Source organism: Pseudomonas sp. MWU13-2517, assembly GCF_023242545.1.
Classification (GTDB): domain Bacteria; phylum Pseudomonadota; class Gammaproteobacteria; order Pseudomonadales; family Pseudomonadaceae; genus Aquipseudomonas.
Map to the genome: position 1 here is coordinate 1 of NZ_JALMFA010000011.1, position 55,594 is coordinate 55,594.

At 61.7% G+C, this 55,594-nt stretch carries 52 protein-coding genes, 1 pseudogene and 1 riboswitch (1 of these 54 cut by a window edge); of the genes and pseudogenes, 24 read left to right on the forward strand and 29 right to left on the reverse strand.

Going from position 1 to position 55,594, the window contains the following annotated elements:
* Nucleotides 1–235: pseudogene (gene araG / locus M5B97_RS16865) on the forward strand (L-arabinose ABC transporter ATP-binding protein AraG); the annotation flags it as partial.
* Between the two features lie 9 nt (nucleotides 236–244).
* Complete coding sequence (gene araH / locus M5B97_RS16870; RefSeq protein WP_248732066.1) at nucleotides 245–1,213, forward strand: L-arabinose ABC transporter permease AraH; 969 nt, start codon at nucleotides 245–247, stop codon at nucleotides 1,211–1,213.
* 111 nt (nucleotides 1,214–1,324) lie between these two features.
* Here araH and M5B97_RS16875 read toward each other — a convergent pair whose 3' ends face one another.
* Nucleotides 1,325–2,473, reverse strand: a complete 1,149-nt coding sequence (locus M5B97_RS16875) for an aldose epimerase family protein (RefSeq protein ID WP_134661244.1) — start codon at nucleotides 2,471–2,473, stop codon at nucleotides 1,325–1,327.
* A gap of 138 nt (nucleotides 2,474–2,611) precedes the next feature.
* Here M5B97_RS16875 and M5B97_RS16880 point away from each other — a divergent pair, with 138 nt between their 5' ends.
* On the forward strand, nucleotides 2,612–3,379 hold the full coding sequence (locus tag M5B97_RS16880) for an SDR family oxidoreductase (protein ID WP_123717952.1): 768 nt from the start codon (nucleotides 2,612–2,614) through the stop codon (nucleotides 3,377–3,379).
* Between the two features lie 344 nt (nucleotides 3,380–3,723).
* Nucleotides 3,724–5,088, forward strand: a complete 1,365-nt coding sequence (locus M5B97_RS16885; protein ID WP_248732067.1) for a hypothetical protein — start codon at nucleotides 3,724–3,726, stop codon at nucleotides 5,086–5,088.
* A gap of 9 nt (nucleotides 5,089–5,097) precedes the next feature.
* Here M5B97_RS16885 and M5B97_RS16890 read toward each other — a convergent pair whose 3' ends face one another.
* On the reverse strand, nucleotides 5,098–5,535 hold the full coding sequence (locus tag M5B97_RS16890; protein WP_248732068.1) for a helix-turn-helix domain-containing protein: 438 nt from the start codon (nucleotides 5,533–5,535) through the stop codon (nucleotides 5,098–5,100).
* A gap of 80 nt (nucleotides 5,536–5,615) precedes the next feature.
* Here M5B97_RS16890 and M5B97_RS16895 point away from each other — a divergent pair, with 80 nt between their 5' ends.
* Nucleotides 5,616–6,104 (forward strand): DUF2938 domain-containing protein, encoded by a 489-nt coding sequence (locus tag M5B97_RS16895; protein WP_248732069.1) that lies wholly within the window; start codon nucleotides 5,616–5,618, stop codon nucleotides 6,102–6,104.
* A gap of 57 nt (nucleotides 6,105–6,161) precedes the next feature.
* Here the strand turns inward: M5B97_RS16895 and M5B97_RS16900 are convergent, their stop codons facing one another.
* Nucleotides 6,162–7,856, reverse strand: a complete 1,695-nt coding sequence (locus M5B97_RS16900) for an AMP-binding protein (protein ID WP_248732070.1) — start codon at nucleotides 7,854–7,856, stop codon at nucleotides 6,162–6,164.
* Nucleotides 7,857–8,116: 260 nt separating this feature from the next.
* Between M5B97_RS16900 and M5B97_RS16905 the strand changes: the two genes are divergently transcribed.
* Nucleotides 8,117–8,893, forward strand: a complete 777-nt coding sequence (locus M5B97_RS16905; RefSeq protein ID WP_248732071.1) for an ABC transporter substrate-binding protein — start codon at nucleotides 8,117–8,119, stop codon at nucleotides 8,891–8,893.
* A gap of 90 nt (nucleotides 8,894–8,983) precedes the next feature.
* Here the strand turns inward: M5B97_RS16905 and M5B97_RS16910 are convergent, their stop codons facing one another.
* The 12 genes from M5B97_RS16910 to M5B97_RS16965 form a co-directional block, all read right to left on the reverse strand.
* The gene (locus M5B97_RS16910; RefSeq protein ID WP_123717957.1) at nucleotides 8,984–9,610 is read right to left on the reverse strand and encodes a PAS domain-containing protein; all 627 of its coding nucleotides are present in this window, start codon (nucleotides 9,608–9,610) and stop codon (nucleotides 8,984–8,986) included.
* The gene (locus M5B97_RS16915; RefSeq protein WP_123717958.1) at nucleotides 9,610–10,743 is read right to left on the reverse strand and encodes an FAD-binding oxidoreductase; all 1,134 of its coding nucleotides are present in this window, start codon (nucleotides 10,741–10,743) and stop codon (nucleotides 9,610–9,612) included. Before M5B97_RS16915 ends, M5B97_RS16910 begins: the two co-directional genes overlap by 1 nt.
* A 21-nt stretch (nucleotides 10,744–10,764) precedes the next feature.
* Nucleotides 10,765–11,712, reverse strand: coding sequence for an ornithine cyclodeaminase family protein (locus tag M5B97_RS16920; protein WP_248732072.1), 948 nt, complete (start codon nucleotides 11,710–11,712; stop codon nucleotides 10,765–10,767).
* A 282-nt stretch (nucleotides 11,713–11,994) separates the two neighbouring features.
* Nucleotides 11,995–13,341: an ATP-binding protein gene (locus M5B97_RS16925; RefSeq protein WP_248732073.1), complete on the reverse strand. Its 1,347-nt coding sequence runs from the start codon at nucleotides 13,339–13,341 to the stop codon at nucleotides 11,995–11,997.
* The gene (locus M5B97_RS16930) at nucleotides 13,317–13,982 is read right to left on the reverse strand and encodes a response regulator transcription factor (protein ID WP_248732074.1); all 666 of its coding nucleotides are present in this window, start codon (nucleotides 13,980–13,982) and stop codon (nucleotides 13,317–13,319) included. The genes M5B97_RS16925 and M5B97_RS16930 overlap by 25 nt, the downstream gene beginning before the upstream one ends.
* 72 nt (nucleotides 13,983–14,054) lie before the next feature.
* A complete protein-coding gene (locus M5B97_RS16935) occupies nucleotides 14,055–14,483 on the reverse strand; it encodes a hypothetical protein (protein ID WP_134661231.1) in 429 nt (142 codons plus the stop codon).
* Nucleotides 14,484–14,506: 23 nt separating this feature from the next.
* On the reverse strand, nucleotides 14,507–15,271 hold the full coding sequence (locus M5B97_RS16940; RefSeq protein WP_248732075.1) for a hypothetical protein: 765 nt from the start codon (nucleotides 15,269–15,271) through the stop codon (nucleotides 14,507–14,509).
* Between the two features lie 59 nt (nucleotides 15,272–15,330).
* On the reverse strand, nucleotides 15,331–16,398 hold the full coding sequence (locus M5B97_RS16945) for an ABC transporter ATP-binding protein (protein ID WP_248732076.1): 1,068 nt from the start codon (nucleotides 16,396–16,398) through the stop codon (nucleotides 15,331–15,333).
* A complete protein-coding gene (locus M5B97_RS16950) occupies nucleotides 16,395–17,969 on the reverse strand; it encodes an iron ABC transporter permease (protein ID WP_248732218.1) in 1,575 nt (524 codons plus the stop codon). Before M5B97_RS16950 ends, M5B97_RS16945 begins: the two co-directional genes overlap by 4 nt.
* Before the next feature lie 18 nt (nucleotides 17,970–17,987).
* Nucleotides 17,988–19,004 carry an iron ABC transporter substrate-binding protein gene (locus tag M5B97_RS16955; protein ID WP_248732077.1) on the reverse strand — a complete coding sequence of 339 codons (1,017 nt, stop codon included), beginning with the start codon at nucleotides 19,002–19,004 and terminating at the stop codon, nucleotides 17,988–17,990.
* 189 nt (nucleotides 19,005–19,193) lie between these two features.
* Nucleotides 19,194–20,552 carry an ATP-binding protein gene (locus M5B97_RS16960; protein WP_248732078.1) on the reverse strand — a complete coding sequence of 453 codons (1,359 nt, stop codon included), beginning with the start codon at nucleotides 20,550–20,552 and terminating at the stop codon, nucleotides 19,194–19,196.
* Nucleotides 20,530–21,222 carry a response regulator transcription factor gene (locus M5B97_RS16965; protein WP_134661226.1) on the reverse strand — a complete coding sequence of 231 codons (693 nt, stop codon included), beginning with the start codon at nucleotides 21,220–21,222 and terminating at the stop codon, nucleotides 20,530–20,532. The genes M5B97_RS16960 and M5B97_RS16965 overlap by 23 nt, the downstream gene beginning before the upstream one ends.
* A gap of 116 nt (nucleotides 21,223–21,338) precedes the next feature.
* Between M5B97_RS16965 and M5B97_RS16970 the strand changes: the two genes are divergently transcribed.
* The 5 genes from M5B97_RS16970 (at nucleotide 21,339) to M5B97_RS16990 (ending at nucleotide 28,989) form a co-directional block, all read left to right on the forward strand.
* A complete protein-coding gene (locus tag M5B97_RS16970; protein ID WP_248732079.1) occupies nucleotides 21,339–22,007 on the forward strand; it encodes a response regulator transcription factor in 669 nt (222 codons plus the stop codon).
* 82 nt (nucleotides 22,008–22,089) lie between these two features.
* Nucleotides 22,090–23,466 carry an efflux transporter outer membrane subunit gene (locus M5B97_RS16975; RefSeq protein ID WP_248732080.1) on the forward strand — a complete coding sequence of 459 codons (1,377 nt, stop codon included), beginning with the start codon at nucleotides 22,090–22,092 and terminating at the stop codon, nucleotides 23,464–23,466.
* Nucleotides 23,463–24,626, forward strand: coding sequence for an efflux RND transporter periplasmic adaptor subunit (locus M5B97_RS16980; protein ID WP_248732081.1), 1,164 nt, complete (start codon nucleotides 23,463–23,465; stop codon nucleotides 24,624–24,626). Before M5B97_RS16975 ends, M5B97_RS16980 begins: the two co-directional genes overlap by 4 nt.
* Nucleotides 24,623–27,700, forward strand: a complete 3,078-nt coding sequence (locus M5B97_RS16985; protein ID WP_248732082.1) for an efflux RND transporter permease subunit — start codon at nucleotides 24,623–24,625, stop codon at nucleotides 27,698–27,700. Before M5B97_RS16980 ends, M5B97_RS16985 begins: the two co-directional genes overlap by 4 nt.
* Nucleotides 27,701–27,726: 26 nt before the next feature.
* Nucleotides 27,727–28,989, forward strand: coding sequence for a HAMP domain-containing sensor histidine kinase (locus M5B97_RS16990; RefSeq protein ID WP_123718731.1), 1,263 nt, complete (start codon nucleotides 27,727–27,729; stop codon nucleotides 28,987–28,989).
* A 51-nt stretch (nucleotides 28,990–29,040) separates the two neighbouring features.
* On the opposite strand, the gene M5B97_RS16995 is transcribed toward M5B97_RS16990, so the two are convergent.
* From M5B97_RS16995 to M5B97_RS17010, 4 genes are all read right to left on the reverse strand, one after another.
* Nucleotides 29,041–30,372, reverse strand: a complete 1,332-nt coding sequence (locus tag M5B97_RS16995) for a cytochrome c (RefSeq protein WP_248732083.1) — start codon at nucleotides 30,370–30,372, stop codon at nucleotides 29,041–29,043.
* A gap of 16 nt (nucleotides 30,373–30,388) precedes the next feature.
* Entirely contained in the window at nucleotides 30,389–32,626 is a 2,238-nt protein-coding gene (locus M5B97_RS17000) for a molybdopterin cofactor-binding domain-containing protein (RefSeq protein ID WP_248732084.1), read from the reverse strand.
* Entirely contained in the window at nucleotides 32,626–33,078 is a 453-nt protein-coding gene (locus M5B97_RS17005) for a (2Fe-2S)-binding protein (protein WP_123717973.1), read from the reverse strand. Before M5B97_RS17005 ends, M5B97_RS17000 begins: the two co-directional genes overlap by 1 nt.
* Nucleotides 33,079–33,275: 197 nt before the next feature.
* A complete protein-coding gene (locus tag M5B97_RS17010; protein WP_134661217.1) occupies nucleotides 33,276–34,205 on the reverse strand; it encodes a LysR family transcriptional regulator in 930 nt (309 codons plus the stop codon).
* A gap of 111 nt (nucleotides 34,206–34,316) precedes the next feature.
* Here M5B97_RS17010 and M5B97_RS17015 point away from each other — a divergent pair, with 111 nt between their 5' ends.
* The 3 genes from M5B97_RS17015 to M5B97_RS17025 all read left to right on the forward strand — a co-directional run bounded on the left by M5B97_RS17015 (nucleotide 34,317) and on the right by M5B97_RS17025 (nucleotide 38,482).
* Nucleotides 34,317–35,816: a CoA-acylating methylmalonate-semialdehyde dehydrogenase gene (locus tag M5B97_RS17015; protein ID WP_248732085.1), complete on the forward strand. Its 1,500-nt coding sequence runs from the start codon at nucleotides 34,317–34,319 to the stop codon at nucleotides 35,814–35,816.
* 225 nt (nucleotides 35,817–36,041) lie between these two features.
* Nucleotides 36,042–36,980 (forward strand): pectate lyase, encoded by a 939-nt coding sequence (locus tag M5B97_RS17020; RefSeq protein WP_248732086.1) that lies wholly within the window; start codon nucleotides 36,042–36,044, stop codon nucleotides 36,978–36,980.
* A gap of 251 nt (nucleotides 36,981–37,231) precedes the next feature.
* Nucleotides 37,232–38,482, forward strand: coding sequence for a glycoside hydrolase family 68 protein (locus tag M5B97_RS17025; protein WP_248732087.1), 1,251 nt, complete (start codon nucleotides 37,232–37,234; stop codon nucleotides 38,480–38,482).
* Nucleotides 38,483–39,111: 629 nt separating this feature from the next.
* On the opposite strand, the gene M5B97_RS17030 is transcribed toward M5B97_RS17025, so the two are convergent.
* On the reverse strand, nucleotides 39,112–39,984 hold the full coding sequence (locus M5B97_RS17030) for a LysR family transcriptional regulator (protein WP_248732088.1): 873 nt from the start codon (nucleotides 39,982–39,984) through the stop codon (nucleotides 39,112–39,114).
* 103 nt (nucleotides 39,985–40,087) lie between these two features.
* Between M5B97_RS17030 and M5B97_RS17035 the strand changes: the two genes are divergently transcribed.
* The gene (locus M5B97_RS17035; RefSeq protein ID WP_248732089.1) at nucleotides 40,088–41,470 is read left to right on the forward strand and encodes an aldehyde dehydrogenase family protein; all 1,383 of its coding nucleotides are present in this window, start codon (nucleotides 40,088–40,090) and stop codon (nucleotides 41,468–41,470) included.
* 81 nt (nucleotides 41,471–41,551) lie between these two features.
* Here M5B97_RS17035 and M5B97_RS17040 read toward each other — a convergent pair whose 3' ends face one another.
* Nucleotides 41,552–41,857: a protealysin inhibitor emfourin gene (locus M5B97_RS17040; protein ID WP_123717664.1), complete on the reverse strand. Its 306-nt coding sequence runs from the start codon at nucleotides 41,855–41,857 to the stop codon at nucleotides 41,552–41,554.
* Between the two features lie 14 nt (nucleotides 41,858–41,871).
* On the reverse strand, nucleotides 41,872–42,933 hold the full coding sequence (locus M5B97_RS17045) for a M4 family metallopeptidase (RefSeq protein ID WP_248732090.1): 1,062 nt from the start codon (nucleotides 42,931–42,933) through the stop codon (nucleotides 41,872–41,874).
* 130 nt (nucleotides 42,934–43,063) lie between these two features.
* Here M5B97_RS17045 and M5B97_RS17050 point away from each other — a divergent pair, with 130 nt between their 5' ends.
* The 4 genes from M5B97_RS17050 to M5B97_RS17065 all read left to right on the forward strand — a co-directional run bounded on the left by M5B97_RS17050 (nucleotide 43,064) and on the right by M5B97_RS17065 (nucleotide 47,128).
* Nucleotides 43,064–44,008: a DNA/RNA non-specific endonuclease gene (locus M5B97_RS17050; RefSeq protein WP_248732091.1), complete on the forward strand. Its 945-nt coding sequence runs from the start codon at nucleotides 43,064–43,066 to the stop codon at nucleotides 44,006–44,008.
* Between the two features lie 36 nt (nucleotides 44,009–44,044).
* A riboswitch (cobalamin riboswitch) is annotated at nucleotides 44,045–44,240 on the forward strand.
* Between the two features lie 115 nt (nucleotides 44,241–44,355).
* On the forward strand, nucleotides 44,356–45,366 hold the full coding sequence (locus tag M5B97_RS17055) for an ABC transporter substrate-binding protein (protein WP_248732092.1): 1,011 nt from the start codon (nucleotides 44,356–44,358) through the stop codon (nucleotides 45,364–45,366).
* A complete protein-coding gene (locus M5B97_RS17060; protein WP_123717660.1) occupies nucleotides 45,363–46,367 on the forward strand; it encodes an iron ABC transporter permease in 1,005 nt (334 codons plus the stop codon). Before M5B97_RS17055 ends, M5B97_RS17060 begins: the two co-directional genes overlap by 4 nt.
* Nucleotides 46,364–47,128 carry an ABC transporter ATP-binding protein gene (locus M5B97_RS17065; RefSeq protein WP_248732093.1) on the forward strand — a complete coding sequence of 255 codons (765 nt, stop codon included), beginning with the start codon at nucleotides 46,364–46,366 and terminating at the stop codon, nucleotides 47,126–47,128. Before M5B97_RS17060 ends, M5B97_RS17065 begins: the two co-directional genes overlap by 4 nt.
* 40 nt (nucleotides 47,129–47,168) lie before the next feature.
* On the opposite strand, the gene M5B97_RS17070 is transcribed toward M5B97_RS17065, so the two are convergent.
* The 4 genes from M5B97_RS17070 to M5B97_RS17085 all read right to left on the reverse strand — a co-directional run bounded on the left by M5B97_RS17070 (nucleotide 47,169) and on the right by M5B97_RS17085 (nucleotide 49,572).
* On the reverse strand, nucleotides 47,169–48,089 hold the full coding sequence (locus M5B97_RS17070) for an alpha/beta hydrolase fold domain-containing protein (RefSeq protein WP_248732094.1): 921 nt from the start codon (nucleotides 48,087–48,089) through the stop codon (nucleotides 47,169–47,171).
* Entirely contained in the window at nucleotides 48,089–48,529 is a 441-nt protein-coding gene (locus M5B97_RS17075; RefSeq protein ID WP_134656777.1) for a TspO/MBR family protein, read from the reverse strand. Before M5B97_RS17075 ends, M5B97_RS17070 begins: the two co-directional genes overlap by 1 nt.
* 95 nt (nucleotides 48,530–48,624) lie before the next feature.
* A complete protein-coding gene (locus M5B97_RS17080) occupies nucleotides 48,625–49,188 on the reverse strand; it encodes a nucleotidyltransferase family protein (RefSeq protein ID WP_248732095.1) in 564 nt (187 codons plus the stop codon).
* A gap of 150 nt (nucleotides 49,189–49,338) precedes the next feature.
* Nucleotides 49,339–49,572, reverse strand: a complete 234-nt coding sequence (locus M5B97_RS17085) for a hypothetical protein (protein ID WP_123717655.1) — start codon at nucleotides 49,570–49,572, stop codon at nucleotides 49,339–49,341.
* Between the two features lie 258 nt (nucleotides 49,573–49,830).
* Between M5B97_RS17085 and M5B97_RS17090 the strand changes: the two genes are divergently transcribed.
* The 3 genes from M5B97_RS17090 to solA all read left to right on the forward strand — a co-directional run bounded on the left by M5B97_RS17090 (nucleotide 49,831) and on the right by solA (nucleotide 52,073).
* Complete coding sequence (locus tag M5B97_RS17090) at nucleotides 49,831–50,211, forward strand: cupin domain-containing protein (protein WP_248732096.1); 381 nt, start codon at nucleotides 49,831–49,833, stop codon at nucleotides 50,209–50,211.
* Between the two features lie 86 nt (nucleotides 50,212–50,297).
* Nucleotides 50,298–50,657 (forward strand): hypothetical protein, encoded by a 360-nt coding sequence (locus M5B97_RS17095; protein WP_248732097.1) that lies wholly within the window; start codon nucleotides 50,298–50,300, stop codon nucleotides 50,655–50,657.
* A gap of 240 nt (nucleotides 50,658–50,897) precedes the next feature.
* Nucleotides 50,898–52,073 (forward strand): N-methyl-L-tryptophan oxidase, encoded by a 1,176-nt coding sequence (solA, locus tag M5B97_RS17100; RefSeq protein WP_248732098.1) that lies wholly within the window; start codon nucleotides 50,898–50,900, stop codon nucleotides 52,071–52,073.
* A 53-nt stretch (nucleotides 52,074–52,126) separates the two neighbouring features.
* On the opposite strand, the gene M5B97_RS17105 is transcribed toward solA, so the two are convergent.
* Nucleotides 52,127–52,861 (reverse strand): BPL-N domain-containing protein, encoded by a 735-nt coding sequence (locus M5B97_RS17105; RefSeq protein ID WP_248732099.1) that lies wholly within the window; start codon nucleotides 52,859–52,861, stop codon nucleotides 52,127–52,129.
* Nucleotides 52,862–52,988: 127 nt separating this feature from the next.
* Here M5B97_RS17105 and M5B97_RS17110 point away from each other — a divergent pair, with 127 nt between their 5' ends.
* The gene (locus M5B97_RS17110) at nucleotides 52,989–53,615 is read left to right on the forward strand and encodes a LysE family translocator (protein WP_248732100.1); all 627 of its coding nucleotides are present in this window, start codon (nucleotides 52,989–52,991) and stop codon (nucleotides 53,613–53,615) included.
* 176 nt (nucleotides 53,616–53,791) lie between these two features.
* On the opposite strand, the gene M5B97_RS17115 is transcribed toward M5B97_RS17110, so the two are convergent.
* Both M5B97_RS17115 and M5B97_RS17120 read right to left on the reverse strand, forming a co-directional pair.
* The gene (locus tag M5B97_RS17115) at nucleotides 53,792–54,418 is read right to left on the reverse strand and encodes a glutathione S-transferase (protein WP_134656783.1); all 627 of its coding nucleotides are present in this window, start codon (nucleotides 54,416–54,418) and stop codon (nucleotides 53,792–53,794) included.
* A 66-nt stretch (nucleotides 54,419–54,484) separates the two neighbouring features.
* Nucleotides 54,485–55,123 carry a TetR/AcrR family transcriptional regulator gene (locus tag M5B97_RS17120; RefSeq protein ID WP_123717645.1) on the reverse strand — a complete coding sequence of 213 codons (639 nt, stop codon included), beginning with the start codon at nucleotides 55,121–55,123 and terminating at the stop codon, nucleotides 54,485–54,487.
* Between the two features lie 135 nt (nucleotides 55,124–55,258).
* On the opposite strand from M5B97_RS17120, the gene M5B97_RS17125 reads away from it, so the two are divergent.
* Nucleotides 55,259–55,594, forward strand: the 5' portion of a protein-coding gene (locus tag M5B97_RS17125) for a hotdog fold domain-containing protein (RefSeq protein ID WP_248732101.1). The gene runs 105 nt beyond the window's last position; 336 of the gene's 441 nt are visible here — the first part of the coding sequence; its start codon is at nucleotides 55,259–55,261; the stop codon falls past the right edge of the window.

Sequence of the window (55,594 nt, forward strand, 5' to 3'; positions counted from 1 at the left end):
ACCGACCCGAGGCATCGATATCGGGGCCAAGGCCGAGATCTACCAGATCATCCATAACCTCGCGGCCCAGGGCATTGCGGTGATCGTAGTGTCCAGCGACCTGATGGAAGTCATGGGCATTTCCGACCGTATCCTGGTGCTGTGCGAAGGCGCCATGCGCGGTGAACAAACCCGCGAACACGCGACTGAATCCAACCTGCTGCAGCTGGCCCTGCCGCGCGGCCTGGCGAACTGAGAGAAAACCATGACCACTCAAAACAACGCGTTGCCAACCGCACGCAAACCCTTGGATATACGCGCACTGCTGGATAACTGGGCGATGCTGCTGGCGGCGGTGGGCATCTTTGTCCTGTGTGCCTTGCTGGTCGATAACTTCCTATCGCCGCTGAACATGCGTGGGCTGGGCCTGGCGATCTCCACCGTGGGCATTGCGGCGTGCACCATGCTGTTCTGCCTGGCCTCGGGGCACTTCGACTTATCGGTGGGCTCGGTGATCGCCTGCGCCGGCGTGGTCGCGGCCATCGTCATGCGCGATACCGACAGCGTGATGCTGGGCATCGGGGCGGCACTGGTGATGGGCCTGATCGTCGGGCTGATCAACGGTATCGTGATCGCCAAGCTGCGGGTCAACGCATTGATCACCACGTTGGCGACCATGCAGATCGTGCGTGGTCTGGCCTACATCTTTGCCGACGGCAAGGCGGTGGGTGTGTCCCAGGACTCATTCTTCATCTTCGGGAATGGGCAGTTATTCGGCGTGCCGGTGCCGATTCTGATCACCATCCTGTGCTTCCTGTTCTTCGGCTGGTTGCTCAACTACACCACGTATGGGCGCAACACCATGGCCATCGGCGGCAACCCGGAAGCGGCGCTGCTGGCAGGGGTGAACGTTGATCGCACCAAGATCCTGATCTTTGCCGTACACGGTGTGATTGGCGCGCTGGCCGGGGTGATCCTCGCCTCGCGCATGACCTCCGGCCAACCGATGATCGGCCAGGGTTTTGAACTGACGGTGATCTCGGCGTGCGTGCTGGGCGGGGTGTCGTTGAGCGGCGGTATCGGCATGATCCGGCACGTGATTGCCGGGGTGTTGATCCTGGCGATCATCGAGAATGCGATGAACCTGAAGAACATCGACACGTTCTACCAGTACGTGATCCGCGGTTCGATCCTGCTGTTGGCCGTGGTCATCGACCGCATGAAGCAACGCTGATCCAAAGCCATGTGAAGACTGAAGACGGGAGGGGGCTTGCTCCCGATTGCGGTGGGTCAGTAAGCCGCTGTTTCTTTGACCCAGCGCAATCGGGGCAAGCCCCTTTCAGTTTTAATCGGTGGTGAATTTGAAGACGGTGTTCTGGGTGTAGGTCTGCCCTGGGTTCAGGCGGGTCGAGGCAAACTTGGGTTGATTGGGCGCATCCGGAAAGTGCTGGGTCTCCAGGGTGAACCCGCCCCAATGCAGGTAAGTCTTGCCGCCTTTACCCTTCACCGTGCCATCGAGGAAGTTGCTGGTATAGAACTGTACCCCCGGTTCGCTGGTGTAGAGCTGCAAGCGCCGACCCGACGCCGGGTCATGCACCTCGGCGGCAAGTTTCTTGACGTCGCCCTGGGTGTCCAGCGCCCAGTTGAAGTCAAACCCGCCTTGTTTCGGTTCAGCGAATTTAAGCTGTGGGTGATCGTCCTTGAGGTGCTGGCCAATGGCAGTGGGTTTGAGGAAGTCCATCGGCGTGCCCTTGACTGGCGCGAGTTCGCCGGTAGGGATCAAGGTGGCATTCACGGGCGTGTAGTGGCTGGCATGCAAGGTTGCGACCTGCTTGAGGACATCTCCATTACCCGCGCCGGCGAGGTTGAAGTAACTGTGGTTGGTCAGGTTGAGCACGGTGGGTTTGTCGGTGCTGGCCTTGTAGTCGATGTGCAATTCGTTTTTATCGTTGAGGCTGTAGGTGACCTCGGTTTTCAGGTTACCGGGGAAACCCATCTCGCCGTCCTTGGACAGGTAGGTGAGGGTGACGCCGACCGAATCCTTGCCGTTGACCGGCTTGGCTTGCCACACCTGCTTGTCGAAACCCTGGGCGCCGCCGTGCAGTGAGTTCGGGCCATCGTTGAGCGGCACTTGGTAGCGTTTGCCATCGAGTTCAAAGGCACCGCCCGCGAGCCGGTTGCCAAAGCGCCCGATGGTCGCGCCAAAAAACGCCGTGCCGGCCTGGTAGCCCTGCACATCGTCGAAGCCCAGCACCACGTCGTCTACCTTGCCGTTTTTATCCGGCACCTTCAGCGACTGCAGCACGCCACCGTAGGTAATCACCGTGGCTTGCATGCCATGGCTGTTGCGCAGGATGTACTGTTCGACGGGCGTGCCGTCGTTGGTTTTGCCGAAAGGTTTGTGCTCGCTGCTGAGCCCTGCTGCCTGGGTGCCGCCGCTGGCAATCAGCAGGGACATGGCGAGACCCGACAGCAGGTATCGAGGGTGCTTCATGATCGAACTTCCTTTTGTTGTTTTGAGTGGAATAGTTCTACTAATGTGCGATATTTTGTCGTTGTGACAGCGAATTTATAGCCTTTAAAGCCGGTTTCGTAAAATAAAATAAGACTAATTGATCGAGGCAACCGTTATATGAGTACTGCACAGGCTGTTTATCCCGACCTTGAAGGCAAGACCGTACTGATCTCCGGAGGCGCTTCAGGCATCGGCGAATTCATGGTGCGCGCCTTCGCCGCCCAGGGCGCCAAGGTGGCCTTTGTGGACCGCGCGCAGAGCCAGGGCGAGCGCCTGGCGGCACTGCTCAACTCAAAAGGCTACACGGTGGAGTTCGTGTGCTGCGACATCACCGATGAAATCGCCTACAAGGCGGCCATCGGGCGTTTCGAGCATTCCCTGGGGCCGATCACCGTGCTGGTCAACAATGCGGCCAATGACGTGCGCCACACCTTGGATGAAGTGGACTCGGAAACCTTCGACAAGCTGATCTCGGTCAACCTCAAGCACGCCTTTTTCGCCGCCAAGGCCGTAGTGCCGATGATGAAAAGCGCCGGCGGTGGCTCGATCATCAACCTGGGCTCGGTCGGCTGGATGATGGCCTCCGCCGGCTACCCGGTGTACGCCGCCAGCAAGGCCGCCGCCCATGGCATGACCCGTGCGCTGGCACGGGAACTGGGGCCAAGCCACATCCGGGTCAATACACTGGTGCCTGGCTGGGTGATGACCGAAAAACAGCTGGCGATGTGGGTGGACGATGCGGCCAAGGAGTTGATCAGCCGCAGCCAGTGCTTGCCGGGTTCTGTCGAGCCGCAACATATCGCCAATATGGCGTTGTTCCTGGCTTCTGATATGTCGGCGATGTGCTCGGCGCAGAATTTTATCGTGGATGGCGGGTGGGTTTAGGCCGTGATGATGCGTAGTCGGGGGCCGGGATGGGCTGCCGGAGGTCCGGCGCGAGTGTCATTTTGGGCTCCAGACAATGCCAATCCGTTAAGCGTAAGGCGCCCTCTGTAGGCGCGGGCTTGCCCGCGAAAAACGTCAACGATAACGCGTGTTGCCTGAATGAACACGGCGCCTGTGGGTTTTTCGCGAGCAAGTGGCTTTTTTCTGCAATTTGATAAGGCAAAGCCACGCAGGCCGGTACTCTGGAGAGGGCATACGGTTTTTAACAACTCTTTACTTTTAGCGTGTGGATTTCCCAAAAAATAAAGTGCTAATTTGCGCGTTTTTTGGGGCGATGGAACGGTGTGAACATGCTAAAGGAAGTGGCTGTTAAAAAGCCGTGCTCATTTATTTTTACAATGGCTCTTATTGTATTGGCCGTACTGCAATACAAGCCCGCGGTGCTCAATTACACCACACGTTTTGTCGATTTTGCCCAGTATATGCTTCAGTATGGCGTCACACTGTTTCCCATTGCGGATGACCTGCAGCCATACCCCGACTATACGGTCTTCAATACGTTACTTGTTTATCTGGTCTCCTTGCCATTCGGGCGCATCTCGATTCTTTCGATGGGCTTTCCCTTTTGTGTTGCCGCCGCCTTGATGCTGGTGTTCATTTACAAGTTGGGTGCTTTGCATGAAAAGAAATGGGGCGCCTACGGGGTCGTGTTTGCACTGTTTACCTGGTCTTTCCTGGACGGTGTAAATTCCCTGGCGCTGGATGTCTATCCGGCATTGTTCACGGTGATGTGTTTTTACCTGGCTTATGCGGGAGAGATGCATCAGCAACGTTTTCGGTTATTGCCGGTTCTTGCAGTCCTTGCGCTGGGTTTTGCATTTCGTGGGCCCATCGGCCTGATCGGCCCTGCCAGTGTCGTCGCCTCTTATTATCTGTTAAGCCGGCAGTGGCGCATGCTGGCGGTGTTCTCCTTGCTGGCCGGCGTGGTCCTGGCGATAGGCGTTGCCTTACTGGCGTGGGCTGCCTACGTGCAGGGCGGGGAGGCTTTTCTACAAGAGGTCCTGGTCATGCAGGGGCTGGGGCGGTTTGGCAGCGATCATGCGCCCCGTTATTACTTCTATTTTTCGGCAGGCTTGATGACCTATGGCGTCACGGCGTTTATTGCCGTGGGCGTTATCATCAGGAAGGGCAAACACTTTTTTGAACGTACGCCTCATCCCGCCACGCACCTGCTGCTGTACCTCACGGGCTGGCTGCTGGTAGTCGTCGTACTGTTCACGATCCCAAGTTCGAAGAAGGCGCGTTATATCCTTTCCATCACCCCGGCTATTTCATTATTGGCCGCTTACATTTTCGTGGACCGTAGCCCGTTATTTACCAGAACCCGGCAAAAGTTACTGCGGTTTTGCTTGAACTTGCCGGCGGTGGGGCTGGGACTGCTGTTGCTGGCCTGGGTGTATGGCTTTTATGCCCAGATACCGCTGCGTCCCAATTATCTCGGCGCGTCCACGGGCATGATTGTGCTTGCCGCACTTCGGCCCTGGATGAAGTCACAGCTGCACGCGCATCCCCATCGTGAGTTCTTGATCTTCTCTTTTGGCGCCGCCGTCTTCCTCGTGCTGGATATGTTTTTCTTCAACGCTATTACTTACCACTTGGAGTTGGCCAATGAGCCGACACCCAAGTTCCTGCCTTATTGGTTCTGGTGAGGCACGTCGTCAGCGGGGCACGCCGATATCAGGCTGGCCGGCCCTATGCCGGGGGCGCTTGAAGGCACCCGCTGCGGCAATGTCAAGTAACCGGCGAAAGTTCGGGCATTGCGCGTGGCTGGGGGCAGGGCACTTTGCGGCATGGCGCAACCCCTTGCTCATTGCCTGCAGTTGCTTGACCGTCGCATCAAGCTCATCGGCCTTGGCCAACAGCACCGCCCTGTCCACAGTCACCTGACCACTGGGGGGCAGCATGGCCTGTATCTCGTCCAGCGAAAGGCCTCCCGCTTGCCCGAGTGCAATCACGGCCAATTGTTCAACCACAGTTGCGGCAAACTGGCGGCGCGCGCTGGGCGGGCTGATTGAGGTGATCAACCCTTTCTTCTCATAGAAACGCAAGGTGTGGGCTGGAATGCCCGTGCGTTTGACGACCTCAGTAATATCCATGGGTAGACCATTGACTTGAAGTTGACTTCAACTTCTATGATGCCTGCGCATGTTTAATGGGTCCATGGAAAGAGGTGGGTATGGCATCGCTGGAGTTGGCTGCACAGGTTGTTTTGTTAGGCGCCGGGGCTACGGTTGTGATGGATCTGTGGATGTTGATCCTGAAGGCCCTTGGGGTTCCAACGCTGAATTTCGCGTTCGTTGGACGCTGGGTCGGGCATGCATGCCGAGGGCAGTTCGCTCATCACAGCATTGGACAAGCAAGGCCCGTCCGAGGTGAAGTAGCTCTGGGCTGGATAGCGCACTACGCCACGGGTGCCGTTTTCGCCGGGTTGCTGGTGTGGATTCAAGGTGTTGCCTGGCTGCAGGAACCCACTTTCCTGCCGGCACTCGCCTGGGGCGTGGTAACCGTGGCCGTTCCACTGTGTGTGATACAGCCCGCCATGGGGGCGGGATTCGCATCCTCCAGGACGCCGACGCCAGGCAAGAACCGCCTGCGCAGTTTGATCAGCCATGCCGTCTTCGGCGTGGGCCTCTACCTGGCCGGCGTCGCGATTACCTGGGCCTAGAAGGGCGACCAACGCCAGCACGGCCAATGCCACAGCGCCAAGCCGCCCCTGTAGTTTTCAGCCCTGGGGTTGCACAAAGTCTTCCTCGAAATGCTCGTGCTCACCCCGCGTATCCCCTTGGCGGCGTAGCACTTCCATCTGGCGCAGTTCCACGCGGCGGATCTTGCCGGAAATGGTCTTGGGCAGCTCGCTGACGAACTCGATACGCCGAACCCGCTTATAGGGCGCCAACTGTTCACGGGCAAAAGCGAGGATGTGGCGGGCCAGCTCGGCGTCGCCGACGGCGTCCTGGGCCAGGATCAGGAACGCCTTGGGCACGGCCAGGCGCAATGGGTCGGGGCTGGGCACCACGGCTACTTCCATCACGGCCGGGTGTTCGATCAGTGCGCTTTCCAGCTCGAAGGGGCTGATGCGATAGTCGGAGGCTTTGAACACATCGTCGGCACGCCCGACGAACGTGATGTAACCGTCGGCGTCGATCTGTGCGGTATCGCCGGTGCGGTAGTAGCCATCGCGCATCACTTCTGCGGTTTTTTCCGGGCTGTCTTCGTAGCCCAGCATCAAGCCGAGCGGGCGCACCGCCAGGGGCAGGGCGACTTCTCCCTCGGTGCCGGGCAGGCCGTCGGGGTCGAGCAGCGCCACCTGGTAACCCGGCAGCGGGCGGCCCATGGAGCCCGGCTTGAGCACCTGGCCGGGTGTGTTGCCCACCAGGGCGGTGGTTTCCGATTGGCCGAAACCGTCGCGCAGCGGCAAGCCCCAAGCCTGTTGGATCTGCTCGATGATTTCCGGGTTCAGCGGCTCACCGGCGCCCACCAGTTCGCGCAGTTTCAGGCGCGGTTGGTAGCGGCCGAGGTCTTCCTGGATCAGCATGCGCCACACCGTGGGCGGCGCGCACAGGCTGGTGACGCCGTAGCGTTCCAGTGCGCCGAGCAGGGCGGGCGCGCTGAACCGCGCGACGTTATGAATAAAGATGCAGGCGCCGGCATTCCACGGTGCGAAGAGGCAGCTCCAGGCATGCTTGGCCCAGCCCGGTGAGGAAATATTCAGGTGCAGGTCGCCCGGCTGCAGGCCGATCCAGTACATGGTCGACAGGTGGCCCACCGGATAGCTCTGGTGGCTGTGCAGCACCATTTTCGGCTTCGAGGTGGTGCCGGACGTAAAGTACAACAGCATCGGGTCGGTGGCCTGGGTGCTGCCCTGGGCTTCGAACGACTCTGGATACTCGAAGGCGGCACTGTGCGCGACCCAGCCGGAAGGTGGCGAGCCGACACAGATCCGACTACAGCCGTCCGTCAGGCCGGCGAATTTGCCGATGTGCGCCTGGCCGACCACCAGGTGGCGTACGTGCCCGCGTTCGATACGGTCACGCAGGTCATCGGGGTTCAACAGCGCAGTGGCGGGGATAACCACGGCGCCGAGCTTGAACGCGGCGAGCATGGTTTCCCACAGCGCCACATCATTGCCGAGCATCAGCAGGATGCGCTCACCGCGTCGGACCCCGAGGGCACGCAAGTGGTTGGCGACCTGGTTGGAGCGTGCCGACAGTTGCTGGAAGCTGTAGCGCTGTTCGCTGCCGTCCTCCTCGACGATCCATAGCGCATTGGCCGGATTGCCCTCGGCCATGGCATCGAAGTAATCCAAGGCCCAATTGAATGCATCCAGCTGCGGCCAGCGGAAATCCCGGACAGCGGTGGCGTAGTCAGTGCGGTGAGCGAGTAGAAAATCCCGAGCGGCCAGGAAGGGCTGGGTCATGGTGGCTGTCCTTATTATTGTTGTGGGGACTGGCCCCCGGCTCGACCGGGTGGCTGAGCCGAGTATAGGCACGCATAAATCAGAGCAAAACGCTCAAAAACACCACCTCGTTGTGCAAAAAAGTCATGGGGGGCGGCAGCGACGAGACGCGATTGACGGAAAATACATAAAAGTCCAATATGGAATTATAAGTACAAAAAAGCAGCTTCACCTTGTTCTTCACTCTTGCCAAACCAACAACAACTTGCGAGAACGCGACCATGAAGAAACGCTCCCTCCTGACCGCCCTGGCCTTGAGCCTGATCGCCGTCGGCCCTCTGCAGGCCGCCGAGAAAACCCTGCGCATCGGCATCGAAGCGGCCTACCCACCGTTCGCCTCCAAAACCGAGGAAGGCAAGATCGTCGGGTTCGACTACGACATCGGTAATGCCCTGTGCGCGCAGATGAAAGCCAAGTGCGTGTGGGTAGAGGGTGAGTTCGACGGTCTGATTCCTTCCCTCAAGGTGAAGAAAATCGACATGGCCCTGTCGTCCATGACCATCAATGAAGACCGCAAGAAGTCAGTGGATTTCACCCACAAGTATTACTTCACCTCGTCGCGTCTGGTGATGAAGGACGGCGCGGCAGTGGACGATCAGTACGCCAGCCTCAAGGGCAAGACCGTCGGCGTGCAACGCGCCACGACCACCGACCGCTATGCCACCGAGGTGTTCGAACCCAAGGGCATCAACGTCAAGCGCTACAGCAATAACGAAGAGATCTACATGGACCTGGCCGCGGGCCGCCTGGATGCGATTTTCGCCGACACCATCCCCCTCAACGACTTCCTGTCGATGCCCCGTGGCAAGGGCTATGCCTTTGTCGGCCCGGAACTCAAAGATCCCACGTACGTGGGCGAGGGCGCGGGGATAGCAGTACGCAAGGGCAATACGGCCTTGGTCAGCGAGCTGAACGCCGCCATTGACGGTATTCGCGCGAATGGCGAATACCAGAAGATTTCCCAGAAGTATTTCAAGTCCGACATCTACGGCGATTGATCATGCATCACTGATGCGGCGAAGGAGCCGGCTCCCTCGCCACAGGTTACGCGGGGTGCGCCTGTTCCACAGGGGGGCTGTGGTGTCCGCTCAACCCTTCAATTCCTTTAAATGCTTGTAGACCGTCGCCCGCCCCATGCCCAGTACGTTGGCCACATAGTTGGAGGCGCTCTTGCCCTTGAACGCGCCTTCGGCATGCAGCGCCAGGACCAGCTCGCGTTTGTGGTCGCGGGTCAGCAGGTTCAGGCTCAGTTGGCGTTCACGCATCCAGGCATGCAGGAACGTGTTGATGCGTTCCTGCCAGTCATCGCGAAACAGTGAGTCCGGCTGAGGGATCAGTTTGCTCGGCGACAGGAACAGGTCCAGCGCCGCCTTGGCGTTTTCGAACAGTGAAATATTCAGGTTGATGCACAGTACTGCGAGGCGATGACCCTCGTGGTCGTGCAGCACAGTGCTCAGGCTGCGAATCTTCTGACCGTCCCAATTGAGCTTTTCGTAGGGGCCGATATTCACTTCGCTGACGTCATCGCTGAGCATGTCCTCCAATGAGGAGTCATCGCCTATGGCCCGTTTCGACAGGTTGTTGGCGATGTAGTCGACGGTTTGCGTGCGCAAGTCATGCAGCACCACTTCCGCATGGGGAAAGAACAGCGTGGCGATCGCATCGGCGATCGCACGGAAGTTCTGCATGACCTTGTCGTGTTCAGCGGTGTTCATCAATGGGGCTCCAGGCGGACGGGGGAGAGCATACCAGCGTCCAGGCCGAACCGGGTCAGATGCTCGGGCAGTGGTGCGCCGCGTACCAGGGCAGCACTGGCCTGGCCCATGGCGGGAGAGGTCTGGATACCATAGCCGCCTTGCGCCGCGACCCAGAACAGGCCGGGCACGCGCACATCGAAGCCCGACAGCAAATCACCATCATGCACAAAGCTGCGCAGGCCGGCCCACGTGCGGGTGGGGCGGCGGATGGTCAAGGTGGTGGCTTCCTCGATCTGGTAGATGCCCATGGCGATGTCCAGCTCTTCCGGCTGCACATCCTGAGGTTGCACCGGGTCGGCATTGGCCGGTGAGCCGAGGAACATGCCGGCATCGGGCTTTATGTAGAAGGCTTCGTCGAGGGCCACCAGCATTGGCCAGGCATGGGTGTCGACGCCCTCAGGCCCGGCGAAGATAAACGCCGAGCGGCGCTTGGGTTGCAGGCCGATGGGCGCGGCGCCGGCCAACCCGCCGATGTGATCGGCCCAGGCTCCCGCCGCGTTGATGATAATCGGGGCGGTGAAGGTCGCGTCCTGGGTGCGCACCTGCCAGAGGCCGTCGACACCGCGGCTCAGTCCCACTACGTGGCTGTCGGTGTGCACTTCGCCTTGATTGCGGCGGATGCCGCGCAAATAGCCTTGGTGCAGGGCGTCGGTGTCGATGTCGCTGGCCGTCGGGTCATAGATCGCACCATGGACTTTTTCGCGGCGCAGGATCGGCAAGCGTGCACAGGCCTCGTCGGCACTCAGCTGTTCGACCTGCGGCACCGTGGCTTTGGCGCTCAGGTATTGGGCATTCAATTCGGCGGGGTCATTGTTGAAGTCGACGGTCAGCTCACCCCGTGGCATGAGCAAAGGGTGCTCACAGAAACCCGCCGGCGGGTTGTCGAAAAACGCCCGGCTCGCCAGGGTCAGCGCACGCACCTGCGACGTACCATAGGCCGCGGTATAGAGCGCCGCCGAGCGCCCGGTGGAGTGATAGGCCGGGTGGCTTTCACGCTCCAGCACCAGCACCTTTCCGTGCTGTGACAGCCAGAAACCCGTGGACGCCCCCGCAATGCCGCCACCGATGATGATGAAGTCTGCATGGCTCATAAACACCTCCTTGAATGGGATTCAGCGCTGGATCTGGTAGAGCGCATTGGCCAGCGCCACGTCTTCCAGGCCCAGCCCGATGGAGCGGAAAAATACATGGCGGTCGTAGTCCGGACGCTGTGCCATATCGCTGAGCAACTCGGGCAGGTCGCCGACCACGGCGCGTTTATCCCAGCCGTGTCGTTCGGCGGCAATCAGCATTTCGCCGGCCGCGTCCGGAGTGGTCTGGCGATAGTCGCAGAACACGTGCATGGCGTTGAGGCAATGGGGCGGTACCTCGTGGGCACGGGGGGCGTTGGTACTGATGGACGTGATCAGCGCCGGTTTACGCAGGTGCGACGGGTCGATCACCGGGCCTGCCGCCGAGGTGCACAGCAGGATAACGTCAGCGTCGTGCAGGGCCGCATCGCAGGAAGGGGCGATACTCAGGCGCGGGTCCAGCGCCTTGAGCTGCTCGAGGGTTTCAACGCTGGCACTGCCAAGGCGTGACGAATACAGGCGGATGCTCTGCCAGTCCCGCAGGTTCTGCACGTAATGCAGGTGGGCCTGGGCAACTTTGCCGCTGCCGATGATCGCCAGGCGCGAGGCGGTCGCAGGTGCCAGGGCATCCACGGCCAGGGCCGTCGTGGCGGCGGTGCGGGCGGTGGTCAGCTCTGCCGCATCGCACAGCAACAGCGGCTGGCCGGTGCGCATCGACATCAGCAATGTCCAAGCCGTCACCAAGGGCACCGACTCGCGCACGATGTACGGCGAAGTCTTCACGCCGTACACCTCATCAGCGGCCAGCACGCCCAGGTAATTGATGAAGTCACCCGCGCCGTGCGGGAACTCCACCCACTGTTGCGCGGGCTGCACCGCCTGCCCGGCAGCCAGGTCGCGGAACAGCGTGTGCAGGATGTGAGGCACATCGACTTGTGCGAGTAATTCACGGGCTTGGGCTTGGTTGATCACCTGAGGCGTACTGGACATGAATATCTCCGTGTATAAACTAATTTGTCCATTATGGACTTTTAGTTCTGTTGGGCAATATCCAGACGAAAAAAAGCCCGAGGCCAGTAATGCCAGTCAGTCAAGCGATAGAGCGGACAACGAGTAACTTGTGGCGAGGGAGCTTGCTCCCGTTGGACTGCGGAGCAGGCCCAGTCTTTTCAAGCCCAAAGCTAGGGCCGCTTCGCGACCCAGCGGGAGCAAGCTCCCTCGCCACAGTGACTATGCTCCTCCTTAACTGACTGGCATTTCCCGAGACCAGTGTTATTTCGCCAGCCACACCGTGACACACAACCCGCGCTGCTCCACCTCATCGGTAAACCCCAGCTGCAGCCGTGCCCCGGTGCGGTCGGCAATCGCCTTGACGATCGACAAGCCCAACCCGGAGCCGGCCTCCTCGGTGCCCAGGCTGCGATAGAACGGGTCGAATACCCGCGCCTGCTCTTGCACACTGATACCTGGCCCCGAGTCCTTGATCTGCAATTGCACCGCGTCAGCCATCGCCAGCACCGACAGGTCGATCCGGCCACCCGGCGGGGTGTAGCGGATGGCGTTATCCACCAGGTTTTTGACCAGGGTGAACAGGTCCAGCGGGTTGAACATCAGCGGCACATCCAGGGCACTGTCGACGCCGATATCGATCTGCTTGGCTTCGGCCAATGGCAGTAGATCCTCCAGTACCTGCCGGAACACGTCATGCACAGACAGTCGGGTTGGCGCCCGATCCGCCGCCGATTGCGCCGCTGCCAGGCTCAGCAGTTGGTCGATCAGTTTGCGGCCACGCTCGATGCCCTGGGACAGTGGCAGGAAGCGCTCGCGGGTCATTGGCGACATGTCGGTGGCGGCCAGTCGGTCGGCTTGCAGCGACAGGGCCGTCATGGGCGAGCGCAGTTCATGGGCGGCATCGGCGACAAAGCGGCGCTGGCTGTCCATGGACTGCGCGACACGCGCCAGCAAACGGTTGATCGCCACCACGAAGGGGCGTACTTCGGTCGGTAGATGCTGCTCATCAATCGGGTGCAGTTCCTGTTCGGCACGCTGATCGATCTCCGCCGCCAGCACTCCGATCGGGCGGAACAGCTTGCGCACCAGGTCGCCCACTACCAGCAACAGCACCGGAAACAAAATCAGAAACGGCAACAAACTGCGCCATGCGCTCTCGCGGGCGTCCTTGTCACGGGCATCCTGTTCCTGGGCCACGGCAATGCGCTCGCCCTTGGACGTGGTGCGCACCAGCACACGGAAGGCTTCGCCGGCCACCTCCACGGTGGACAGGCCATCGGTGAGCGTGGTGGGAAAGGGCAGGGGCAGGGCCTCATCGGTGGTGCCTGTCGAATGCTGGCTGTCGCCCAGGTACTGGATGATCACTCGGGACTCCTCGTCATCCCCCTCGATGGCCTTGCCTTGCGGGTAGTTCAGGCTCATCTGCTGGCGGTCGAACAGCATCGCCACCTGGCGCAGGGTATCGTCCTGTTGTTCGTGGGCTTCTTCAAAAGCCGAGACAAAGGCAAACACACTGGCCACCAGCGCCACCAACAGAATCGCCAGGGACAAGGTCACCGATAACCGCAGTTGCACCGATTCACTCAAACGCTTTTTGAAACCATCCATCCCATGCCCCTGACGTTCTTGATCACGTGAGTGCCCAACTTGCGCCGCAAGGCGTGAATCAAGAACTCGATGGCGTTGCTTTCCACCTCATTGCCCCAACCATACAGGCGGTCTTCCAATTCGCTGCGCGACAGGATCGCCCCTGGGCGGATCAACAAGGCTTGCAACAGCGCAAACTCGCGACTGGAGAGTGCTACGCCCGGTTGTTCTGCAGTGCTGGCCTCTTTGGAAAGCAGGTCCAGCGAGACCACGCCGTTACTGAGGGAGGAAGAGGCGCTGCCACCTTTACGGCGCAGCACGGCGCGCATGCGGGCCAGCAGTTCGGGCATGTCGAAGGGCTTGAGCACATAGTCGTCGGCGCCGCCGTCGAGTCCGCGCAGGCGGTCATCGAGGCTGTCGCGGGCGGTGATGATCAGCAGCGGCACCGGGTTGTTGCGCCCGCGGATAATCTCCAGCACTTGCAGGCCGTCTTTTCCGGGCAGGCCAAGGTCCAGCAGCACCAGGTCATAGGGATGGGTGTCGAGGGCAGCCAGTGCCGTGACACCGTTCTTGACCCAATCAGCGGCATAGCTCGCATCGTTGAGCGCGCGCTGGATGGCATCGCCAATCATCGGGTCGTCCTCGACCAGCAGTATCCGCATGTTCCTCTCCAGGCAAAAAAACGCGGCGAAAGGATCGCCGCGTGTGTATTGAAGCACCTGTGCCGGCAAGCGTCAGCCTTTCATCGAGTCGAAGGTCTTGAGCAGGTCATCCATCGAGGCCTTGCAGGTGGCCTGGTTCGGGCTGCCGTCACGCAGGTCCGAGAGGGCGCGATCGATGGCTTTGTCCAGCACGTGCCAGTCGCTCGCGGCCCGTGGCTTGATGCCGGCTTCGGCGGCGTCCCAGCTGGTTTCCAGGTCTTTGATACGGGCCTTGGCGCCGGCCAGGTCGTTCTTGGCGACCAGTGCGGACACGTCCGCTGCGATGGTGCGGAATTCGGACAAGTCGCCCAGTTTCGAGGCATGCGCCTGGCTGCTGGTCGGGCTGGCGCCGGTGGTGTCCTTGGGCTTGTCGGCCGGTTTTGAGCAGCCCGTGGCGAGGGTCAACATACAGATGGCCGAAGCGATGGCGACGCGACGAATCAGAGTTTGAGCGATGCGCATGAGGATGTCCTTGATAGCAGGGATTATTGAGTGATGGCTTTGCGGCTGCCGACGCTGATTTGCGCGACGGCCACCAGCAGTACGATGACGCAGAGGAACAGCGCACTGGTCCAACTGGCGCCCATGCCCAGGCCGCCGTAGGTCTTGGCCTGGGTAAGCAGGTCGCCCAGGGACGCACCGAACGGTCGGGTGAGGATGTAGGCGATCCAGAAGGTCAGCACGCTGTTGACGCCCAGGCGCCAGGCCACCAGGGCCACCGCGATCAGAGCGGCGAAGATCACCGCGCCGAGGGTGAAACCCAGGCCCAGCGCTTCGGTGGCCAGGTCACCGGCGGCGGTGCCCAGGGCGAAGGTGCACAGCACCGTGGTCCAGTAGAACCATTCACGCCGTGGGGTCACGATGTCGCGGATCGACAGGCTGCGTTCGGTGCGGAACCAGATGATGAAATTGAGTGCAAGCAGCACAGAGAAAATCGCCGTGCTGGTGTACAGGCTCACGTCGAGCTTATCGGTGAGGATATCGGTGATCTGCGTACCGACGATGCTCACCAGCACCACGGTCAGCCAGTAGATCCAAGGCGTGTACGCCTTGGTGCGCATCTGGCAGAACAACGCCACCGCCAGCAGCGCGGCCATCCCGATGCTGGTCCAGCCGGCGCCGAAGCCGGCATTAACGGCGAGGTAATCTGCGCCGGTTTCGCCCACGGTGGTGGACAAGATCTTGATCACCCAGAATGACAGCGTCACCTCGGGTACTTTGTTCAGCCAGCGGGCTGCTGTGGCATTCATGGGGTAGCTCTCCTTGACTGCGCTGTGGTTGGCGCAGGGGAGAAGGTAAGCCCCGAAACTTAGCTGAGACTGAGCGTCGCGTCTTTTTTCAGAATGTGTGCCATGCCGATCGTGGTGAGGTGCACCACGGTGCCGGTCGGCGGCGCCTGCAAGCCCGAACTGCGCACCAGGATCGCCTGGCCCGGTTCGTCCTCATTGGGGTGCAACACCACGGTCAACGTGCAGGTATTGCCGCCGAATTCGCGCTCGGTCACCACGCCAGGGCAGCCGGAGCCGTCGGTGGTGCTCAACTGCAGTTGCTCCGGACGCAGCATGATCCGCGTGGTGTCGTGAAGGGACGGGTTGTCGACCGGTACACGCCCCAGCCCGCAATGGGCCCAGCCGGCTTCGACCCTGGCGGGCAGCACCACCGCTTCACCGAGAAACAGCGCGGTTTGCTCATCGATTGGGTACTGGTACAGGTCCATCGGGTGGCCCGATTGCACCAGCCGGCCCTGGCGCATCACCGCCAACTGGTCGGCGAACGACAGCGCCTCGCTTTGATCGTGGGTCACCAGAATGGTGGTGATGCCCGCGTCGCTGAGCAGCCGCGCGACCATCTTGCGCATGGCCGAGCGCAGGCCGGTGTCCAGGGCCGAAAAGGGTTCATCCAGCAGCATCAGGCGAGGCTGTTGCGCCAGTGCTCGGGCCAGGGCGACCCGTTGCTGCTGGCCGCCGGACAGCTCGTGGGGCCAGCGCCGGGCCATGTTGGCATCCAGGGCCACGCTGTCCATCAGCTCGGCGATACGGGTGTCCCGGGCCTCACCTTTAGTCGCCAGGCCGAAACCGATGTTGTCGGCCACGGTCATGTGCGGGAACAGCGCGCCATCCTGCGGCACGTAGCCGATCTGGCGCTGGTGCGCCGGTACGGCGTGGGTAGCGTCCACCAGGGGCTGGCCGTTGAGGGTCAGGCTGCCGGTATCGGGGAACTCAAAGCCGGCGATCATGCGCAGCAAGGTGGTCTTGCCCGAGCCGGACGGCCCGACGATCACCGTGCGGCTGCCGGTGGGCACCGACAGGCTGACGTCCGCCAGGGCACGCTGATTGCCGAAGGTCTTGCAGAGGGCGTGGAGTTCGAGGGCGTTCATCGGCCTGCCGTGCGTTTGGATTGGTGGTAGAGAAGGCCGGTCAACGGCAGTGAAAGCAGGATCATGATCAGGGCATAGGGCGCCGCAGCGGCGTAGTCGATCTCGCTGGTCATCGCCCAGAAACCGGTGGCCAGGGTGCGGGTGCCGTTGGGCGCCAACAACAGCGTTGCCGTCAGTTCATTGGTGATCGCCAGGAACACCAGCGCAGCCCCCGCAGCGGCGGCCGGGGCGGCCAGGCGCATCGTGATCAGCCACAACGCGCGGCCCGGCGAACGGCCGAGGCTGCGTGCCATGTTTTCCAATTCCACCGGCGCCTGGGCGATACCGGCGCGCAGACTCACCAGGGCGCGTGGCAGGAACATCAGCAAGTAGGCGAGCAGCACGGTGATCGTCGTCTGGTAGATCGGCCGGGCGAAGTGAATGGTCACCGTGACCAGGGCCAGCGCGACGACGATACCCGGCAGCGAGCTGGTGATGTAATTGCAGCCTTCCAGAATGCGCTGCAAACGCCCCGGTGCACGAATCGACAACCACGCGATCGGTACCGCCGCGCAAGTGGTCAACACCGCCCCGGCAATCCCCAGCAGCACGGTTTGCTCCAGCGCCGGCAACAGTTCGCCGAGTTGCCAGACCTCACTGCCACCGGCGATCAGCCATTTACCCAGGGTCACCAGCGGAACGCCCAGGGCCAGTACACAGGTTGCGACCTGGAGGGCTAGCGCGAGCAGGGTGGAGCCCGTGCCCAGCATGACGGTGCGCTGTTCCCGGGCGCTGCCTGAACCGACCCGTGCATAGCGCGCGTGGCCACGTGCAGCGGATTCAGCGGTGAGCATCGCCAGGCAGCACAACGCCAACACGGCCGCCAGCATATTGGCCGCCGGGCCGTTGAAGGTGGATTTGAACTGATCGAAAATCGCCGTGGTGAAGGTGTCGAAGCGGATCATCGCGTACAGGCCATATTCGGCCAGCAAGTGCAGGCCCACCAGCAGCGCACCGCCGCAGATCGCCAGGCGCAGTTGCGGCAGTACCACGCGCCAGAACACCGCCCAGGGTTTGAGGCCCATGGACTCGGCCACGTCTTCAATGGCAGGGTCAAGCCGGCGCAACGTCGCCGCCACCGGCAAGTACAGAAACGGGAAGTAGGCAATCACCGACACCAGCACACCGGCCGGCAAGCCGTGGATCGACGGCACCAGGCTGACCCACGCATAACTGTGCACAAATGCCGGCACCGCCAGCGGCGCCACCGCCAACAACGACCAGGCACGACGCCCCGGCAGGTTGCTGCGCTCGGTCAGCCACGCCAGCGCAACGCCCAGCGCCATGCACAGCGGCAACGTGAACACCACCAGCAGCACGGTATTGAGCAATAGCTCGCCGACGCGCGGGCGCCAGACCAGCGCCTCGATCTGGGCCCAGCCGATCTGCCAGGACACGCCGATCACAAACGCGATCGGCAACAGCGCCAGCAGTGAAACCAGTACCGATAAGCTGGTGACCCACGTGCCCCCACGGCTTTTGAACACGCCGCGAGGGCGTTTGCGGGGCGCCGCGTGGGCGACGCCGCGCAGGGAAGGTTCAGGCAACAATCAGAGCAGTCCGGCCTGGGTCATCAACTCAACCGCTTTTTTGCTGTTGAGCTTGGACGCGTCGACCTTCGGTGCATCCAGTTGCGCCAGTGGGGCCAGCTTGGGGTTGGATTGGGCGTTCTGGCCCACCGCGTATTCGAACGAGTTGCCATCTTTGAGAATCGCCTGGCCGTCTTTGCCGGTGATCCACTTCAAGAAGGCCTGGGCCTGTTCTTTATGTTTGCTGGAAGCCAATACGCCGCCACCGGAAATGCTCACAAACGCGCCCGGGTCCTGGTGCTTGAAGTAGTGCAACTGGGTGTTCTTGCTGTTTTCACCGGTCTTGGACTGATCGACGAAACTGTAATAGTGGTAGATCACGCCGCTGTCGACCTGACCCGCGTTGACGGCCTTGAGCACGGCGCTGTTGCCACGGTAGATGCTGGCGTTGGCTTTCATCGCCTTGAGCCAGTCGAGGGTGACGGCTTCACCCTTGAGTTCCAGTACGGCAGCGACGATAGCCTGGAAGTCGGCACCGGCCGGCGAGGCAGCCCAACGGCCTTTCCAGCTTGGCGAGGCCAGGTCCATCAGGGAGCCGGGCAGGTCGCTTTCTTTCAGCTTGCTCGGGTTGTACACGAACACCGTGGAGCGCGCGGCGATGCCGATCCACTTGCCATGGGCCGGGCGGTAGGCGGCATCCACCTGTTCCAGCGTGGTGGGTGCGACCGGCGCGAACAACCCTGCGTTGTCCACCAGCACCATGGCTGGGGAGTTTTCGGTCAGGAACACATCCGCCGGGGACGCGGCGCCTTCCTGCACGAGCTGGTTGCCCATCTCCGTGTCATCACCATTGCGGATGGTCACCGGAATCCCGGTTTCCTGGGTGAACCCTTCGACCCAGGCCTTGGTGAGGCTTTCGTGCTGGGCGTTGTACACCACAATGCCGACCGACTCGTTGGCGGCATACACATGCCCGGCACTGATCAGGGCGGTGGCAAGCAGGGTTTTTTTGACAAACGAAGAAAGGCGGGTGGTCATGCGGTGAGCGCTCCGGGTTTTATTGCTGTACGGGAGATACGCGAGAGGTTGGCTAGACTAAACCAATAGGAATCATTTGCATATTGAGGCGCGGCAATGTAGGGCCGGGAATGAGAAAAAAACGTCAAAAAAACGTGATAAATATCGTCGGCGATGCACGTGGGCGCAACGAGAATCCAGTGGGTTCCGCTACCCCTTGGCCTCCAGTTCCACCCGACAGCCAGGCTGCGCATCACTGACCGTCAATTGCATATCATGCAGCCGTGCCACCGCTGCCACCATGCTCAACCCCAGCCCATTGCCCGGTGTGTGCCGGCTCGCTTCGGCGCGATACAAGCGGCGCAGTACCGCCTGGCGCTCGGCTTCGGGAATGCCGGGGCCGTTGTCAGTCACTTGAATGACGGTGCGGGAAGCATCGCTGATCACGCTCAGCCGTACCTGGCTGTGCTCCGGTGAAAACTTGATGGCGTTATCCAACAAATTGCACAGCGCATCGAACAACAGTTGCGGGTCACCGGCCATGATCGCCGGGGCTTCGCGGGTGTCGACGGTAAGGACCGTGCCGCGCTCTTCGGCCAGCGGTTCGTAGAGCTCGGCGGCGTCGGCGGCGATCTGGTTGAGATCTACCGGGGCGAAGTGGCTGCGACGCGCACTGTTTTCGATTTCAGAGATGCGCAGCAATGCCTTGAAGGTCAGCAGCAAACCTTTGGCGTCGCTCAGCGCGGCATCCACGCTGGCGGCGTAGTCGGTGGGCGTCATGTCGCGGCGTTGTGCACGCTCAAGGCCGGCGATCAGCCGGGTCAGCGGAGTACGCAGGTCGTGGGCGATGTCATCGCACACGCCTTTGACTTCGCTCATCAAGCGCTCCAGCTCATCGAGCATGCCGTTGACCACCAGCGCCAGGCGGTCGATGTCGTCGTTATTGCCCCGCACCGGCAGGCGGCCGCTCAGGTCGCCTTCGATAATGCCCTTGATCGAGCGGCTGACCTTGTCCAGGCGTCGATGCGCCAGGTAGCCCAGCCCCACCGCGCCCACCAGGCCGACCAGCAGCAGCAATAGGCCGCCAGAGATCAGCGCATTGATCAGCAGTTCGTCGAATTCGCGGATGTCGTGCACGTCCTGGGCCACCAGCAGCAGCTTGCCGTCCTCCAGGCGATGCACGATAAATCGCACGGGCCGGTGGTGCCCGTTGGCCCTGAGCCAGCGGAATTCCTGGGGTTTGTCCAAGGCCGTGTACGCCGGCAACTCACGAATTGCGCCGGCAATGAACTGCCCCTGAGCGTCGAACAGGCTGTGGGGCAGGCGGGCTTCGGTGTCCTGGGCGACGTGTTTGCGGATTTCATGCAGGCGCAGTTCGGGGTCCTGTGCGCTGCGGTTTTCCACTTGGCGATACAGCGCCGTATCCGCTTCGGTTTTCAGGTAGAACGCGGTCTGCCAGTAGATGTAGCCGAACAGTGCCAGGAACGAGCAACCGAACAGGCCGAGGAACAACAGCCCCGTACGAAAGCTGATGGTGCGCGGGATTTCACTCAGGCGTGCGAAGGACATAGCCGGCTCCCCGCACGGTATGGATCATCTGGCCTTCACCTTCGCCATCGATTTTGCGGCGCAGGCGGCCAATGTGCACTTCGATGACATTGGTGCGCTCGTCGTAGCTGTAGTTCCACACGGCCTCGAACAGCATGGTGCGGGTGATGACTTGGCCTGCGTTGCGCATCAGGTGTTCAAGCAGGGCGTATTCGCGGGGCACCAGGTCGATGGTGCGTTCACCACGGCGCACGGTGCGGCGCAGCAGGTCGACTTCCAGGTTGGCCACACGCAGGTGGGTTTCCTGCGCGGAGGTCAGCGGCTCGGAGCGGCGGCGGTTGAGCGCATCCAGGCGGGCGGTCAGTTCGATGAATTCGAAGGGTTTGGTCAGGTAGTCATCGCCACCGGCACGCAACCCCCGCACACGTTCATCCAGGGCGCTCAAGGCACTGAGGATCAGCACCGGGGTGGTGGTGCCCGCCGCGCGCAATGCGGTGAGCACGCCCAGGCCGTCAATGCCGCCGGGCAACATGCGGTCGAGCACGATCAGGTCAAACGGCTCGCTCAGGGCTTTGAGCAGGCCATCGCGGCCGTTCAGCGCCGTAGTCACGGTGAAGCCGTAATCGCTGAGGGCCAGTTCGATTTCGCGGGCGGTGGTTAAGTCGTCTTCGACGACCAGAACATGAGTCATGGCAAGAGAACCGGTCACGTCTTCAGGGCAGAGGTGGCATAGTGTGGCAAAGCCTGGGGCGGCGCCACGTTCCCGCCAGATAAATTAAAGTTTAGATTCGAGCTGGAGACGCAAACGTGCGCATTCTTGTGGTTGAAGATGACGAGCAGACCGCCACCTACCTGCTGCGCGGCTTGAGCGAGAGCGGGCATGTGGTGGATGTGGCCGCGGACGGCACCAGTGGTCTCGGCCTGGCGCTGGAGGGCATTCACGATGTGCTGATCGTCGACCGGCGCCTGCCGGGCCTGGACGGCATCGCCCTGGTCAAGGCGCTGCGCGCACGCCAGTCGTGGGTGCCGGTGTTGATGCTCAGCGCCCAGTCATCGACCCAGGACAAGGTCGAGGGCCTGCAAGCGGGTTGCGACGATTACCTGGCCAAGCCTTATGCGTTTGCCGAAGTATTGGCGAGAGTCGATGCGTTATTGCGCGGCCGTGAACAAGCGGGCAGAACCCTGCACGTCGGCGAGCTGCAACTCGACTGCTCCACCCGCACCGCCGTGCGCCAGGGGCGCAGCATTGCCCTGCAGCACCGCGAAGCCCTGTTGCTGGAAAAGCTCATGCGCCACAGCGGCCAGGTGGTGACCCGCGACATGTTGCTCGACAGTGCCTGGGACTACGACTTCGACCCCAACGACAACGTGATCGACAAACATATCCACCGTTTGCGGCGCAAATTGGACGAAGGCTTCGAGTACTCGCTGATCAAGACCATCCCCGGGGCCGGCTACAGCTTCCAGGCTCCTTAAACAAAAGTTTATCTACCGGCGAACGCCCTGGCAGGCACCTCTCGCTATCCTCGCCGCATTCTTTAGCGGGGGGCGGGTGCCCATGTCAGTTGCAAGAACCTCTTTATGGCTCGTCGGCCTGCTGCTCAGCGGTTGCTCGATGGTGCCGGATTATCAAACGCCGACCTTACCCCTGGCCTCGCAATGGGACGCCGGGCAATCGGCGCAGGCGGCGCAGGGTGGGCGCTGGTGGCGGGAATTCCACAGCGCCGAGCTGGACCAACTGATCGCCCGTGGCCTGGCTGCCAACTACACGCTCAAGGCGGCGGTCAGTCGTATCGATGAAGCCCGCGCTTCGTCTCAGGTGACGGGCGCGGCGCAATATCCGATGCTGAACCTGGGCGGCAATTTCCAACGCCAGAACAACTACGGCACCACTCCAAAGCGCAGCGTATTTGCCGAAGCCACCTATGAGTTGGACTTCTGGGGCAAACAGCGCGCAGCGGCAGACTCGGCTGACGCACTGGCCAAGGCCACGGTGTTTGATGCCGGCACCTTGCGCATGAGCTTGAGCGCGAGCATCGCCGACAGTTATTTCCAGGTGTTGTCCCTGCAAGAGCGCCTGCGCCTGGCCCAGTCCATCGCCGACGACGCACGCCAGGTGCTCGACCTGGTGGAAGTGCAAGCCCACCAGGGCGCCGTGTCCAACCTTGAAGTGGCCCAGCAGCGCAACGCCATGCAAACCTTCGAAGCGGCCATGCCGCCGCTGCGCCAACAGCGCGACCAGGCGTTGTATCAGTTGGCGGTGCTGGTGGGTGCGCCGCCCGAGGGCTTCCATTTGCAAGGGGAAGGGCTCAAGGGCCTGCAAGTACCGCAGCCGGCCACGGGCCTGCCGATTGGCCTGCTGCGCCAGCGCCCGGATATTCAGGCCGCCGAAGCGCGGCTGGTGTCGGCCAACTTCGACGTGGGCGTGGCTCGTGCCGCATTTCTACCCAACCTGTCCCTGGACCTGCTGGGCGGTATCGACACCCTTGCCGGCGGGCAAATCTGGAGCGCCGTCGGTACCCTCAGCCAGCCGCTGTTCCAGGGCGGTCAACTCAAGGGCCAACTGCATTTCGATCAAGCCCATGTGCAGGAGCTGACTGCCAGCTACCGCGAATCAATCATCGAGGCCCTGCAAGACGTCGAGACCCAACTGAGCGCCGCCCGTGAGCTGGACAAGAGCTACACGCTCAATCAGGCCGCCGTCGATTCGGCCCGCGAAGCCGCGCGCCTGGCCCAGGTGCGCTACCGCTTGGGCTCCACCGATTTCCAGACGCTGTTGATCGTCGAACGCACTCAATACCAGGCCGAAGACAGTCTGCTTCAGGTGCGCCTGCAGCATTTGCAGGCCGCCGTCGGCTTGTTTCGCGCGTTGGGTGGGGATTTTTCCGCCGCCAGCCTTGCTTCCCTATCTCCCGTACAGGTGGCTCAGCCATGAGTGTCTTGAATTCCCGTCGTCGCCTGGCTCTGGGCGCCTTGATCGTGCTGTCGCTGGCCGCCGTGGCCGGCGGCGTTCAATGGGTCCGTCGCGCCCACGGCGCACCGCAGCCGGTAGAGGCGGGTGCCGTGCCGGTGCGGCTGTCCGCGGTCAGCCGTCAGGACTTACCGATCTGGGTCAGCGCCATCGGCAATGTGCAGGCGCTCAACAGTGTCAACGTGCGGGTGCGGGTCGACGGCGAGTTGCAAAAGATTTTGTTCAACGAAGGCCAGATGGTCAGCGCCGGTAGCCTGCTCGCGGTGATCGACCCGCGGGTGTATCAGGCGCAAGTCGCCCAGGCCCAGGCACTGGTGGCCAAGGATCAGGCGCAACTGGCCAACTTGCGGGTCGACCTCGACCGGGCCAGTAAATTGGCCGCCGCCAAGGCCGGGCCGACCCAGGATGTGGACACCTTCCGCGCCCAACTCGCTGCGCAACAGGCCACGGTGCAGGCCGATCAGGCCGCGCTGGACAGCGCGCGCCTGCAACTGGAGTTCACCCAGGTCAAGGCGCCGTTCACCGGGCGTACCGGCCAGCGCCTGCTGGATGTCGGCGCCATTGCCCACGGTGCCGAAGCCACGGGGTTGGTGACCATCACCCAGATGAACCCGATTTCGGTGGCGTTTGCCGTGTCCCAGGATGACCTCGCCGAGATTCTTGAAGAAAACGCCAAGGGCGCATTGAAGGTGGTGGCGATGACCCGCGATGGCCGCCAGGCGATTGCCGAGGGCCGCTTGAGCTTTATCGACAGCCAGGTGGCGGCCGCCAGCGGTCAGGTGCAGCTCAAGGCGCAATTCGACAACGCTGCCGGCAAGCTGTGGCCGGGTGAACTGGTCAGCGCACGCTTGCTGGTGCAAACCCGCCAGGACGTGACCGTGGTGCCCGCCGAGGCCGTGCAGTTCGGCCGCCAAGGCAACTTTGTGTACGTGGTCGGCGACGATCAACGTGTGCAACCTCGGCCGGTCGACGCCGGCACTGTGGTCGACGGCAAACAGTGGATTCGTCAAGGCTTGAACGCCGGCGAAACCGTGGTGGTCCAGGGTCAATCCCGTGTCGCCCCGGGGGTCAAGGTAATGCCCGCCGACACCGACACCGCCGCGCTGGCGGAGACTAAACCATGAAGGGCCTTGCGGGTTTGATTCAACGCCGCGTCGGTCTCAGCCTGTTGGCGGTGGGCGTGATGCTGCTGGGCGCGTTTGCCTATTTCCAGTTGCCGGTGGCACCGTTGCCCACCGTGGATTTCCCGACGATTCAGGTCACCGCCAAACTTTCCGGTGCCAGCGCCGAAACCATGGCCTCATCGGTGGCTACTCCGTTGGAGCGGGCGTTTGCCGCCGTGCCGCAAGTCACCTCGATGACCTCGTCGAGCGCTGCCGGCAAGACTCAGATCGTCCTGCAGTTCGACCTCAGCCGTGACATCGACGGCGCGGCCCAGGACGTGCAGACCGCGATCAATACCGCGACGCCGAACCTGCCCAAGACCATGTCCAGCGCGCCGACCTTCAACAAGGTCAACCCGGCCGAAGGCACCGTGCTGTCCCTGGCGGTCACGTCACCCACTCGCACCTTGCCGGAGCTGGACCGCTACGCCGACAACTACATCGCCCAGCGCCTGTCGCAAATGCCCGGCGTGGGCCTGGTGGATTTTCACGGCGAACAGAAACCCGCCGTGCGCGTGCAGATCGACCCGGATGCGCTGGCCGCCCGTGACCTGACGCTGGAGGACGTGCGCAGCGTGATCGGGGTCAGCACCCTCGACCAGCCCAAGGGCAGCCTCGACGGGCCCAGTCGCTCCATCACCCTCGGCGCCACCGACCAGTTGCTCGACCCGCAGCATTACCGTGACCAGGTCATCGCTTATAAAAATGGCATGCCGATCAAGCTCGGCGACCTCGGCCGCGTAATCGCCGGGGCCGAGGACACCCAGCAGGCCGCGCAACTGGGGCGCGAGCCGACGGTGATCGTTGATATTCACAAGCAACCGGGCTTCAACCTGCTGTCCACCATCGCCACGCTCAAGGCCAAGTTGCCGGAACTCACCGCCTCGTTGCCGCGCGATGTGCAGGTGCAAGTGGTCGGCGACCGTACGCAAACCATCGAAGCCTCGGTCAATGACATGCAATTCACCTTGCTGTTGTCTATTGCGCTGGTGGTTGTGGTGATCTTTATCTTCTTGCGCAAGGCCACGGCCACGTTGATCCCGAGCCTGACCATCCCGCTGTCGCTGCTGGCCACTTTCGGCGTGATGTACCTGCTGGGCTACAGCCTCGATAACCTGTCGATCATGGGCCTGGCGATTGCCGTGGGCTTCGTGGTGGACGATGCCATTGTGGTGATGGAAAACATCGTGCGTCACCTGGAGATGGGCAAGTCTCGCTTGCAGTCGGCGGTGGATGGCTTGCGCGAAGTGGCGTTCACCATTGTGTCGATGACGGTTTCGTTGATTGCAGTGTTCCTGCCGATTTTGTTGATGTCAGGGATTGTCGGGCGCCTGATGCGTGAGTTTGCGGTGACGGTCAGCGTGGCGATCATCATGTCTTGCATCGTTTCGCTGAGCATTACGCCGATGCTCTGTGCCTGGCTGCTCAAACCTCACGCCGAGCAGGAAGAGGGGCGCTTCGCCCAGGCCTGCGAACGTGCCTTCACGCGCTTGCACAATGGCTACCGGCGCAGCCTGGACTGGGTGCTGGACAACCAGCGCATCACCCTGGCGGTGGCGATCATCACCTTTGCCGCGACGGCGGCGCTGTATGTGGGCATCCCAAAGGGCTTCTTCCCGCAGCAGGACAACGGCCTGATCCAGGGCGTGGCGGAAGCCGCGCCGAATATCTCGCCGGTGGCTATGCGTGCCCAGGTCAACCGTGTCGCCGAAGTCATCGGCCAAGACCCGGCGGTGGCACGCGTGTATTTCTGGATCGGCCCCAACCCGACCGTCAGCCAGGGTAAGGTGATGATCAACCTCAAGCCCTTCAGCGAGCGCACCGCCAGTGCCGGTGAAGTGATCCGCCGCCTGCAACCGGCGCTGGATCGCCTGGACGGTGTGAAGGTGTTCATGCAGGCCAACCAGGACATCCAGATCGGCGGCCGTGCCAGCAAGACCCAATACCAATACACCCTGCAAGACCCGGACAGTGTCGAACTGGACCACTGGAGTGGCGTGCTGCTGGCCAAGCTCAAGTCCTTGCCGCAACTGCAGCATGTGACCTCCGACCAGCAGCAGGCCATCGCCCAATCGACCCTGGTGATCGACCGCCCGACTGCCGCGCGTCTGGGCGTGACGGTGCAGGCGATTGACGACGTACTGTACGACGCCTTCGGCCAGCGTCAGGTCGCAACGATGTTCACCCAGCTGGACCAGAACCATGTGATCCTCGAACTCGACCCGAGCTGGCAAACCTCCACCGCCACGCTGGAACATCTGTTCGTGCGCGCCAGTTCCGGCGCTCGGGTGCCGCTCAACCTGCTGGCGAGCGTGCAGACTGAGCAGGTACCGATCATCATCAACCACCAGGGCGTGTTCCCGGCGATCACCTTGTCGTTCGACCTGGCGCCTGGCCAAGCGCTGAGCAACGCCGTGGATGCGATCAACCAGGCGAGCCTGGCGGTGGCGATGCCGGACACGGTGGTGGGCAGTTTCCAGGGCACCGCCCAGGCCTTCCAGGATTCGCTGAAGTCGCAGCCGTGGCTGATCCTGGCGGCAATACTCACGGTGTATATCGTGCTAGGTGTGCTCTACGAGAATGCGATTCACCCGCTGACGATTATTTCGACCTTGCCGTCTGCCGGGTTCGGCGCGTTGCTGGCGTTGATGCTGTGTGGCCAGGATCTGTCGGTGCTGGGTATGATCGGCATCATCCTGCTGATCGGTATCGTCAAGAAAAACGCGATCATGATCGTCGACTTCACCTTGCAGGCCCAGCAACAGGGCCTGTCGCCCCGCGAGGCGGTGCGCGAAGGCTGTCTGCTGCGCCTGCGGCCGATCCTGATGACCTCGTTGGCCGCACTGCTGGGGGCGGTGCCGCTGGCGTTCGGGCATGGGGCCGGCGCTGAATTGCGCCAGCCGCTGGGCATCGCGATTGTCGGCGGGCTGGCGGTTTCGCAGGTTCTTACACTCTATACCACCCCGGTGGTCTATCTTTGGTTCGAGCGTCGGCGGCGCAAGGCATTGCCCGACGCCTCCGGTAGCGCAGTGTGAACGTGGCAGCGGAAACTCGTATGGGTATGGATTTCAGGCAAAGCCTGACGAAGCGGATTGTGGTGGTGTTTGCGTTGATGAGTGCCTTCGTGGCGGGCGTATTTGCGGCCGGCATTGTGGCGACTGTGCATGTGGTCGAGCACAAACTCACCAGTGCCGACCTGGGGGGCGGTTTGAACCGCCTGTTGCGCCAGGATGATGTGGGTACCTGGAGCCACCGCCCGGAAAAAGACACGTTGTTTTTTGCCCAGGGCGGTTCGGGCGATATGGCCCTCGATCCGGCGCTGGCCACACTGGCGCCGGGGTTCCAGGAAATCGAGTATCAAGGGCAGTCTTACTACGCGGTGTCCCAGGTGGTGGACGGTCGCCAATACGTGTTGCTGCGCAACCAGGAAAGCTTCGAGCAACGTGAACGCGTACTGTTCGGTGCTGTGGCGGTAGGGTTTGTGCTGAGCATTCTATTGGCGATACTGCTGGGCCGTTTGTTGGCGCGCCGGGTCATGGCGCCGGTGATCCGCCTGGCGCGGCAAGTGCGCCATCGAGACCAGTTGCTGGATATGGCGCCTCCACTGCATTTGGATTACGCCGTGGATGAGGTGGGGGAGTTGGCCCTGTCCTTCGATAAGACCCTGGGTCGGCTGCGCGACGCGTTGAGCCGGGAAAAACTCTTCACCAGTGACGTCAGCCACGAATTGCGCACGCCGTTGATGGTATTGGCCAGCTCTTGTGAACTGTTACTCAGCGACCCGTCCCTGGATCAGCGCTCGGCGGCGCAGGTCGGCCGTATTGCCCGGGCCAGCGATGAAATGCGCCAACTGGTGGACACTTTTCTCATGCTGGCACGCGCTTCGAGTGCCCGGGACAATGGCGTGCAGGCCACCTTGAAAGACGTGGCGGACGGGTTGGTCGAGATCTGGGGGCGGATGATTCGCGAAAAAGGTTTGACGTTCATCTATGACAGCGATAACGCCTCGCCGCAGTTGTACAACCTGACGTTCTTGCAGTCGGTCATGGGCAACCTGCTGCGCAATGCCTGGCATTACACCGATCACGGGTTTATCCGCCTGACCCTGAATGAGCATGGCTTCAGTGTGGAAGACAGTGGCATCGGTATTCCCGATGACAAGCGCGCAGCGATGTTCCTGCCGTTCGTACGCGGCGAGCAAAGTCGTGGCGAAGGGTTGGGCCTGGGCCTGTCGCTGGTGCAGCGGATTTGCAGCGTTCAGCAATGGCGGGTCGAGCTGACTGCCAGGGAGCCGAATGGGTGTTGTTTCACCGTGGGGTTGTAGTGAGCGGGTTTGCCCGCGCTGGAGGCAAGCCCGCTCGCTGCAAGTTTGCGGTCAGCGCATGTGCAGGATGATCGGGCTGCTGCTCGCAGGATCGGTATGACCGCGCAACTTACTCACCGCTGCGGCATCGACGGCACCGCCATGATTGCCCCAGGTACTGCGCACGTAAGTCAGCACCTCGGCGATTTCCGCGTCCGACAACTGCTCACGAAATGCCGGCATGCGGTAAGCGTCCGGCAAGCCGGCAGCTACCACCCGTTGTGAGCCGTTGAGGGTGATGTTGATCGCTGAGGCACTTTCCGAGGCCAATGCCGACGTGGCACCGGCCAGGGGCGGCATCCACTCGGGCTGGCCTTTGCCGTCCGGGCCATGGCAGGACGCGCAGCGGGTGGCGTAGGTATGGGCGCCGGGGCGGGTGTCGACGGAGGCGTTCTGGTATTGCCAAGGCGTGCCATCGCGCTGCGGGTCGCCGGGCAGTGACTTGAGGTAATGGGCGATGGCGGCCAGGTCCTCGTCGTTCATGAACTGGGTGGAGTTGTTGAACGCCTCGGTCATCGAGCCATACACCACGGCATGCCGGTTGCGGCCGGTCTTGAGGAACTGCACGATCTCAGGCTCGCTCCAGCGGCCCAGCCCGGTGTTGGGGTCCTGGCGCAGGCTGGGGGCATACCAGCCGTCGAGCAGGGCGCCGGCAAGGAACGGTGTGCCCGACTCGTCCAGGGCTTTTTCGTTGAAGGCCAGGCCACGTGGCGTGTGGCAACTGCCGCAGTGGCCGGGCCCCTGGACTATATAGGCGCCGCGATTCCATTGCGCATCCTGGCCTTGTTTGGCCGCATAGGGCGTGCTGGGGGCAAACAGGCCGTTCCATAAGGCGATGGGCCAGCGCATATTCAGCGGCCAGGGAATATCACTGGGGATGTTGGGTTGGTTGGCGGGCTGCACGCCTTTCATGAAAAACGCGTACAGCGCACGGATGTCGTCGTCGCTGAGCTTCACATAGGACGGGTAGGGCATGGCCGGGTAGAGCCGTCGCCCACCGGGCGCCACGCCGTGGCGTACCGCGCGGTCAAAGTCGGCAAGGGTGTAGGCACCGATGCCGGCACTCTTGTCAGGCGTGATGTTGGTGGCATGGATCGCGCCCAGCGGCGTGGCCATTTCCAGGCCCCCGGCGAACGGCGCCTTGCCCGGCAGGCTGTGGCAGGCCACGCAGTCGCTGACGCGGGCGACATACTCGCCGCGACTGACCAGGGCGGGGTCGAAGGTTTGGGCCTGCTCGAAAGGCGTGGCGGGCTGGCGCGTGACATACCAGGCCAGTGCGCCGGCTGCGACCAGGCCGGCCAGCACCAGCCAGCCTGCGGTTCTTGCGAATCGTGGGTTGTTCATGGGTGGTTCCTGTCGGTTAGGCGAACGTGTATCGGCTCAACGGCAGACTGCGGATGCGTTGGCCGGTCAGTTGCGCCACCGCATTGGCCACGGCCGGCGCCACGGCAGGCAACGGCGGCTCGCCGATACCGCCCATTTTCTCGCCACTCTCGACAATCTTCACATGCACCTGCGCCATGCGCGAAGGCGGCAGGATCGGATACAGGTCGTAATTGCGCGCCCGGGGTTTACCGTCTACCCACACCGACTCCTCCAGCAAGGTTTGCGACAAGCCCAGCGCTACGGCGCCACTGACCTGAGCCTGGACAATCGCCGGGTTGACGATGCTGCCTGGGTCGATCGCTTCCCAGATGTGATGCACCTTGACCTGACCTTGCTCAATCGACACCTCGGCGACCACCGCCGCGTGGGAACCGAACGGGGAGGCCATGGCGATACCGCGGGCACGCTTGCTGCCGTCTTCTGCGGTATAGGGCCCGCGCTTCCAGCCGCCTGACAGCTCCGCCGCCGCTTGCAGCAGGGTGGTCAGCCGTGGGTTGTCGCGCAACAGATGCAGGCGCAGCTCGTATGGGTCGTGGCCGCCTTTGTCGGCCAGTTCGTCAAGGAACGCTTCGTAGAAGAAGTCGTTGAGCGAATTGCCCACCGAACGCCAGTAGCCGAGCATGGGCGCGCCTTTGACGTAGATTTGTGCAATGCGTTTATTCGGGATCGCATAGGCCTTGCCCGACAACCCTTCAAGGGCGGTGGGGTCGATTTTATCGCCCTGTTTGCCGGCGAGGGCTTCGGTCGGGCCTTCGGTGGCGCTGACCGCCTCGATGGCGACCGGCAGGCCCTTGTCGTCCAGCGCCGCGCGGAACTTGACCACAGCAACCGGGCGCAGCACATCGCGCAGGAACTCTTCCTCACGGCTCCAGATCAGTTTGACCGGGCGACCGACCGCCTGGGCCAAGGCAATGGCCTGCGGGTACGGGTTGGCCGAGTCATACAGGAAGTGCCGGCCGAAGAAACCGCCCAGCAGCGGCGAGTGCAGGGTGATTTTTGCGGGGTCGAGTCCGGTACGCTTGGCGATGTCGGCGCGGAACATGTCCGGCGCCTGGTTGGGCAGCCATACCTCCAGCGTGCCATCGGGGTTGAAGCGTGCCAGGGCCGACGGCGGCTCCAGTTGGGCATGGTTCAGGTATTGGTTGTGGTAGGTGGCCTCGACCTTGGTTTTGGCATTCGCCAGCGCGCCGGCCACATCGCCTTGCTTTTCGTCGTCACGGACCGGCCCCTGCTGGGCGGCGAGGAAGTCGCGGTGCTTGTCGGTGGAAAAGTCCGCAGGCATCACCCGCAGCTTCGAGTCGGCCGGGGCTTCCAGCCATTCAACCTGGATGGCCTCGACGGCACGCTTGGCATGCCACCAACGCTCGGCAACCACGGCGACTGCGCCGGGCAGTTGATGGACCGAGTGCACACCCTTCATGGCCTCGACCTGCGCCTGGTTGCGCAGGCTGCCCACGGTCATGCCCAGGCGCGGCGCGTGCTGCACCGCGGCGTGGAGCATGTTGTCGACTTTGAGGTCGATACTGTAGAGCGCCTTGCCGGTGGATTTATCGTAGGCATCCAGGCGTTTCACCGGCTTGCCAATCCAGCGGAACTGGCTCGGGTCACGCAGGGTGATGGTTGCCGGGTCGGGCACCGGCATGTCCAGGGCGCGAGCGGCCAACTCGCCATAACCCAGCGAGCGGCCGGAGGCGGTATGCACCACGCGGCCGGGTTGGGTGGTCAGTTGGGCCACCGGCACGCCGAGCTGCTCGGCACCGGCCTGCAACAACATGGCGCGGGCCAGGGCGCCGAGGCGGCGCATGGTCGGGTAGCTCATGCGTACCGACATGCTACCGCCGGTGATGCGCATACCGTTTTCCATCACCACATAGGCTTCGCCGGGCGGGGCGGCGTCAACCACGAAATGAGCGGGGTCGACATCAAGCTCTTCACCGACAATCTGCGCCATGGCGGTATGGGTGCCTTGCCCGCCTTCCATAAACGGGCTGCGCAGATGAACGCTGCCGTCCGGGCGGATTTCCAGGAACGCCGGCACCTGGGTGCCGCGCTCTGCCGGGTTGGCGGTGGCGGCCAGTACCCTGGGCGCGCCCAGCGGCAGGCCAAAGCCAATCACCAGCGCGCCCACGGCGGTACTGGTGAGGAAGCGCCGGCGGGACAGGTTGACCGGGGCGCCCAGAGCCAGGTCGAGGCTTTCGTCGGACGTATTCATCAGACGACCTCCTTCGCCAGGTCATGCATGGCGGCATGGATGGCGTTGTAGGTGCCGCAGCGACACAGGTTGATCATCGCCGCGTCGATCTGCGCCTCCGTAGGGGCGGGCGTGTGCTTGAGCAGCGCCGTGGCGGCCATCACCTGCCCGGACTGGCAATAACCGCATTGCGCCACCTGGTGTTCGACCCAGGCCGCAACCACGCGCTTGCCCACGTCATCGGCTTCGACGGCCTCGATAGTGGTGACCTCACGGCCAACCACTGCGGCCACCGGGGTGACGCATGAGCGCACGACATTACCGTCCACCAGCACGGAGCAGGCGCCGCACTGAGCCAGGCCGCAACCGTACTTGGTGCCCGTCATCCCCAGGTCATCGCGGATAACCCACAATAAGGGCGTGTCGGCGTCGGCCTCGACTTGATAGGCCTTTTGGTTGATACGTAATTCCATGGCTCACTCACCTGCTGATCAACGGTAGGTGCGGCCTTGTTTTAATAGGTCTTGCGCTGGCCGCTCATTGTCGAACTCTAGACTACGGCGCAAGCGCAAACTATCCGCCAGTCGGTAAAATCAGAGGATCAGGCAAGTATTCAAGAGAATTGAGCTAACGCGGGAAGCGGCGAGGGCGCTGTTTCGGCGGCTGTGGTTTACCCAACGAAACGGAACCCGGCCGATAACCTGCTCTTCAGATAGCCAACCAATGTACTCACCGACTTGGGTACATGAGGCGAATAAGGGCGAATCAGGTAGATCTCGTCGGCAAATACCCCTTTGAGTGTCCAGCCCTTGAGCACCTGTACCAGCGTGCCGTTGGCCAACGCGGCATGGGCGCTGAAGTCCGGGAGCAGGGCGATGCCCAGATGGTTGAGCGCCGAGTCGCGCAAGGCTTCGCTGTTGTTGGTGGCAAAGCTGCCGGCGATGGGCACCGTGAGGCGTTCGGCGTTGCGTTCGAAGGTCCAGGCCGGTTGGTCGGACCCGCGCGGGTAGAACAGGCAGTTGTGCGCAGTAAGGTCGCCGGGTTCGCGCGGCTCGCCGTGGCGTTGCAGATAGTCGCGAGTGGCCACCAGCACCGACGTGGTGTCGCACAGCTTCCAGGCCACATGGGTTTCCGGCACCTGGAAGCCATGGCGCACGGCCAGGTCGTAGCCTTCGGCCGCCAGCGAACTTAACGCATCGGACACATCCAACTGAATGCGCACCTGCGGGTAGAGCTGCAAAAACGCCGACAGATGCGGCACCAACTGTTGCCGGGCAAACGCCACCGGCGCGGTGAGGCGCACCAGGCCGCGAATCTCCCCGGCCGAGTCGCGCACCGAGGAGAAACTGCGGGCGATATGGGCATAGGCGCTGCGCACTTCCCGGGTCAACGACTGCCCCGCATCGGTCAGCCGTACGCTGCGTGTGGTGCGGGTGACCAGCCGGGTGCCGGTGGCTTTCTCCAGGTCTGAGATGCGCTGGCTGACCGCGGATTTACTCACGCCCAGGCGCGTCGCGGCGGCGGTGTAGGTGCCTTGTTCCTCCAGCACCGAAAGCCAGTGGATATGCGTCCACAGCCCCTCGATCTCGGCTTTTTCCATGGTTCTATTGTTCGCTTGGATGGACAATAAGTTCTGGATTCTGCTCTGGTTCGGAACAAAGCGAAAGCCTATCGTGGTTTCCATTGCCACCGACCTGGGAACCCCCCTGCCATGACCACCACCATTGAGCACTACATCAACGACCAGCGCGTGTCCCGCGATGATCGCTATCAGGACGTCTACAACCCGGCCACCGGCGAAAAGACCGGCCGCGTCGCCCTGGCCAGGCGCCAGACCGTGGCCGAAGCCGTCGCGGCCGCCCAGGCGGCGTTCGCCGGTTGGGCCGATACGCCACCGATCCGCCGTGCCCGCGTGCTGTTCGAGTACCTGCACCTGCTGCGTGAGCGCAAAGACGACCTGGCGCGCATCATTGTCGCCGAGCATGGCAAGGTCTTCACCGATGCCCAGGGCGAAGTCGACCGTGGCATCGACATCCTCGAGTTTGCCTGCGGTATTCCCAACCTGCTCAAGGGCGAGCATTCCGACCAGGTGTCCCGTGGGATGGACAACTGGACGATGCGCCAGCCCCTGGGCGTGGTCGCTGGTGTCACACCGTTCAACTTCCCGGTGATGGTGCCCATGTGGATGTACCCGATCGCCATCGCGGCGGGCAACACCTTCATCCTCAAGCCGAGCCCGACCGACCCGAGCGCCTCGCTGTTCATGGCCGAGCTGCTGCGCGAAGCCGGCCTGCCCAAAGGGGTGTTCAACGTGGTGCAGGGTGACAAGGAATCGGTGGATGCATTGATCGAACACCCGGACGTCAAGGCCGTGAGCTTCGTCGGCTCCACACCGATTGCCCAATACATTTACGAAACCGGTGCGCGTAACGGTAAGCGCGTGCAAGGCCTGGGCGGCGCGAAAAACCATATGGTGGTGATGCCCGACGCGGATATCGAGAAAACCGTCGATGCGCTGATGGGCGCCGCCTACGGCAGTGCCGGCGAGCGTTGCATGGCGATCTCGGTGGCGGTGCTGGTGGGCGATGTGGGCGACAAGGTCATCGCCGCCTTGAGCGAACGGGCCAGGCAACTGCGCATCACCGATGGCCGGGACCTGAAAGCCGAAATGGGCCCGATCGTGTCTCGTGCCGCATTGGAACGCATCAGTGGCTATATCGAACAAGGCGTGCAAGCCGGTGCGCAATTGCTGCTCGACGGGCGTGGCTACGTGCCGTCCGAAGCCGGCCTGGAAAACGGCTTCTGGCTCGGCGCCACGCTGTTCGACCACGTGACCACAGACATGAGCATCTACCGCGAAGAAATCTTCGGCCCGGTGCTGGCCTGCGTGCGCGTGAATGACTTCGCCGAGGCTATCCAGTTGGTCAACGCGCATGAATTCGGCAACGGCGTGAGCTGCTTTACCCGCGACGGCAACATTGCCCGTGAATTTGCCCGGCGGATTGAAGTGGGCATGGTCGGCATCAACGTGCCGATCCCGGTGCCGATGGCGTGGCACGGGTTTGGTGGCTGGAAGAAGAGCCTGTTCGGCGACATGCATGCGTATGGCACCGAGGGCGTGCGCTTCTACACCAAGCAGAAATCGATCATGCAGCGCTGGTCGGAGAGCATCGAGCAGGGTGCGGAGTTCGCGATGCCGGTGTCCAGATAACACGAGGCAAGTGAGGGAGGGCGCCTGCACCCTCCCACATTTTTTGACCGTGCAAGGGTTGACGGCTGGGTGAATGCTGAATACTGTATATAAACACAGTGTTTAAGCGCTGACCGACCAACACCGGCAACTTCAGCCATGCCAAACACTGTGTGCAAGTTAACGGATTAACTTGATGCACAGGCCCGTCTTATCGGGCCGTATTTATTGATAGAGAGGGAACTCATGTCGTACCCAGAAAGCAAACTTACCGGGTTGACCGGTTTCGCCCAAGCGGCAAAAGTGACCGGCGGGTGGTCCGGCCCGGTGGTCAGTATCACTACCCTGGATCAACTCAAGGCCAATATTGGCGACACTACCCCGCGGGTACTGGTGATCAACGGCAATATTTCGGCATCAAGCCTTACCAAAGTAAACATGGGCGCCAACAAAACCCTGATCGGCTCGTTCCAGAACCGCACTCTGGAGAATATTCACCTGCGTGCAACCGCGCAGTCGCAGAACATCATTCTGCAGAATATTATCTTCAAGCATTCGGCGAGTATTAAGGCCAATGATGACATCCAGGTCTACCTGAACTACGGCAGCAAGTACTGGATCGACCATTGCTCTTTCGTCGGGCACAGCTGGTCCACCACTGACGGCAGTGAGGACAAACTGCTGTATATCGGTGAAAAGGCCGATTATGCCACCATCAGCAACTGCTTCTTTGGCAGCCACAAGTACGGCCTGATCTTCGGCCATCCGGCGGATGACAACAAGGCGGAGTTCAACGGTTATCCGCATCTGACACTGTGCCATAACCGCTTCGAGAATATGGAAGTACGTGCGCCCGGCCTGATGCGCTACGGTTATTTTCATGTGTATAACAACTACATCAATAACTTTCACCTCGGTTTCACCCTCGCGCAGAACGCCAACATCCTTTCCGAAAGTAATTACTTTGGCGAAGGCAGCCAAAATAAAGGCATGTTGGATGACAAAGGCACCGGCACTTTCACGGACACAGGCAGTGTGCCTGCAATCACCAACCAGAAGTCGCCCAAGGCACAATGGACAGCAACTTCCAACTACGCCTATACCTTGAAGACGGCCGCACAAGCCAAAGACTTCACGCAGAAGAATGCCGGTGCGCAGTCTGTGGCCTTGGTCTTTGGTAGTTGATTAGCTAGCTTTCTAGTTGGTCAGGCTGTATTGAAGGTGCCATTGTTTTTATATCAAGGATATAAATACAGTGATGGCGTTTCTAATCTAAATAATTCTTCATGTTGTGATAGAAAGGTTTCCATGTTAAACCTTGTATCGCATTTGCGGAGTTAACTATCTACTGCTCTTTCAGTCATCATTAAGTTGCTGGCTGTCAGGAGCTATTTAATCTTCGCTTGCCACTTAAGCGTTAGCAAAAGGACATCATCATGAAACATGCGAATCACACACCCACTCGCTGGACACGGGCCGATGCGCTGAAAGTTAATGAGAATGACCCGACGACTACACAGCCGTTAGTGAGTCCCGACTTTCCTGTCATGAGTGACACGGTCTTTATCTGGGACACCATGCCCTTGCGTGAGCTGGATGGCACGGTGGTATCGGTCAACGGCTGGTCCGTGATCTTCACCCTGACCGCCGACCGTCGTCCCCATGATCCGCAATTCATCAACGCCGATGGCCGCTACGACATCAAGCGCGACTGGGAAGACCGCCACGGCCATGCACGTATCTGCTACTGGTATTCGCGCACCGGTAAGGACTGGATCTTCGGCGGTCGCGTCATGGCCGAAGGCGTTTCGCCCACCACGCGTGAATGGGCGGGCACGCCGATCCTGTTGAACAACAACGGTGACATCGACCTGTACTACACCTGCGTCACCCCAGGCGCCACGATTGCCAAGGTCAGGGGCCGGGTCGTCACATCCGACACCGGCGTCACCCTGCAGGGCTTTGATCAGGTCAAAGCGTTGTTCGAGGCCGACGGCACCTATTACCAGACCGAAGCGCAGAACGCGACTTGGAACTTTCGCGACCCGAGCCCCTTTATCGATCCCAAAGATGGCAAGTTGTACATGGTGTTTGAAGGCAACGTTGCCGGCGAGCGCGGTACTCACGAGGTGGGGCCGCACGAGCTGGGCCTGGTGCCACCGGGGCACGAGGACGTGGGCGGTGCCCGCTACCAGGTCGGTTGCATCGGCATCGCCGTCGCCAAGGACCTCAACGGTGACGAATGGGAAATCCTGCCGCCGCTGGTCACTGCCGTGGGGGTCAACGACCAGACCGAGCGTCCGCACTATGTGTTCCAGGACAACCGGTATTACCTGTTCACCATCAGCCACAAATTCACCTACGCGGACGGCGTGACCGGCCCGGATGGCGTCTATGGGTTTGTCAGCGACCACCTGTTTGGCCCCTATACACCGATGAATGCTTCCGGCCTGGTGCTCGGCAATCCGCCTTCGCAGCCATTCCAGACGTATTCCCACTGCGTAATGCCCAACGGGCTGGTGACGTCGTTTATCGACAGCGTGCCCACCCACGGCGATGACTACCGCATCGGTGGCACCGAAGCGCCTACGGTGCGGATTGTGTTGAAGGGCGATCGCTCGTTTGTGCAGGAGGCTTACGACTACGGTTACATCCCGGCGATGCGTGATGTTGTGTTGAGTCAGTAACGGTCGGGAAAGCCACTCTCAGGAGAAATGCCAGTCAGTAAGGAGGAGCATAGTCACTGTGGCGAGGGAGCTTGCTCCCGCGGGGTCGCGAAGCGGCCCCAGCTTTGGGCTTGAAAAGATTGGGCCTGCTACGCAGTCCAACGGGAGCAAGCTCCCTCGCCACAAGTTACTCGTTGTCCGCTCTATCGCTTAACTTTCTGGAAAGCCACTCTCAGGAGAAATGCCAGTCAGTCAGGAGGAGCATAGTCACTGTGGCGAGGGAGCTTGCTCCCGCTGGGTCGCGAAGCGGCTCCAGCGTTGGGCTTGAAAAGACTGGGCCTGCTGCGCAGTCCAACGGGAGCAAGCTCCCTCGCCACAGGTTACTCGTTGTCCGCTCTATCGTTTAACTGTCTGGAAAGCCACTCTCAGGAGAAATGCCAGTCAGTTAAGGAGGAGCATAGTCACTGTGGTGAGGGCGCTTGCTCCCGCTGGGTCGCGAAGCGGCCCCAGCTTTGGGCTTGAAAAGACTGGGCCTGCTGCGCAGTCCAACGGGAGCAAGCTCCCTCGCCACAGGTAAGCTCCTTCGCCACGGGTTACTCGTTGTCCGCTCTATCGCTTAACTGACTGGCATCAGTGGCTCCCACATTGATCTATGAAATGTCCAGCCCGCGCTCTTCCAGCAGTCTTACGAAGCTGTTCAAACTCTGCGACACCGTGCCCCTGCGCCAGATCAACCACGTGTGCAAAATGCGGAAGTTGTCCGCCAATGGCCACACACTCACCGCCGCAGACCCCGGCATGCTTTCCAGCATGCTGCGCGGCATCAATGCCAGGCCGGCCCCGGCGCTCACGCAAGCGAGCATGCCGTGGTAAGACTCGATCTCGAAGATCTTGCCCGGCACCGCGCCATCCTGGGAGAACCAGCGCTCGAAGTGGTGCCGGTAGGAGCAGTTCGAGCGAAACGTGTAGATGCTCTCCCCGTTCACATCCCGCCCCCGGTTGATCGGCGCGTGATGCAGCGGCGCAATCACCACCATCTCCTCCTCGAACACCGGCACGCCTTCCAGCGTGGCGTGCAATACCGGCCCGTCGACAAATGCCGCGGTCAGCCGGCCCGACAACACTCCCTCGATCATCGTGCCCGACGGCCCGGTGCTCAGGTCCAGCTCGACCTTGGTGTGTTTCTGGTTGTACGCCGCCAGCAACGCCGGGATACGCACCGCCGCCGTACTTTCCAGCGATCCGAGGGCAAACGTGCCCTGGGGCTCCTCTCCCGCTACGGTCGCCCGGGCCTCCTGGACCAAGTCGAGAATGCGCCGCGCATAGCCGAGGAAATTCCAACCGGCCGGTGACAGGCGCAAACGGCTTTTCTCACGGATAAACAACTCGACGCCCAGGTCCTGCTCCAGTTGCTTGATGCGCGTGGTCAGGTTCGACGGTACGCGGTGAATCAACTGCGCGGCGGCGCTGATGCTGCCCTGCTCGGCAACAGCCTTGAAGATTTCCAGCTGCACAAGATCCAAATCATTCTCCAAACGTGAACGTATTGCTTAATATTATTCAGTTTCCAGAAAACGTACAGCCCCGTACGCTGAACCCATCCCACTCATTCAGCAGGACGGTGCCATGAACGCCACGACCCACGCCCTCTCGATCAACCCGGCCAATGGCGAGACGGTCGGCAGCTATCCCTACGAAACCGAACAGCAACTGGACGCCGCCCTCGACCGCTCCACCAACGCCTTTCGTACCTGGCGCCGCCACTCGGTCAGCCAGCGTGCCGAGTTGCTGCTGGCACTGGCGGCGGCCTTGCGCGAACAAGCCGAAGCCATGGCGCAAATGATCACCCTGGAAATGGGCAAACCCATCGCCCAGGCCCGTGCTGAAATCGAAAAATGCGCCCAGCTCAGCCAATGGTACGCGGCCCACGGCCCCGCCATGCTCGCCCCGGAACCGACCCTCGTGGACAACGGCAGCGCCCAGATCGAATACCGCCCACTGGGCCCGATCTTCGCCGTGATGCCGTGGAACTTCCCGGTGTGGCAGGTACTGCGTGGCGCCGTACCGACCTTGCTGGCCGGCAACACCTATGTGCTCAAACACGCGCCGAACGTCATGGGCATTGCCTACCTGATCCAGCAAGCGTTGCAGAAAGCCGGCTTCGCCGAAGGCATTTTTGAAGTGGTCAACGTGACGAACGCCGGTGTATCCAAGGCCATCGCCGATCCTCGCATCGCCGCCGTGACCCTCACCGGCAGCGTGCGGGCCGGTATCGCCATCGGCTCCCAGGCAGGTGCGGCACTGAAAAAATGCGTGCTGGAACTGGGCGGCTCCGACCCGTTCATCGTACTCAACGACGCCGACCTCGACGCCGCCGTGCAGGCCGCCGTGATTGGCCGCTTCCAGAACAGCGGCCAAGTCTGCGCCGCCGCCAAGCGCCTGATCATCGAAGAAGGCGTAGTAGAAGCTTTTACTACCAAATTCGTCGAAGCCAGTCGCAAACTGGTGATGGGCGATCCGACCTCGCCCCATACCTACGTCGGCCCGATGGCACGCTTTGACCTGCGCGACGAGTTGTACGGCCAGGTGCAGGCCACCCTGGAAGAAGGCGCGACCCTGCTGTTGGGCGGCAACAAAGTCGCCGGTGCAGGCAACTACTATGAGCCGACCGTATTGGCGAACGTCACCGACCAGATGACCTCATTCAAACAGGAACTGTTCGGCCCCGTGGCCTCGATCATCACCGCCCGCGATGCCGACCACGCGGTGGCTCTGGCCAACGACAGTGAATTCGGCCTGACCGCGAGCATCTTCACCACCGATGCGGCAAAGGCACGCGATATCGCCAATCAGCTGGAAACCGGCGGCATCTTCGTCAACGCGTTCAGCGTCTCCGACCCTCGAGTGGCGTTTGGTGGTGTGAAAAAGAGTGGTTTCGGCCGCGAGTTGTCGCACTTCGGCGTACGGGAATTCTGCAACGCGCAGACGGTATGGCTGGATCGCAAGTAAACCCCGCCAGACACCTTACGACACCTTACCTGTGGCGAGGGAGCTCGCTCCCGTGGGGCTGCGCAGCAGACCTCGATAGCCTCAGCCACGCACATGCCGACGCACGCACTGCACCAGCCCATCCAGCGCCTGGGACTTCACCGGCGCCAGCACGCAGACCGTGTGTTCGCGCTGGCCCTCGGTCACAGTCAGGGTGTAATGCACCTGGCCCGGGTTGCCGGGCGCAGGTGCGGTGTTTTGCGGCAACTGAAAGAAGTCTGAAGCCTCGATCAACTGCCGCAATTCCTGCTGGTCCTGCTCAGGCAACGTGTCCAGTTCCACCGTGCACGGTTTGGCCAGGCCTGGGAAAAAACCAGGCCCGCCGTTTTCCTTGATCGAAATTTGCATGGCCGCTCCTCACATCAGACAGAAATACCGACTGCTTTCCAGCCCTCCTTGACCGCCTTCTGCTCATCCTTGTTCGCGCCGTAGAGGCGGCCCGCGACATCATAAGTAATGCGCGCAAAGCGCAGGAACCCCGAATTAGGCCGCAGCCGCGCATCACGTAGCGCGTCGTACCAGATGCGCCCGGCGCGCTCCCAGGCGAACCCGCCCAGTCTGGTCGCCACCTGATAGAACGCATGGTTGGGAATGCCGGAATTGATATGCACCCCACCATTGTCCTCGTAGGTCTGAACAAAATCATCCATGTGTCCGGGTTGAGGGTCCTTACCCAACAATTTGTCGTCAAAGGCGGTGCCGGGCGCTTTCATCGAGCGCAGTGCAGTGCCTTTGATCTTTTTAGTGAACAGCCCTTTGCCGATCAACCAATCGGCATCTTCGGCCTTTTGTTTCAACGCATATTGCTTGATCAGTGAGCCGAACACGTCCGACAACGACTCATTCAATGTCCCGGATTGATTGAAGTACATCAACTTGGCCTCGTCCTCGGTGACGCCATGGGCCAACTCATGGCCAATCACGTCAAGAGCCACCGTGAACCGGTTGAACAACTGGCCATCCCCATCGCCAAACACCATCTGGGTCGAGTTCCAGAACGCATTGTTGTAGTTCTGGCCAAAGTGAACGGTAGCGTCCAACGCCATGCCGGCATCATCGATGGAGTTGCGGTCGAAGACCTGGTCGAAAAAATCGAAGGTGGCACCCAGGCCATCATAGGCTTCGTCCACCGCCGCATCACCACTCACGGGCTGCCCTTCGCCACGGATCAGCTTTCCTGGCAGGCTGTCGGTGCCCTCGGCGCTGTAGATCGAACGCTGTTTCTCGGCCCCCATGGCCAAGGCCAGGCGTGCCGGCCCTTTGGCGGGCACCGCGACCATGCGCAGCGAGCGGAACGTGCTGTCTTTGGCGCGGGTACGCAGCGCGACATCCCGCTGCGCCTTGTCACCGTTGCGGGCGATCTGGTCGAGCATATAGGGGGGAATCAAGCAAAAAATAGGGTTACGCACAGAGTGATCACACATTGACTGGCTCCTTGTTGGCGTGTGGTGAACGTCCGGGTAGCCGTTTCAGGATAGCTCCCAGGGGTTAACGCGTGTCATCAATTGTCATTAACCTATGTTGCAGTCGTGTTTATCCATGGAGGACTTACCGATGCCCGCACGTAAAGCCAAGATCGACCTTTCGTACCGCCCGCGGCTCGCCGACCTGCGCCCGCTGATCGCACCGAACCCCACGCTACTGGAGGCGCGGGCGGCGACGCCCCGCGTGACCTCCGCCAACGATCTGAAGGACCGGCACGGCTACGCTGAAGATTTTCTCGGCAGCTTCATCGTGCCCTGGCCCACGGTGGTGGAAGCCCTCGCCAGTGACGTACAGACGCTGGAAAGTGGCGACCAGCGGCTGGACTACACGCATTTCTCGATAACGATGTCACGCTCAAAGCGGCTCGCGCTTTATGTCGGGGTCAACATCGACGGCGGCCAGCACGTAGACATTGTTCGCAGCAACGATACTTGGGCCTACGACGGCCGCCTGCCCATCGATGCGCAGGTGGGTGAAGCGCTCTACGCCAATAATGGCCTCGATCGCGGCCACCTGGTCCGTCGACAAGACCCCAATTGGGGTGACGTGACGCAAACCGCCAACCTCGACACCTTTCATTTCACCAATTGCTCGCCGCAGATGAGCGGGTTCAATCAGAAGACCTGGCTGGAACTCGAAGACTACATTCTGGACAACACACAACGCTGGAAGGCCAGGGCCACAGTGTTTACCGGCCCGGTGTATGCCGACGACGACCGTATGTACCGGGGTGTTCAGATCCCCAAGGCCTTCTGGAAAGTGGTCGCCTACCTCAGCGACGACGGCAAGCCCTCAGCCAGCGCCTACATGATCGACCAGACCCGCGAACTGGGTCAGCTCGACCTGGTGTTCGGCCAACTTCGGACCTACCAGCGCAGCGTGGCCCAGATAGAGCGCCTGACCGGCATCCGCTTCGCCAACCTGGCCGACTACGACGGTTTCAGCAACGAAGAGCGCGCTACCGGCACGCGGATCGAAGCGCTGATCCAGGGTCCTGAGGACATTCGTCTCTGAGCGGGCACGCCTTGGGCTATTTCGCCTCGCTCTAATCAACTACCATACCGCGCCGGTTCCCAAACGGGACTAATAGGGAATCCGAAGCGCGGTATACCCGCGTCAATCGGAACTGCCCCCGCAACTGTAGGTGCTGAGCCTGCCCCTTGATGCCACTGGACCTCGTCCGGGAAGGCCGGGGCGTGGCGACGACGCATCAGTCAGGAGACCTGCCGGCCCAAGCTCAATCACTAACCGGCGGGGTGTCCGGGAAGGACATTCTTGCCTGGCGCTTCCACGGCGCTCGAGGGTGTATTTCCGAACCGTGCCTCCCCAGTTCCACGTACGGTTCACTCGGAGATCGCCCCATGCTGCCACGCGTTACCGCCCTGCTCACCGGCATTGGCTTCTGTGCCCTGGCCCACGCCGCGCCCACCCACTACCCGCTGACGGTGGAAAACTGCGGCAGCACCCTCACCTTCCAGCAAGCGCCTGCGCGCAGCGTGACCATCGGCCAGGCCGCCACCGAAATGCTGTATGCCTTGGGCGTGGGCGATAAAGTGGTGGGCACCTCGCTGTGGTTCAACAGCGTACTGGCGCAGTACAAGGCACAGAACGATCGCATTGAGCGCCTGGCCAACAACGAGCCGAGCTTCGAAGCCGTGATCGCCAAACGCCCGCAACTGGTGGCCGCCGAACTGGAATGGGTGGTCGGCCCGCAAGGCGTGGTCGGCACCCGCGAGCAATTCCATGAACTGAAGATCCCCACCTACCTGCTGCCCTCCGACTGCGAAGGCAAGGACAACCTGGTGGGCGCCGACGGTACACGGCTGGAGCCGTTCCGCATCGAGACCATTTATAAGAGCATCAGCCAACTCGCCGAAATCTTCGACGTACAGGCGCGTGGCCAACAGCTGAACGATGAGCTCAAGGCGCGCCTGGCCAAATCCGTCGCCACTGCACAAAGCAAGGCCCTCAAACAGGCCAGCGCCTTGGTGTGGTTCTCCAGCGCCGAGATGGCCAGCGATCCCTACGTGGCCGGTCACAAGGGCGTTCCGCAGTTCATGCTGGAAACCCTGGGCCTTTCCAACGTGGTGCAGTCCGATGAAGAGTGGCCCGCGGTCGGCTGGGAAACCATCGCCAAGGCCAACCCGACCTTCCTGGTGATCGCACGCATGGACCGCCGCCGCTACCCGGCCGACGATCATGAAAAGAAGCTCGCCTTCCTGCGCAGCGACCCAGTGACCCGCAACATGGACGCGGTGAAAAACAACCGCATCATCATTATTGATGCCCTGGCCCTGCAGGCCAGCCTGCGCACGTTCGATGGCCTGGAACAACTGGCCGGAGCCATCGACGGCTACGACCTGCCGAAATGATCCGCACCTTGCTCGCCCTCATCCTGCTCCTGCTCGCGATCCTCGCCGGCGTGGCCATCGGTGAAACCGCCATCGAACCGCAGGTGGTGTTGCAGGTGCTCGCCAACAAACTGTGGGCGGCCGGCTACGTACTGGACCCGATCGATGAAGGCGTGGTGTGGAACTACCGCTTGACCCGCGCCCTGGTCGCTGCCGCCTGTGGTGCGGGGCTGGCGACTTGCGGCGTGATTTTACAGTCCTTGCTGCGTAACCCGTTGGCCGATCCGTACCTGCTGGGCATCAGCGCCGGCGCCTCGACCGGTGCAGTTCTGGTGGCCCTGATCGGCGTGGGCGGTGGCTTGATTTCACTGTCGGCGGGTGCATTTGTCGGCGCCATGGCCGCGTTTGCCCTGGTGATCCTGCTGGCGCGCGCCAGCGGTTCGGCCACCGGTACCGGGCAGATCATCCTCGCGGGCATTGCCGGTTCGCAGCTGTTCAATGCCCTCACTGCCTTCCTGATCACCAAGTCGGCCAGCTCCGAACAGGCCCGGGGCATCCTGTTCTGGCTGCTGGGTAACCTCAGTGGCGTACGTTGGCCCTCGGTATGGCTGGCAGTGCCTGTGGCAATCCTGGGCCTGGCGGTTTGCCTGTGGCATCGCCGCGCACTGGATGCGTTTACCTTCGGCACGGATTCGGCGGCGTCCCTCGGCATCCCGGTGCGTCGCGTGCAGTTTGTACTGGTGGGCTGTGCGGCGCTGGTCACGGCAGTGATGGTGTCGATTGTCGGCTCCATCGGCTTTGTCGGGCTGGTGATTCCCCACGCCGTGCGCTTGTTGCTCGGCACCGGGCACTCGCGCTTGTTGCCGGCCAGTGCGTTGGGTGGCGCGCTGTTTCTGATCGCCGCCGACGTGCTGTCACGGACCTTGATCAAAGGCCAGGTGATCCCGGTGGGCGTGGTCACGGCACTGGTCGGCGCACCGGTGTTTGCGCTGATCCTGATCGGTCGGAGAAATGCGCGATGAGTGTGCTGAGCTGCAAAGACCTGGGCTTCAAGGTGCGTGATGTCGAGTTACTGCACGGCATCCATCTTGACGTTCAGTTGGGCGAAACCCTGGGCATCGTCGGGCCGAACGGCTCCGGCAAATCCACCTTGCTCAAACTGCTTGCCGGTTTGCGCACACCGGCCAGCGGCGAAGTACGCTTGGGCGGTCAACGCCTGAATGAACTGTCGCGCCGCGCCATCGCACAACAGCTGGCAGTGGTGGAGCAACAGGCCGATACCGACGACGCGATCCGCGTGTTCGACGCCGTGGCCCTCGGGCGCACGCCGTGGCTGTCGGCACTGAGCCCATGGTCGGGTGAAGACCACGCCATCGTCAACCAGGCGCTGCACGACGTGGACGCCACTCATCTTGGCCAGCGTGCCTGGCGCAGTCTCTCGGGCGGTGAACGCCAACGCGTGCACATCGCTCGCGCCCTGGCACAGCGCCCGCAGATTCTGTTGCTGGATGAACCCACCAACCACCTGGACATCCAGCATCAACTGAGCATTTTGAAAGGTGTGCAAGCGCTGCCGGTGACCACGCTGATTGCCCTCCATGACCTGAACCAGGCGCTGACCTGTGATCGCCTGGCCGTGCTGGACCGCGGGCGCCTGGTAGCGCTGGGCAAGCCGCTGGACGTGCTGACGCCACAACGCTTGCAAGACACCTTCGGCGTGCAGGCGCATTACCTGACAGACCCGTTTGATGGGGCACAGATACTGCGGCTACGCCCACATTGACTGACAAAACATCATCGGCAGCGGTGGCGCTGCCGAATGATCAGGCGTTACCTATCCGGTTCACTATCCATTGCCGAGCGTAACCGAGCACGCCCCGCGCCATGCCCACGGGAAAATGAATAACCCCATGGGCCGCCTCCGGCAACAGATGCGCCTCAGCCCCCGGCCAGCGCTCAGCGATCAACAGCGTGTCATCTTTCAACGGGTCCAGTTCCCCCACGAACATCAACGCCGGCGGCAAGCCGTCGAAGTCGCCATAGAGGGGTGACAACGGCGGCTGCCGACGCTGCTCATCGCTCAAGCCCGGGGTCAACATGCGCAGCGCCTCGACTATGCCCGGCCCATCGAGTAACAAGGTGTCCGCTCCTGCCGCGCGCACGCTCGGTGTGCCGGCCAAGTCATAAACGCCGTAATACAACACCGCCCCGCTCACCCGCTGGAGCAACTGCGGCCAATGCTTCAATGCGAGCAAGGTCGCCGCGGCCAAATGACCGCCAGCCGATTCGCCGACGACAATCACCGGCAGGCCGGCAAACTCATCGGTGGTAAGCAGCCAACGGGCGGCCGCCAGGCAGTCATCCATCAACCCTTCGACGGGCGTGTCGATCGCCAGCCGATAATCCACCGACACCACCGCCACGTCGCAGGCGTTGACCATGCCCAGGTTGAGGTCGTCATCCATCTGCGCATTGCCGATCACCCAGCCGCCGCCGTGGATATCCAGCACCACGCCCTTGGGCTGAACACTCGGACGCAGGATACGCACGGGCACTGAGTCGACAGTTGTACATTGCGCCGGTGGCGCCTTTTTGATCTTTTGTCCCGCCCGCAACAACGCTTGAATCAAACGTGGTGTGATCCGGTTGCGGATTTTAAAGCGTGGCATCCAGGCGAGTTTCTGGTTGAAACGGCGCATCTCGGCCAGTTCAGGCTCACTGGCGGGCCACAGTTTATAGGCCATCAACGGTTATTCCGCAGGATCGAGAAGTTCAGCGCCGCCGCCACACACAGCCAGGCCAGATAAGGGAACAGCATCAAACCGGTGATCAGGTCCAGGCGCACGGCCAACACCACCATCGCCGCCACGGTCACCCACAGCACCGCGATAATCACCATCCCGGCGAGAATGCGATGGGCGCCGAAGAACACCGGCGTCCACAACGTATTCAACGCAATCTGTGCCGCCCACAAGGCCAGCACCACTTGGCTGCCGGGGATGAGGCTGAGGCGATAACCGGCCCAGGCCAGCAAGAGATAGATGATGGTCCACGCCACCGGGAACAGCCAATTGGGTGGCGTGAAGCTGGGTTTGACGAGGGATTCATACCAGGCGCCGGGCTTGAAGAGCAGGCCGGTACTGGCAGCGGCGACGCAGGCAAGCAGGAAGATGAAAAAGGTCATGGTCGGTCCTTGGCTGAGCATTTCATGCTTGGACGTGCCGCACACCGGTAAAAGTTCACTGCCAGTATCGTGCAAGCATCACCGCCACACTCAAGCTAGGCCGGCTCCACAATCCTCAACCAAGGCCACCGCGCCTGATAACTCCCGGCCTTGCGCGCAAACAACTCCCGCTCCGGATGCACGGGGTTGATGCGCAGCACCCCCTGCTCCACATCCTCCAGGCCATAGGGCGCGTACACCTCGCCCGTCGCAATCTCCAGGCCGATACACGTGCCCGCCACCAGGTAACGATCAATCCCCTGCTTGGCCGTGTGCAACTGCGGATAAGGCCGGCCGAACCGCTGACCGTACCAAAGGTGAACCCGCGCCTGGTTCTTCACCTCGACGTTTACGCCCAAATCCCGGAACAGCACCTCGGCCGAACGGATCACCCTGTCCTCAGCCTCGTAGGACAGGTCCGTATCGAAGTAGAAGACGTCGTAGTCCTTCACGCCCTGATCAGCAGGCAAATTCGACTGGTGATTCCACACCGCCTGGAACAGGCAGCCCGCCGTGAGGAAGCACTGGTCCACCCCAAGGTCAGGCAGGCGCGCAGTGATTTCGGCGTTGATGGGGTTGGCCATGGCCAGGTCGAGCAGGGTTTCGGCAGTTAATGTCATGTGCACTCCTTTGCTACAAAACCAGACGGCTACCTTCAGTTGACCCCAGGATGGATATCCGCATATTGAACGGGGCAATCAGCAGCAGTAACGCGGCGACAACTTTTAGCATAAGCATTTCATCCTGAAATCTGCGTTGACCGCTGAAAATCAGCCCTTCAACTCCCCCGCACGATGAGTTGCCGCATCATCGTAAATCACATAGAGCGACTCGGCGATCTGGCTTTTTATCGCTTTGGTAGCCTCGAGGCCCAGCACAAAACCTTCGGCCTTGCCGCCGGCACGGTTGAGTTCTTCCTGGGTGGAAGCGCCGGTGATAGCGTCGAAAAGCTTGGTGGCGTGGGGACCTACGCCTTTAGGGAGGGAAATCTGATCGATAGACATGGGCGATACCTTGCAAGAGAGAGATCGGTAGCGCATGGAACCACTGCCGGGGTGGCATGGTAGACCTGTTTCGGCAGAAAGGTGGGCACATTTCCACTCGGCTAATTGAAGATAATGATCCGCGACCAGTGGCTATTCTTTTGCGTTTGATCCCCTGGAAAGTCAACGGCACGCGTGTGCCGTGAGCGTGCAGGATCGTTCAAGCCGGCTGATCGTGCTTTCGATACCTTGACGCCTCTTACTACTGGAGGATCCACCATGGCGCAGGCACAGCATTCGGCACACCCCGTCAATCTCGTCCATAAGGCTTCGCTCATCGAAGAGCAGTGGAGTCCGCGGGTGGTGGCCGAGATGAACGACTACCAGTTCAAGGTGGTGCGTATCGAGGGGGAGTTCATTTGGCATTCGCACCCGGAAACCGACGAGGCGTTTCTGGTGCTGGAGGGGACGCTGCGTATCGACCTTCCCGAAGGCCCCGTGTACGTGGCAGCGGGTGAGCTGTATGTAGTGCCCCGGGGGGTAGAGCACAGGACGGCGGCCGAGGGTGAAGCCAAGCTGATGATGATCGAACCTCGGGGCATCCTGAATACCGGGCATGAAGGCGGAGAACGCACGGCCGTGAATGACCGCTGGATCTGAAGCCGGTGCTGGCGGTTGCTGCTGCGCGAAATGCTGGGATGATGCGCAACTGAAATACGACCATTAAGCCTTTTTGGGAAGCCTTTATGCCCTTGAGCAAACGCAACGCGAGCCGCATCGAGCGCCGCCTTGTCGCCACACTCACTGATGCCTGCGAAACCGCCAAAGTCGAGATACCGGGTTTTGAGTGGCTGACGCATACCGTCAATTACGATGCGTTCGCGCAAAGCCTGCGCATCACTTGGGTGTTCGACACGCGCGCCAGCAAGGACCACGCCCTGGCCAGCGGCGTCGACCAGCGCATGCGCGAGTTGACTGCCGCTGCGCTGCACGAGGCCGAGGCCCCTGCCGTGCAGCTGGACCGCTGTGTGCGCTTTGATTCCGAAGAAGCTTGCCTCCTGGAGCACGGCGGCGATTGGCGTGTGCGGTTGGCCCGGATGCGCTGACAAGCGCGAGAGCCCGCGGCCTATCTCCAGATAATGCCCCTCCTGCCGCCTCGGTACGCAAATCCCGCGCAATGAAGTGGCCCGCGCGCGCCGTCGTTCTCGCCGCTGCCTTGCAATGGGCCTCGCCGTGACGCTGGAATCGACGTCGAGCCAGACACACTATGTGAATGAGTTCACGGCGCTGGGCGTGGTGCGCTAACGTGTCGCTTCTCAACCCAGCCTCTCACGCGAGTATCAACCTTGGAACGATATGAATCGCTGGTCATCGGCCTGGGCGCCATGGGTGCCGCCACCGTGTACCAACTGGCCAAAGCCGGAGTAAAGGTCGCGGGTATCGACCGTCATCACCCGCCCCACACGCTGGGTTCCAGCCATGGCGACACGCGGATTACGCGACTGTCGGTGGGTGAAGGCGCACAGTACGTGCCCATCGTGCGCAATTCGCACCGGATCTGGCGAGAGCTGGAGGCACGCTCGGGCGAGTCGTTGTTCGAGCAGTCGGGGTTGCTGGTGCTGACCTCCCGTGAAGATTTCGACCCCGGCGATGAAACCGACTTCACCTTGCGCACCATTGGCCTGGCGCAGACCTACGGTATCGAACACCAGATATTGGATGCCCCGCAGATTCGCCAACGTTTTCCTCAATTCGCCCACGTGGCCGACAGCGCCATCGGCTACTACGAACCGGGTGGCGGTTTCATACGGCCCGAGCGCTGCATCGAGGTGCAACTGCGCCTGGCCGAACAACAGGGCGCGACGCTGTACACAGGCGAGACGGTGACGCACATCAGCTCGGATGAACACGGCGTGACGGTGACCACCGACCAGCGCACCTTGCGAGCCGGCAAGCTGGTCGTGAGCGCAGGCAACTGGGCGGGTGATTTGCTGGGGGCGCCATTTGATCGGCTGCTCAAGGTGTATCGGCAACAGCTGTTCTGGTTCGAGCTGGAACCGGGCGCAGCGCTGGTGGGGGCCTCACCGACCTTCATCCTCACGCATGGGCCGGGCGAGAGTCATATCAACTACGGTTTCCCGGCGTTGCCAGGCGAAGGCAGCTTGAAAGTGGCGACGGCGCAGTACCACACCGCCTCCACGCCGCAGACGCTGGATCGCACGGTCTCGCCCGCGCAGGAGCGAGAGATGTACGCGCAACAGGTACAGGGTCGTATCGCCGGACTGACGGCCAAGGTGGTCAAGTCGGCGGTGTGCGCCTACACCGTGACACCCGACCACCACTTCATCATCGACAAGCACCCGACGTTGCAGCACACCCTGGTGGTGTCGCCGTGTTCGGGGCATGGCTTCAAGCATTCAGCGGCATTGGGCGAAGCCTTTGCGCAGTGGTGCATACGGGGCACGAGCGAGCTGGATCTGTCGTCGTTTTCGTTGCAGCGCTTCGAGGGGCAAACGTTCTGACTCAACGCCAGGGTGCCAGTGGGCACGCCCACCTCCCCCAGGGGCGTTGATCCTTATAAGTTACGTATCAATGCCCCAAAGAGATCGCCACGCGGCATTTTGCTCAATGGGATGTCGGCATTCTCGAACCATTCGCGCCCTGCCTCCGGGTGCGGGCCACTCAGGACTACCACGCCCTTCTCATAGGTATACCGCGCCGCCGCGACATCACCGTTGCGGTAGGTCGCGATGGGTTTGTAGGGCGCGCTCGGATCGGCCTTGGGGAAGTAAGGGCCATCCTGGAAGAAGACGTGGTCGGGCTTGCCTTCCCACGTGACCTGCACGGCCGCGTCGGCGATGCCGGGCACTTCAAAGCCGGGTCGGCCGGCTTCGCCGTCGAGGTCCTGGGGGATCAGGCCGAGGTTGCTGTCATCCGCCAGGTACGCGCCCATGCATAACCCCAGGTAGCGCCCGCCGTTAGCGACGTAACCGCGAATCGCCTCGATGCGCGCATCGCCCAGGCTGCGCAGGGCACCGGGAATGTCCTGGCCTCCGCCGGGTTGCACGTAGAGGTCGTAGCGCGCCAGGGTGTGTGGGGTGATGTCGATGGCCTCATCCGCGCCCACGTAATCAATCTGGTAATCCGGATTGAGGCGGTGCAGCGCCTTCGCCACGTTCTCGGAACAGTCATCACACCCCGCCGGGCCGCGGTAGATGGCGACATGGGTGATGGGCGTCGCAGCTTCGGCCGGTGAAGGCAGCAAAAGCGCGAATGCAAACAATGTGGCGGCGACAGCTCGCAGGTTCATGGCCGAGGGCTCCTGTACGGACAACCCAAAGCCTATAGCGATTGCGCCGTTCAATCCGTTAACAGTTGTAAAAGCCGCTCACATGAGGATAACTGGGGGTCGTGCCCTGTTTTCGAGAGCGTCCGCCATGTTGGAACTCGCTTCCCTCATCACTTATATCGCCGTTGTGATCGGCCTGTTTCTGATCCCCGGTCCGTCCGTGCTGCTGGTGATCAATCGCACCGTGCAGGGCGGCCGCAAAGTCGGGGTCGCCACCGGCCTGGGTGTGGCGTGCGGCGATCTGCTGCATACCCTGGGCGCAGCACTGGGGCTGTCGGCGATTTTGATGACGTCGGCCAGCGCGTTCAACGCGGTGAAGTGGGTCGGTGCGGCTTACCTGATCTACCTGGGCGTGCGTGCGTTCCTGGCCAAAACCGGCACTCAGTCGGGGCTGACGTTGCCCGCAGTGACCTCACGCCAGGCGTTTTTCCAGGCCGTCGGCGCCGAGGTGCTCAACCCGAAAACCGCGATTTTCTTCCTGGCGTTCCTTCCTCAATTCGTCCACCCGGAATCCGGCTCATCGCTGGTTCAGTTCGCGGTACTGGGCCTGATTTTCTCGGTGCTCAGTGCGATATACACCAGCCTCCTCGCCCTCGCCATCCGCCCTTTGAGCCGAAGCATCAAGGGGCTTTCCAGACTGCGACGCTGGGAAGGCAAAATCATCGGCACGCTGTTTATGGGCCTGGGCATCAAAGTGGCGTTGCAGCAGCGATAAGGCTACTTTTTTACCGCCATCAGCCGGTCAAACAACAACTTCGCCACGCGCCACAGCGTCCGCCCACGCCGGGATCTCAACCCCAGCGTGCGGCTGATCGCCGGGTCGGTCAGGCGTGTTTGCGGGTATCTTTTCCGGCGCCAGGATGGTTAGCAACCCGCCTCGCTTCGTTCACCTCATTTGGCAAACGCATACTCCCCACCCTGCTCAAGCGCCTTGCGATACGCAGGCCGCGCCTGGAATTTTTCCACCCACGCCGCCAGGTTCGGGTAGGCCTGCAACTTGCCCTGGGCCTTGGCGATTTCACCGATGAAACTCATCTGGATATCCGCACCGCTCAGTTCGTCGCCCAGCAGGTACGATTTATCCGCCAGCACATCGTTCAGGTAACCCAGGTAGTTGGCCACTTCCGATTCGATCCGCGGGTGCAAAGGCGCGCCGGCCTCACCGAGGCGGCCGACGTAAAGGTTGAGCATCAAGGGCAGCATGGCCGAGCCTTCGGCGAAGTGCAGCCATTGCACGTACTTGTCGTAGGTGGCGCTGGAAGGGTCCGGTTGCAGGCGGCCCTGGCCGTGGCGGCGAATCAGGTAGTCGATGATGGCGGCGGATTCGATCAGCACTTGGCCGCCATCTTCGATCACCGGGGATTTGCCCAGCGGGTGGATGGCCTTGAGCTCAGGCGGCGCGAGGTTGGTCTTCGGGTCGCGCTGGTAACGCTTGATTTCATAGGGCAGGCCGAGTTCTTCGAGCAGCCACAGGATACGTTGCGAGCGTGAGTTGTTGAGGTGGTGGACGGTGATCATGGTGTGCTCCGAAGGGCCAAAGGGGTCTTGGAAAGAGACTACGCCAACGCCCGGGAGTGCCGACAATTAAATCTCTGCCGATTGTGGAAGCGTTTGGCTGATTGATGCCCACGCGGCCTGCGCCAGCCACTGAGCATAGTGATTTGGGCTGTGCTTGACCCGACCAGACAACCAGGCCCGAGCGTAGCTTTCCGCCGAGCCGATGATAAGCGATAGCAAAAGTTCTGCCGGGATATGGCTGAATGCCTCAGCGCGGTTTTCGTCGCTCATCCACTCGGTCAATTGCCGATTGCGCTGTTTGTTGCGGGAGAGCAGTTCGTCCTTGTGCGGACCGTTGGCGACGGCGAAACGACTCTGGAACATAAAACGCGCCCATTCGGGTTGCGCGTCCACCCATTCCACATAACTGCGTACCAGCGCTTCCACGCCGGCCTGGGCGGTTTGCGCCTGCTTCAGGTAGTGCTCTCGCAATGCGGCCTGGTCCTCAAGCGCGGCAAAAAACAGCGCGGCGACGATGCCTTCCTTGTTGCCGAAATGGTGGTAGATGGCGCCCACGCTGGTCTCGCACCGCGCGCGAATGGTTTCGATATTCGTCGCTTCAATACCGACTTCGTTAAAGCTGGCCAGGGCCTCGCGCAGGATACTGCGCTTGAGGTCGCTGCGCCGGCCCGGAAAGGTGCGCTCGAACAGATCAGGTGCGTGCATGAAGTGGCTCGCCAAATGTGGGGAGTCTAAAGGTACAGCGGCCGCTAGAGAAGGCATGGCTTGACACCCTTGGAATTCACGGAATATTGTTCCGTTAAAGAATATTATTCTGTAAATCTATCGAGAGGATTACCCATGAGCCAGTTTCTAAGCCTGTTCAATAGCGCAGGTCCCGCAGCGTTCAGCCAAATGGCCTGCCAGGTGGCGCCCTACTTCAGCACCATCAACCCTGAAATTGCCGAACTACGCCCTGGGCATGCCGTGGTCAACGTGCCGTTTCGCAAGGAAATCACCAACCACCTGGCCTCCGTTCATGCCATAGCCTTGTGCAATGCGGCGGAATTGGCCGGAGGGACGATGACGGACGTGTCGATCCCACAAGGCGCCAAATGGATTCCCAAGGGCATGACCGTGGAATACCTGGCAAAGGCCAAGTCGAACATTCGCGCGGTGGCGGATGGCAGTGGCATT

What these genes read in the sequence shown, in the direction of transcription:
- M5B97_RS16960 (WP_248732078.1), bottom strand. Translation starts at nt 20,552, where the DNA reads ATGTCCTTCGCACGCCTGAGTGAAATCCCGCGCACCATCAGCTTTCGT.
- M5B97_RS17120 (WP_123717645.1), bottom strand. Translation starts at nt 55,123, where the DNA reads ATGCACGCACCTGATCTGTTCGAGCGCACCTTTCCGGGCCGGCGCAGC.
- M5B97_RS17065 (WP_248732093.1), top strand. Translation starts at nt 46,364, where the DNA reads ATGAGTGTGCTGAGCTGCAAAGACCTGGGCTTCAAGGTGCGTGATGTC.
- M5B97_RS17105 (WP_248732099.1), bottom strand. Translation starts at nt 52,861, where the DNA reads ATGAACCTGCGAGCTGTCGCCGCCACATTGTTTGCATTCGCGCTTTTG.
- M5B97_RS17000 (WP_248732084.1), bottom strand. Translation starts at nt 32,626, where the DNA reads ATGAATACGTCCGACGAAAGCCTCGACCTGGCTCTGGGCGCCCCGGTC.
- M5B97_RS16955 (WP_248732077.1), bottom strand. Translation starts at nt 19,004, where the DNA reads ATGACCACCCGCCTTTCTTCGTTTGTCAAAAAAACCCTGCTTGCCACC.
- M5B97_RS17025 (WP_248732087.1), top strand. Translation starts at nt 37,232, where the DNA reads ATGAAACATGCGAATCACACACCCACTCGCTGGACACGGGCCGATGCG.
- M5B97_RS17085 (WP_123717655.1), bottom strand. Translation starts at nt 49,572, where the DNA reads ATGTCTATCGATCAGATTTCCCTCCCTAAAGGCGTAGGTCCCCACGCC.
- M5B97_RS16875 (WP_134661244.1), bottom strand. Translation starts at nt 2,473, where the DNA reads ATGAAGCACCCTCGATACCTGCTGTCGGGTCTCGCCATGTCCCTGCTG.
- M5B97_RS16915 (WP_123717958.1), bottom strand. Translation starts at nt 10,743, where the DNA reads ATGAGCCATGCAGACTTCATCATCATCGGTGGCGGCATTGCGGGGGCG.
- M5B97_RS17055 (WP_248732092.1), top strand. Translation starts at nt 44,356, where the DNA reads ATGCTGCCACGCGTTACCGCCCTGCTCACCGGCATTGGCTTCTGTGCC.
- M5B97_RS17020 (WP_248732086.1), top strand. Translation starts at nt 36,042, where the DNA reads ATGTCGTACCCAGAAAGCAAACTTACCGGGTTGACCGGTTTCGCCCAA.
- araH (WP_248732066.1), top strand. Translation starts at nt 245, where the DNA reads ATGACCACTCAAAACAACGCGTTGCCAACCGCACGCAAACCCTTGGAT.
- M5B97_RS16965 (WP_134661226.1), bottom strand. Translation starts at nt 21,222, where the DNA reads ATGACTCATGTTCTGGTCGTCGAAGACGACTTAACCACCGCCCGCGAA.
- M5B97_RS17040 (WP_123717664.1), bottom strand. Translation starts at nt 41,857, where the DNA reads ATGCAAATTTCGATCAAGGAAAACGGCGGGCCTGGTTTTTTCCCAGGC.
- M5B97_RS16920 (WP_248732072.1), bottom strand. Translation starts at nt 11,712, where the DNA reads ATGTCCAGTACGCCTCAGGTGATCAACCAAGCCCAAGCCCGTGAATTA.
- M5B97_RS16945 (WP_248732076.1), bottom strand. Translation starts at nt 16,398, where the DNA reads ATGAACGCCCTCGAACTCCACGCCCTCTGCAAGACCTTCGGCAATCAG.
- M5B97_RS16980 (WP_248732081.1), top strand. Translation starts at nt 23,463, where the DNA reads ATGAGTGTCTTGAATTCCCGTCGTCGCCTGGCTCTGGGCGCCTTGATC.
- M5B97_RS17070 (WP_248732094.1), bottom strand. Translation starts at nt 48,089, where the DNA reads ATGGCCTATAAACTGTGGCCCGCCAGTGAGCCTGAACTGGCCGAGATG.
- M5B97_RS16890 (WP_248732068.1), bottom strand. Translation starts at nt 5,535, where the DNA reads ATGGATATTACTGAGGTCGTCAAACGCACGGGCATTCCAGCCCACACC.
- M5B97_RS16985 (WP_248732082.1), top strand. Translation starts at nt 24,623, where the DNA reads ATGAAGGGCCTTGCGGGTTTGATTCAACGCCGCGTCGGTCTCAGCCTG.
- M5B97_RS17045 (WP_248732090.1), bottom strand. Translation starts at nt 42,933, where the DNA reads ATGTGTGATCACTCTGTGCGTAACCCTATTTTTTGCTTGATTCCCCCC.
- M5B97_RS17050 (WP_248732091.1), top strand. Translation starts at nt 43,064, where the DNA reads ATGCCCGCACGTAAAGCCAAGATCGACCTTTCGTACCGCCCGCGGCTC.
- M5B97_RS16935 (WP_134661231.1), bottom strand. Translation starts at nt 14,483, where the DNA reads ATGCGCATCGCTCAAACTCTGATTCGTCGCGTCGCCATCGCTTCGGCC.
- M5B97_RS17035 (WP_248732089.1), top strand. Translation starts at nt 40,088, where the DNA reads ATGAACGCCACGACCCACGCCCTCTCGATCAACCCGGCCAATGGCGAG.
- M5B97_RS17060 (WP_123717660.1), top strand. Translation starts at nt 45,363, where the DNA reads ATGATCCGCACCTTGCTCGCCCTCATCCTGCTCCTGCTCGCGATCCTC.
- M5B97_RS16910 (WP_123717957.1), bottom strand. Translation starts at nt 9,610, where the DNA reads ATGAACACCGCTGAACACGACAAGGTCATGCAGAACTTCCGTGCGATC.
- M5B97_RS17110 (WP_248732100.1), top strand. Translation starts at nt 52,989, where the DNA reads ATGTTGGAACTCGCTTCCCTCATCACTTATATCGCCGTTGTGATCGGC.
- M5B97_RS16990 (WP_123718731.1), top strand. Translation starts at nt 27,727, where the DNA reads ATGGATTTCAGGCAAAGCCTGACGAAGCGGATTGTGGTGGTGTTTGCG.
- M5B97_RS16880 (WP_123717952.1), top strand. Translation starts at nt 2,612, where the DNA reads ATGAGTACTGCACAGGCTGTTTATCCCGACCTTGAAGGCAAGACCGTA.
- M5B97_RS16925 (WP_248732073.1), bottom strand. Translation starts at nt 13,341, where the DNA reads ATGGATGGTTTCAAAAAGCGTTTGAGTGAATCGGTGCAACTGCGGTTA.
- M5B97_RS17095 (WP_248732097.1), top strand. Translation starts at nt 50,298, where the DNA reads ATGCCCTTGAGCAAACGCAACGCGAGCCGCATCGAGCGCCGCCTTGTC.
- M5B97_RS17005 (WP_123717973.1), bottom strand. Translation starts at nt 33,078, where the DNA reads ATGGAATTACGTATCAACCAAAAGGCCTATCAAGTCGAGGCCGACGCC.
- M5B97_RS16930 (WP_248732074.1), bottom strand. Translation starts at nt 13,982, where the DNA reads ATGCGGATACTGCTGGTCGAGGACGACCCGATGATTGGCGATGCCATC.
- M5B97_RS16995 (WP_248732083.1), bottom strand. Translation starts at nt 30,372, where the DNA reads ATGAACAACCCACGATTCGCAAGAACCGCAGGCTGGCTGGTGCTGGCC.
- M5B97_RS16905 (WP_248732071.1), top strand. Translation starts at nt 8,117, where the DNA reads ATGAAGAAACGCTCCCTCCTGACCGCCCTGGCCTTGAGCCTGATCGCC.
- M5B97_RS16895 (WP_248732069.1), top strand. Translation starts at nt 5,616, where the DNA reads ATGGCATCGCTGGAGTTGGCTGCACAGGTTGTTTTGTTAGGCGCCGGG.
- M5B97_RS16900 (WP_248732070.1), bottom strand. Translation starts at nt 7,856, where the DNA reads ATGACCCAGCCCTTCCTGGCCGCTCGGGATTTTCTACTCGCTCACCGC.
- M5B97_RS16975 (WP_248732080.1), top strand. Translation starts at nt 22,090, where the DNA reads ATGTCAGTTGCAAGAACCTCTTTATGGCTCGTCGGCCTGCTGCTCAGC.
- M5B97_RS17080 (WP_248732095.1), bottom strand. Translation starts at nt 49,188, where the DNA reads ATGACATTAACTGCCGAAACCCTGCTCGACCTGGCCATGGCCAACCCC.
- M5B97_RS17090 (WP_248732096.1), top strand. Translation starts at nt 49,831, where the DNA reads ATGGCGCAGGCACAGCATTCGGCACACCCCGTCAATCTCGTCCATAAG.
- M5B97_RS17010 (WP_134661217.1), bottom strand. Translation starts at nt 34,205, where the DNA reads ATGGAAAAAGCCGAGATCGAGGGGCTGTGGACGCATATCCACTGGCTT.
- M5B97_RS16940 (WP_248732075.1), bottom strand. Translation starts at nt 15,271, where the DNA reads ATGAATGCCACAGCAGCCCGCTGGCTGAACAAAGTACCCGAGGTGACG.
- M5B97_RS17075 (WP_134656777.1), bottom strand. Translation starts at nt 48,529, where the DNA reads ATGACCTTTTTCATCTTCCTGCTTGCCTGCGTCGCCGCTGCCAGTACC.
- M5B97_RS17115 (WP_134656783.1), bottom strand. Translation starts at nt 54,418, where the DNA reads ATGATCACCGTCCACCACCTCAACAACTCACGCTCGCAACGTATCCTG.
- M5B97_RS17015 (WP_248732085.1), top strand. Translation starts at nt 34,317, where the DNA reads ATGACCACCACCATTGAGCACTACATCAACGACCAGCGCGTGTCCCGC.